Origin of the sequence: Brachybacterium sp. Z12 (assembly GCF_014400405.1) — a bacterium.
In the GTDB taxonomy this organism is placed as follows: Bacteria; Actinomycetota; Actinomycetes; order Actinomycetales; family Dermabacteraceae; genus Brachybacterium.
This window is the reverse complement of record NZ_CP060496.1, coordinates 1,352,088-1,406,572: the sequence shown is the minus strand read 5'-3', so window position 1 is coordinate 1,406,572 and position 54,485 is coordinate 1,352,088. Positions and strand designations below refer to the sequence as shown.

The following is a 54,485-nucleotide window of genomic DNA, read 5'->3' as shown; positions in this document are numbered from 1 at the left end:
GCCGTGGACATCGAGGCCGATGTGGATGGCAAGGGCCGTGGATACCCGCACATCAAGGGACCGCTGCCCGTCAGCGCCGTGCTGCGGCTGCGCCGCACCAAGTGGATCGGCCGGGAGTTCGTGGTCGTCGCCTGAACACCGCATCCCGTGCGGGCGGGCGGCGGGGCTGGCCGGCGACATGGCGGGCCTGGTCCGGCTCGCGGTCCGCGGCGTACCATCAGGCATGGCCAGGTCACGTCACTCCGCGAAGTATCTCGACATCCATCCCGAGAACCCGCAGCCCCGGCTCATCGAGCAGGCGGTCTCGGTGCTGAAGGACGGCGGCCTGATCGCCTACCCCACCGATTCCTGCTATGCGCTGGGCTGCACTCTGGGCAATGCCGAGGCGCTCGAGCGGATTCGTCGCATCCGCCAGGTCGGCAAGGACCACCACTTCACGCTGGTGTGCGCCGACTTCGCACAGCTGGGGCAGTTCGTGCTGGTCTCGAACCCCGTCTTCCGGCTGGTCAAGAACGCCACCCCCGGCCCCTACACCTTCATCCTGCCGGCCACGCGGGAGGTGCCGCGGAAGCTGTCCCATCCCAAGAAGCTCACAGTGGGGGTGCGGATCCCGGGCCACCGGGTGGCCCACTCTCTGGTGGAGGCGCTGGGCGAGCCGATCGCCTCCTCCAGCCTCCTGCTTCCCGGGCAGGAGGATCCTCCCTCGGAGGCCTGGGTGGTCCAGGACCTGCTGGGCGAGCAGGTCGAGGCGATTATCGATTCCGGCGAGGTCGGGATCGAGCCGACCACGGTGGTCGACCTCTCCGGCGGCGACCTGGTGATCGCTCGCGAGGGTGCCGGGGACAGCAGCCGGTTCTGAGCTGCGCTCGAGCTCAGTCGGTGCTTCTCCTCAGCTGCCCGCCTTCGCGCTGCGCGTGCTGAGCACGCCGGAGAAGACCAGGATCCCCACGGCGTACATGGGGACCATCCACAGCGCGTATCGCAGCGTGAGTGCGTCCGCGAGCGCACCGATCACGGGCGGGGTGATGAAGAAGCCGAGCCGGGCGAACCAGCCCACCACGGTGATCCCCACGCCGTGGGGCACGCCGGGCAGGTCATCGGCGGCCCGGTAGGCGGCGGGGAACAGGGTGGCCACGCCCCAGCCGGCGGCGGCGAAGCCGAACAGCGCCGTGGCGGGGCTGGGAAACAGCAGGGCGATGCTCATGCCCGTCGCCGCGACCACGCCGCCGAGTCGTGCGGTCGCGCGGTCCCCCAGCCGGTCCACCACAGCGTCGCCGGTGAAGCGACCGATGGTCTGTGCGCCCTGCAGGGCTACGAAAGCCATGCCTGCCAGGAACGGGGTCGCTGCGAAGGTGTCCTTCATGAACAGAGCGCCCCAGGTGCTCCCGGCGTCCTCCGTGGATCCCGCGAACACCAGGACCATGCCGAGCGCGGTCACCAGTCCGAGCGCGCGCAGGCTCATCCCGGCGAGACGGAATCCGGTCGGTGCGGCGGTGGGGACCTCCGCGGCGGAGGAGGCGGCCCCGACAGCTCCGACCGGTGCGCGTTCGGTGCTGTCGTGGCCGGGCAGCATGAAGCGCAGCGAGCCGGCGGCGAGGGCCCCGAACAGGAACAGGCCCACGATGCCCTGGATCCACAGCGGCAGTCCCAGCTGAGCGCAGGCCGCGCCGAGCAGACCACCCACCACCGCCCCGAGGGACCACCAGCCGTGGTAGCTGTTCATGATCGAGCGGCGGTAGCGGCGCTCGACCCGCATCCCGTGAGAGTTCATCGAGATGTCGGTGATCGCGTCGGCCGCCATCGCGAGCAGCAATGAGCATGTCAACCAGAGCCAGGAGCCGGAGATGTAGATGGCCAGGTGCGAGGTGGACGCGATGACCTGGAACAGGACGCTGACCCTCGCGGAGCCGAAGCGGGACATCAGCCGCGCTGCGAACAGCCCGGCCAGCAGGCCGCCGAGGGGCCCGATGCCGACGGCGAGCCCGAAGGCGGTGTTGCTCAGTCCGATCGATTCGACCAGCTCGGGGTACCGCGGCAGGATCGCGCAGAACGAGGCGCCGTTGAGGAAGAAGACCAGAGAGACGGCCCAGCGGGCGCGGCGCACCGACAGCGGCACGGTGGGGCGGAGGGAATCGTCTGTCGACGAAGCGTGAGCGTTCACGGTCATCCATTCTGCATGACGGCGAGCCCCGCTGCGTCATCCGGGGTGACGCCTGCGTCGGGGTGCACTGCCCAGTGCGGGGTCTCCGCCGGGGCGGCTGGCTGAAGGTGCCGGGAACAGAGTCGTGCCCGGTCGCCGTGAGGCGCCGGGCACGAGGAAGCTCTGGGGCGGGTTCAGCTGAGGAAGCGCGGCACCAGGTCGAAGGTGCCCAGCAGCGCGAGCATCGACATCCCGAGGCCGATCATGAACGGGACCGCCGCGAACAGGGACATCATGTAGAGCCCGCCGATGAAGAGACCGAACAGCACGATGAACAGCACCACCGAGACCACGGTGTTGTTGCCCTGCGAGGTCACGTTCTCGCCCTGGCGCGTCTGCGCGTCAGTCGCCTCCGCGACATGCTGGTTGCTCATGCTGCCTCTTCCTCTGCATCACCGTTCGCTGCGTCCGGCACGGGGCACGGACGACCGACCCCATCCTAGACCAGGGAGGGCGTGGTGGTGGCCGTGTCCCGGTGGCGGATCGCCGTGAGCAGGCTCTCGAACACACCGGCCCCGCCCGCGCCGTCGATCTCGGGGTGCCACTGCACGCCAAGCACGCTCGATCCGGAGGCCGCCTCGACGGCGAGCGTGAGGCCGCTGGCATGGCGTGCGACGGTCCGCAGCTCTCCGCGGACGGCCCGGATGCCCTGGTGGTGGTAGGCGGTGACCTCGGCGCGGGTGCCGAGGGCGAGGGCGAGGTCGCTGGCCGCATCGATATGGGCCTCGACCCGGGTGGGGCGCTGCCCGGTCGCGGGGTGCGCCGGCAGGTCCTCGGGCAGGTGGCGGTGGAGCTCACCGCCCTCGGCGATGACGATGACCTGCAGGCCGCGGCAGATGCCGAGCACGGGCACGTCGTTGCGGCGGGCCGCGTGATAGAGCGCGGTCTCGAAGGCGTCCCGCTCGGGATCGGGGGTCATGTCGGTGGGCAGTGCGCTCTCTCCCCAGGCCGCCGGGTCGAGGTCCGTGCCGCCGGTGAGGACGAGGCCGTCCAGCTCGGCGATCTCCTCGTCGGTCCATTCATCCTGCGGGGCGATGATCACGGGTCGGGCACCGGCCGAGCGCAGGGCGCGCACGTAGTGCTCGTTGACCGCTACGGCGTCATGGCCCGCCCAGGCGCCGGACATCATGGTGCGGGTCCCCGCGGTCACGCCGATGAGCGGGCGACGAGTGCGCTGCGCCATGATGTTGTCCTTTCCGCAGAGGAGCGATGTTCCGGGCCGTCGGTCGACGACTGGACCCAGTTCACCCTGCCCGCCCCTAGGCGGGCGAGCTATGTGGCGGAATGTGACAACGGAGTGTGACGGCACGCCCCACCGCTGGTCAGCGGGCGGCGCCGACCCGCTGGTTCTGCTCGATGGCCTGCAGGTAGTAGCCCCGCAGCTGTTCGGCGAGCACGGGCCAGGTGCGCTTGCGCACGGACTCCACCGCGGCGCGCCCGAAGGCCCTGCGCTTGGCATCGTCGAACAGCAGGTCGCTCGCGCAGTCCCGCATCTCGTCGAGCATGCCCGGGGTGTAGAGCCACCCGGTGCGGCTCGGGGAGACCAGATCGACCGGGCCTCCGCGGCGGGGAGCGATCACGGGCAGGCCGGCGGCCATCGCCTCCTGGAGCGTCTGGCCGAAGGTCTCGAGCTCTCCGGGGTGGATGAAGAGGTCGGCGCTGGCGAGGTGAGCGGCGAGATCGGTGCCCGCTCGGAATCCTGCGAACCGGGCTCGCGGCATCGCACGTCGCAGCGCCTCCCGCTCAGGGCCGTCACCGACGATCAGCAGCCGCACCCCGGCATGTCGTGGATGACTTTCAGGTCCTCCACCTGCTTCTCGGGGGCGAGCCGGCCCATGTAGATCACGAGCTTCTCCTCCGGCCGCACGTACTGCGCGCGCAGCTCCTCGCTGCGCAGGGAGGGGTTGAACAGCGAGGTGTCCACCCCGCGCCGCCAGAGGTCGACCCGTTCGATACCGTGCTCGCGCAGCTCGTCCCGAGTGGCGAGCGAGGGTGCGAGGTTCACGGTGGCGCGGTTGTGGACGTCCCGCAGCAGCTGCCAGGAGGCGCTCTCGAGGAAAGGCATCCCGTAGCGGGCGGTGTATCCGGGGATGTCTGTCTGGTAGACCGCGACCGTGGGCACTCCGGCCTTCTGCGCAGCGACCACGGCGCGGCCGCCCAGGATCATCGGGGAGGCGAGGTGGATGACGTCGGGCTGGAACTCATCGATGCGGCGACGCAGCGTTGTCGCGCTGGTGGTGGCGATGCGCACGTCGGAGTATCCGGGCATCGGCGCGGAGGCGACCCGGCGGACCCGGACCCGCCGCCCGCAGCTGGTGCGCAGGTGCTTCTCGGCGCCCGGCCACTGGGGAGCGATGATCCCGAGATCATCGCCGGCGGCGGAGAAATGATCGACGACGCGGAGCACCGAGTTGGTGACTCCGTTCATGTGCGGCAGGAATGACTCGGAGACGAAGAGGATCCTCACACCGGTGATGCTCCTGTGCGGACCCGTCATCGCTGTCACGGGCATGTGACGGGCCGCCGACGAGAAGGTGAACTCTTCGCGTCGCGGGGGCCGCCGACGGTGCGCGGCGGCCCCTAGCAACGGGGGTCAGAGGCGGCGGGAGGCGATCTGGGCGCCCTGCACCAGCGATTCGAGCTTCGCCCAGGCGATCTGCGGGTGGATGCGGCCGCCCAGCCCGCAGTCCGTCGAGCCGATCACGCGCTCCGGGCCGACGATCTTCGCGAAGCGCTCCAGGCGCTGGGCGACCAGCTCGGGGTGCTCGACGACGTTGGTGGCGTGGGAGACGATGCCGGGGACGATGACCTTGTCCTCCGGCAGCTCGAGGTCCTGCCACACCGTCCATTCGTGCTCGTGACGCACGTTGGCGGCTTCGAAGCTGTAGTACTTCGCGTCGATCTCCAGCAGCAGCGGGGCGATGTGCCGGAACTCGATGTCCGTGGTGTGCGGGCCGTGCCAGGAGCCCCAGCACAGATGGAAGCGGGTCTGCTCGGTGGGGACGTTCACGAGGGCGCGGTTGACGGCGTCGACCCGCTTGCGGGTGAAGGCGATGTAGTCCTCGACGCTGGGCTCGGGGTTGATCTGATCCCAGTTCTCCGCGATCGACGGGTCATCGATCTGCACGATCAGGCCGGCGGCGGCGATCGCCTCGTACTCCGGGCGCATCACCTCGACCCAGGCGTCGAGGAAGGCGTCCTCGTCACCGTAGTGGTCGTCGTTGATGCGGCTGCCGGATCCCGGGGACAGGGCGGCGAGGTACCCGCCCTCGTAGCCGGAGCTCCTCAGGGCCGCACGGAAGTTGGTGATGTCCTGCTGGCCGAGCTCACGGCCCGTGTCCGAGTAGGCGATCGGGCCGGTCGCCGCGGGGAAGGTCGGCTGGGAGCCGACCGTGATCCCGGAGGTGGGGTCCTGGTACGCCTCGGCGAAGAGAGTCCAGTCCCGACGATCGGGGAAGGTCGTCAGGCGCACATCGCCGGGGCTCGAGCGCACCGGCTCGGAGGAGAAGTGGTCGCTGCCGGTCAGCTCCAGCCCGCTGACGCGGTCGAAGATGTAGGCCCACCAGGAGCCGTAGTTCACGGCCGAGCCCATCAGGTGCCCGTACTCCCCGTCGTTCGGGATCGAGATGCCGATCTCGCGCTGCTTGGCCACCACGTCGACGACGGCGCTGCGCAGCACCTCCCGGAACTCAGCGGTGGGTTCGGGGGTCAGCCCGTCAGCTCCGACGGGGCGCGCGGAGTTCGCCTCGATCAGGGCGGGGCTGCGAGGGAGGGAGCCAGCGTGGGTGGTGAGGATCTCGGTCATGACCGAGAGCGTACGAGCAATGACGCCCCGGTCGGAAACCGGGGCGTCATCGGTGTTCACACGGGTCGGGCTCGCGCGGGGCGAGCGGTTCCCTCAGTCGCGCGGCCAGGTGGGCACGAGGTTGCGGTCCCCGTAGGCCTGGTCGATGCGCCGTACCGGCGGCCAGTACTTGGACTGGATCCGCATCTGTGCGCTGTCGTGCACCGAATCGTCCTCGAGCGCGGTCCAGCTGCCCGGATACACTGCGATCTCCCGCGAGTACGGGTGGGTCCACTCGGCCGCGGCGATCGATGCCGCGGTGTGGGGGCGCCCACCAGGGGTTGTCATCGACCGGCCAGGTGCCGGAGACGACCTCCTCGGCCTCCTTGGCGATCATCAGCATCGCGTCGACGAAGCGGTCGATCTCGGCCAGGTCCTCGGACTCCGTGGGCTCGATCATGAAGGTCCCCGCCACCGGGAACGACATGGTCGGGGCGTGGAAGCCGTAGTCGATGAGCCGCTTGGCGACATCGTCGACCGTGATCCCGGTACGGGCGGTGAAGGGACGCAGGTCCACGATGCATTCATGGGCGACCAGGCCGTTCTCGCCGGTGTAGAGGATCTCGTAGGCCTCGGACAGCCGGCGCGCCATGTAGTTCGCCGCGAGCACTGCGGCGCCGGTGGCGTGGCGCAGCCCGTCCGGGCCCATCAGGCGGATGTAGGTCCAGGTGATCGGGAGGATCGACGGGGAGCCGTAGGGCGCCTGGGAGACCGGGGCGCCGCCGTGGGGGCGGTTCCCCTCCCCCACCACCGGGTGCTCCTCCTGCTGGATCGCGGGGTGGCCGGGCAGGAAGGGCGCCAGGTGCGCCTTGGCCGCGACCGGGCCGACCCCGGGGCCGCCGCCGCCGTGCGGGATGCAGAAGGTCTTGTGCAGGTTCAGGTGGGAGACGTCGCCGCCGAACTCGCCGGGGCGGGCCACCTGCAGCAGGGCGTTGAGGTTCGCGCCGTCGACGTAGACCTGGCCGCCGGCATCGTGGACCAGCTCGCAGACGGTCCGCACCTCCTCCTCGTACACCCCGTGGGTGGAGGGGTAGGTGATCATGATGGCCGCGAGCTCGTCGCCGTGGTCCTTGATCTTCTGCTTCAGATCGTCGAGGTCGATGTTGCCGCGGGCGTCCGAGGCGACCACCACCACCCGCAGTCCGGCGATCACGGCCGAGGCGGCGTTGGTGCCGTGCGCCGAGCTCGGCACCAGGCAGACCTCCCGGCCGCTCTCTCCGCGGGAGGCGTGGTAGGCGCGGATCGCGAGCAGGCCCGCGAGCTCGCCCTGGGAGCCGGCGTTGGGCTGGAGGGAGACGGTGTCGTAGCCGGTGAGGTCCGCGAGCCAGGTCTCCAGCTGGGCGATCATCTCGAGGTAGCCCTCGACGTCCTCGCGGGGGCGAAGGGGTGGAGGGCGTTGAAGCCCGCCCAGGTGATCCCGGCCATCTCGGTGGCGGAGTTGAGCTTCATGGTGCACGAGCCCAGCGGGATCATGCCGCGGTCCAGTGCGAAGTCGCGGTCCGCGAGGCGGCGGAGGTACCGCATCATCGCGGTCTCGGAGCGGAAGGAGGAGAAGACCGGATGCTGGAGGAACGGGTCCTCGCGCACCAGTCCGTCCCAGCCGCTGCCGGAGTCCGCGTCCTGCAGCTCCTGCCCGGGGTTCGGGGCGTGGGGGGCGAAGGCTGCGGAGATCGCCTCGAGATCAGCCGGGGTGATGGTCTCGTCGAGGGAGAGGTGGACGATGTCATCCCCTCCGGTATGCACCAGATATCCGGCGTCGCGCAGGGAGGCGGAGAGATCGGCGGCGACGCCGGTGGCCCGCACCTCGAGGGTGTCGAAGAAGCTCTCTCGCACCAGTTCGAAGCCGCTGCGGCGCAGCAGGTCGGCGAGCGCCGCGGTGCGGTCGGCGACGGTGCGGCCGATCCGGGTCAGGCCCTCGGGGCCGTGGTAGACGGCATACATAGCTGCCATCACTGCCAGCAGCACCTGCGCGGTGGTGATCGCGCTGGTGGCCTTCTCACGGCGGATGTGCTGCTCACGGGTCTGCAGGGAGAGGCGGTATGCCGGGTTCCCTTCGGCGTCCACGGAGACGCCCACCAGGCGTCCCGGCAGCTGCCGCTCGAGACCCTTCCGGACGGCCACGAATCCGGCGTGGGGGCCGCCGAAGCCGAGCGGGATGCCGAAGCGCTGGGAGGTGCCGACGGTGACATCCGCCCCGAGGGTTCCCGGGGAGGCGAGCATGGTCAGCGCCAGCAGGTCGGCGGAGACGATCGCGACCGCCTTGGTGGACTTCACCTCGGAGATCACGTCCCGCGGGTCCCACACCCGCCCGGAGGCCCCGGGGTATTGGATGAGCGCGCCGAAGTATTCTCCCTCCGGGGCGCCCTCGGTCGCGAAATCGACCTCGCGCAGTTCGATCCCGAGCCCGTCGGCACGGCCCTTCAGCACAGCCTTGGTGGCCGGCAGGGTGTCGGCGTCCACCAGGAAGACGTTTCCGTTGCGCTTGGCGGTGCGGCGGGCGAGCATCAGCGCCTCGGCCGCGGAGGTCGCCTCGTCGAGGGTGGAGGCGTTCGAGACGTCCATCCCGGTGAGATCGCAGATCATCGTCTGGAAGGTCAGCAGCGCTTCGAGACGGCCCTGGGAGATCTCGGGCTGATACGGGGTGTAGGCGGTGTACCAGGCCGGGTTCTCGAGCACGTTGCGCTGGATCACGGCAGGTGTGTGTGTGCCGTGGTAGCCCAGTCCGATCAGGGAGCGGCGCACGGTGTTGCGATCGGCGAGGGCGCGCAGCTCGGCGAGCGCGGCGGGCTCGGTGATGCCCTCGGGCACGATGGAGGCGGCGCTGCCGGCACCGCCCTGTCCTTCGGTGTCCAGCAGGATCGTGTGCGGCACCGCGGCGGTCAGCATCTCGTCCAGGGACTCGTATCCCAGGACCTCGAGCATGTGGCGCTGCGTATCGGGATCGGTGCCGACGTGGCGGCGGACGAAGGAGTCGTGAGCATGCTCAGGCGATGCGGTCATGAAGGAGTGCCCCTGGATGTTGCGTGCGGATCTGGGTGGAGGAGGCCGTCCGCGCGACGGTGCGCGGCACCGGCGGGAGGCGGCCACCCCACGGTGACCGCCTCCTCGCCCGTCAGGACTCGGTGAACGCCTTGTAGTCCTCGGCGCTCAGGAGATCATCGGGCAGCTGCTCGAAGCGTGCCTTGAGCAGCCAGCCCTCCTCGAAGGGCGAGGAGTTCACCAGTTCCGGGGTGTCGACCACGGCGTCGTTGATCTCGAGGACGGTGCCGCTTAGCGGCGAGAACAGATCCGACACCGACTTGGTGGACTCGATCTCGCCCATCTCGGTGCCGGCGGTGATCTCGTCGTCGACCTCGGGCAGATCGACGTACACCACGTCGCCGAGCTGCTCGGCGGCGTAATCGGTCACGCCGATGACGGCGACGCCGTCGGACTCGACGCGGACCCACTCGTGGTCCTTGCTGTAGAGGAGTTCTGCAGACATGAGGATGGTCCTTCCTGGGGTGCGGGAATACTCGGGGAACTCTAGGGGTCAGCCGCGGCGGTAGAACGGCATCCGGGCGACACGGACCGGGAGGTCCTTGCCGCGCACGTCGATCACCAGCTCGGTGCCGACCTCTGCGGCGGACGGCGCGACGTACGCCATCGCGATCGGGTGGCCGAGGGTCGGGGACAGCGCACCGGAGGTGACGGTGCCGATCTCCTGGCCCTGGGCGTCACGCACCGCGGCACCGGCGCGACCGGCACGGCGCCCCTCGGCGACCAGGCCGATCAGCACGGGCAGGTCGTCCACCTCGACGTTCTCGACACCGGCGCGGCCCACGAAGTCACCCTTGGATTTCAGGGCCACCACGCGTGCCATGCCCGACTGGGCGGGGTGCAGGTCGCGACCGAGCTCGTTGCCGTACAGGGGCATGCCGGCCTCGAGCCGCAGCGTGTCGCGGCAGGCGAGGCCGCAGGGGGTGAGCCGGTCCCCGCCGGCAGCGGCGAGCTGCTCCCACAGCGCGGTGGCGAGCTCATCGGGGAGGTACAGCTCGAAGCCGTCCTCCCCGGTGTAGCCGGTGCGCGCGATCAGCAGATCCTGCCCGCGGTAGCTGCACTCGGCGAAGCGGTAGTTCTTCATCGAGGTGAGGTCCTCGGCGGTGAGGCCCTCCACCCCGCTGCCGTCGGTCAGCAGCGCATCGAGCAGGATCTGTTCGCTCGCGGGCCCCTGGACGGCGATCAGCGAGATGCGGTCCGAGGCGTCATCCACCTCGACATCGAAGCCCTGGGCACGGGCGGTGAGCTCCGCTGCGTCGACCTCCGCGTTCGAGGCGTTGGCGACCACCAGGAAGTGGTCCTCTGCCAGGCGGTAGGTGATCACATCGTCGATCACGCCGCCGCCCTCGGTGAGCAGCAGCGAGTACTTCGCTCGGCCCACCGACATCGCCGAGAGCTTCCCGGCGAGCGCATGATCGAGCGCCTCGGCGGCCTGGGGGCCGCGCAGGTGGATCTCCCCATGTGGCTGAGGTCGAAGATGCCGGCGCTCTCGCGCACGGCACGATGCTCGGCGAGATCGGAGTCGTACCGGACCGGCATCTGCCAGCCCGCGAAATCTGTGAAGGTCGCGCCCAGTGAACGGTGGACCGCCTCCAGGGCAGTGCTGCGCAGGTCCTGATCGACCATGGTGCTCCTTACTCATCCCGGAACGGGCGTCATTCCCGTCCCTGCCCTCGCACGGGACGGGCCGCCCGCCGACCTGTGCGCCACACCGATGTGACGCAGGTTCACCATACCGCTCCGCCGCCCTCGTCGTCCGCTGTGCACGTGCACTGCCCGACCTGTTCCTGCGTGGACCGGACCGCCGGCGGGCCGGGCTCCGGAACCTAGTACCGTGGGGGCGTGACAATGGAAGGCACGACCGAGTGGCCGGTACGGATCCACAGCCCGCGGCTGGTGATCCGGCCGCCGGGCGACGGCGACCGCGAATCCATGATCCGCCTGATGACCGACCCGGTCACCCGTGAATATCTCGGCGGCGCGGTGGACTATGCCTCCCGCCAGGCGCTCGAGCTGTCGCCGCTGGGCCTGACCTGGGGGCGCTGGGCGCTCGCCCTGGCAGAGGAAGACATCCTGATCGGTTCGATCACCCTGAGCTACGACCGCGGAGAGCTTGAGCTCTCCTATGCGCTGCTGCCGGAATGGACCGGCCAGGGCTACGCGGCAGAGTCCTGCATCGCACTGCTGGACTGGGCTCGTGAGGCGCTCGAGGACGAGCACGTGATCGCCATCAGCCAGACCCGGAACAAGCGCAGCGTGGCATTGCTGCGCAAGCTCGGCTTCACCGTGCGCAAGGGGCTGGAGGAGTTCGGCGCGCAGCAGCTCCTGCTGGAACGCTCGCTGCAGGAGCCGCTGCCCGCGCTCGAGCAGCCTCTGCAGACCGCGGCCGATCCGCCGCCGCCCACCCGGCGCTGAGCCCGGGCCCGCTCCGCGGCGGGCGATCAGCCGCGGGCGACCGGACAGCTCATGCAGCGCGGGCCGCCCCGCCCCCGCCCCAGCTCGTCGCCCGCGAACTCGAGCACCTCGACGCCCTGCGTGCGCAGGTACTCGTTGGTGGCGGCGGCGCGCTCGTAGGCGACCACCTTGCCGGGGGCCAGGGCGAGCACGTTGCAGCCGTCGTCCCACTGCTCCCGTGCGGCGGCGTAGGGGTCCAGCGGAGGGGTCAGCACGCGCAGGGCCTCAACGCCGAGCCCCCGGGCGAGCACCGCATCCATCTCGTCGGCCGCCCGCGCCCGCGAGACCAGCCTGTCCGCGGGCCTTTCGATCTCGAAGGTCTCGAGGTTCCCGAGCAGGCCGAAGCGGAGCATCGACTCCTCGTCGACGACGGTGGTAACGGTGTCCAGGTGCATCATCATCGACGGCGGTGCGGAAGGGCGATCGCGATCACGCTCTCCACCGAACCGTCGGCGAGGAGGTCCGCGGCGAGCCGTTCGACGCCGACGGCGCTGGTGCGCTCGGATATCCCCACCGCGACCACGCGTGGCGACAGCATCATCACGTCCCCGCCCTCGACGGTCGCGGCGCCTGCCCCGTCCCTGCCGACGATGCGCCGCGGCGCGGCGTCCCCGGTGAAGCGGGGGTGATAGCGGTAGATCATCTCCAGGTGCAGGCTCTCGCGGTTGCGCGCCGGATGCCGCATCGGGCTGATCGAGACCACGTCGCCGATCCAGGCGGAGGAGTCCCGGGTGAACAGATGGTTGGGCAGCGGGTCGAGCACCAGGTGCTCCTCCCCCGCTCGCTGCAGCGCGATCGAGCCGGGTGCGACGCCGAGCGCGCGCAGCTCCCCCACGGTGATGCCGCCGATGAGCACGTCGACCAGCTGCTGGGGGTCGTGCTCCGCGAGCGCGCCGCGGAGATCCTGCACGGCGATGTCGCCCAGAACCCCAGGGTCCAGCGCACGCCCCAGCAGGTCCTCGCGCAGTGCAGTGTCGGTGAGCAGGTCGGTGAGCAGGTCCCTCAGCTCGAGCACCTCCACGCCCTCACGGCGCAGCAGGGCGGTGAACTCCCCGTGCTGAAGCTGGGCACGGTCCCGCCACAGCACCTCGTCGAACAGCAGCTGTTCACGGGTGTCCGGGGTGAGCCGCTCGAGCTCGGGCCCCGGCGAATGGACGACCACCCGGCGCAGCGGGGAGATCTCGTCGTGCACTCCGGTCCGCTGCGGTGCTGTGGCGGCCATGGGACTCCTCCGGGGTCGGCGTGCGTGCACGCTAGCAGAGCACCGAGCGCCTGCGGAGCGGAACTCCTCGACCCGCTGCGCACCCGGGGCCTCCGGGATGGCTACGCTGGCACCGTCCCCTTCACCGTCTCCAGGAGGCTCCGATGTCCGGAACTGCTCTGTCCATCCCCACCACCACCACCCTCGCCGACGGCACCACGTTCCCGCTCATCGGGTTCGGCACCTCCAGCATGAAGGGCGTCGAGGGCGCCCGTGCGGTGGAGTCCGCGGTCCGTTCCGGGTACCGGCTGATCGACACCGCGGCGCAGTACGGGAACGAGGCCGCCGTGGGTGAGGGAGTGCGCGCCAGCGGCGTCGATCCCGACGAGGTGCTGGTGACCACCAAGATCGCCGGCGGCGACCAGGGCCGTGAGGCCGCACGAGAGGGCTTCCTGGGGTCGCTGCGCCGACTGGGCCTCGAGCGCACCGCGCTGGTCCTCATCCACTGGCCGAATCCCTCCCGCGGGCTCGCGCTCGAGACCTGGCGCGCCCTGATCGACCTCAAGGAGGAGGGAACGGCGCTGCACATCGGCGTGTCCAACTTCCGTCCCGAGCAGCTGCAGGAGCTCATCGACGCCACCGGCGTGACCCCGGAGGTGAACCAGATCCAGCTCTCCCCCGCCCTCCAGCGGCCGGAGGCGGTGGCCTTCCACCGGGAGCACGGTATCGTCACCCAGGCCTGGGGACCGCTCGGCGGCCGTGAGGGTCTGGCAGAGCAGTTCGCGCTGCGCAAGGTCGCGCGCAAGCACGGCGTGGACCCGTCGCAGGTGTCGCTGCGGTGGGCGATCGATCAGGACATCGTGGTGATCCCCAAGTCCACGAACCCGCAGCGGCAGCTGGACAATGCGTCCCTCGAGTCGATCGCGCTGGATGATGAGGACCGCTCGCTGCTGGCTTCCCTCGATCTCGGTGAGGAGTCCGCTTGGGATTCCCGGGAGCACGAGGAGTGGTGAGTCCCGCTGCACGGTTCACCCCGGGGTCCGCGCACCGGGAGATCGTGTTCCTCACCGGTTCGGGCATCAGCGCCCGAACCGGTCTGGGCACGTTCCGCGGGCCCGACGGGCTCTGGGCGCTCGAGCCGGAGACCGAGCAGGCGATGCATGCAGAGCTGCTGCCGGAGTCGCTGCCCCAGCTGTGGAAGGTATGGGGCCGCATGGCGCGGATCGCTCTCGACCATGGCCCGACGCCGGGCCATCGGGCGATCTCCCGGCTCGGCGCCCCGGTGATCACGCAGAACATCGATGGGCTGCATCAGGCCGCGGGCAGCGAGGTGGTCTCGGAGCTGCACGGCAGCGCGCTGCGGGCCGCGTGCCTGGGCGAGGACTGCCGGTGGAAGCTGCCTCTGGTGCCCGGGGCCGGTTCACGCGCCGAGGACCACGGGGTTCCCGGCGACTGCCCGGCGTGCGGTGCCCGGACCCGCCCGGACGTGGTGCTCTTCGACGAGTCGCTCCCGCAGGACGAGCTCGATCTGGCGGTGCGGCTGGCTCAGCGTGCGGATCTGTTCGTCGCCGTCGGCACCAGCGGGGCGGTCTTCCCCGCCGCTCAGCTGGCTCCGCTGGCGGCCGAGCACGGCGCCACCACGGTGCTCATCGACATCGCCCCGCCCGAGACCGCACGGGCTCTGTTCGATCACGTGATCGCCGAGGACGCCCATGAGGTGCTCCCGGCGTGGGAGCGCGCGATCCACAAGGTGGGCGGGACCTCGTTCCTGGATCCGTTCCTGTCCTGAGCGGCCTCCGGGACGCTCAGATCCAGATCGCGGGGTCCATCTGCTCCTCGGGGTGGGCCGCGCCGCTGCGCACCTCGGCGGGGATGCCGATGGCTGTGGCCTGAGCGGGGACGTCCTTGACGACCACGGCGTTGGCGCCGATCTGCGCCTCCTCGCCGATGACGACAGGGCCGAGCACGCGCGCGCCGGCGCCGATCGTCACCCCGTCCTCGACCGTGGGATGGCGCTTGACCCGCTCCATCGACCGGCCGCCGAGGGTGACCCCGTGGTACAACATGACGTCGTCCCCGACCTCCGCGGTCTCCCCCACCACCACGCCCATGCCGTGGTCGATGAAGAATCGCCGCCCGATCGTCGCACCGGGGTGGATCTCCACCCCGGTCAGCGAACGGGCGCCCTGGGCGAGGACCAGGGCGGGGGAGCTTCGCCCCCGCGTCCACAGGCGGTGGGCGATCCGGTGCGTCCAGATCGCATGCAGCCCGGGAGAGGTCAGCAGGATCGACAGGTCATCGGTCGCTGCGGGGTCACGGCGATGCGCCGCCGCGAGGTCCTCCCGGACCGTCGCGACGGTGCTCATCACCCGATCCAGCGGGCTCTTCGCCATAGATGTACTCCGGCTCAGTCCGCGTACTGCGCGAACAGCGGGGTCGAGAGGTAGCGCTCACCGAAGGAGGGCACCACCACGACGATGGTCTTGCCGGCGAACTCCTCGCGGGAGCCCACGCGGACGGCGGCCTCGATGGCCGCACCGGAGGAGATGCCCACCAGCAGACCCTCGTTGCGTGCGACGGAGCGCGCACGCTCCATCGAGGTCTCCGCGTCGATGTCGATGACCTCGTCGTAGATCTCGCGGTCCAGGATGCTGGGCACGAAGTTCGCGCCGAGGCCCTGGATCTTGTGCGGGCCGGGCTGGCCGCCGTTGAGGATCGCGGACTCCTCGGGCTCGACGGCGATGATCTTCACCTCGGGCTTGCGCTCCTTGAGCACCTGGCCGACGCCGCTGATGGTGCCGCCGGTGCCGATGCCGGCGACCACGGCGTCGACAGTGCCGTCGGTGTCGTTCCAGATCTCCTCGGCGGTGGTGCGACGGTGGATGTCGACGTTGGCGGGATTGTCGAACTGACGGACCTGGACCGCACCGCGCTCGGCGGCGATCTCCTCGGCCTTCTCGACCGCGCCCTTCATCCCCTTGGGAGCCTCGGTGAGGATCAGCTCGGCACCGTAGGCGCGCAGCAGCATGCGGCGCTCCTTGGACATCGACTCGGGCATCGTGAGGATGACCTTGTAGCCGCGGGAGCTGCCGATCATCGCGAGCGCGATGCCGGTGTTGCCGCTGGTGGCCTCGACGATGGTGCCGCCGGGCTGGAGCTCGCCCGACTTCTCGGCCGCGTCGATCATGGCCACGCCGATGCGATCCTTGACGGAGTTGGCCGGGTTGTAGAACTCGAGCTTCGCGACGACGGTGGCCTTCACGTCATCGCCCAGACGGTTCAGCTTCACCAGCGGGGTGCGGCCGACCAGCTCGGAGACGTTCTCGTAGATGGGCATGCTTCTCCTTGACGTTGCGGGGCCCGCGCGGGGCGAGCACTAAGGGGTCCTTGGTCCGATCATAACGGTGCGGTGGGCACGGCTGCTCAGGAAGATCACATCGACCGCGAGAATCCCTCGAACTGCTCGGAGCGACCGACCATCGTCGGAGGTCGCCGAGGCACCCGGCGCTCTACCGTCGAGTCATGCGCCCCTCCCCTCCGCCGCCGCACCGGCGCGCTCCCCGCTCGCACCCCGTTCGCTCCGGGCGATGCTCCTCGTCCTGGCCCTGCTGGCCGCCGCGCTGCTCGCCCCGGGCGCCGCGCATGCCGAGGCGCCGCGCTCGGTGACCGTGCGCGACACCACCGCCTCCGTGGACCGCGACGAGCTCGAGGAGGAGCTCGCGGGCGTCGACTTCCGCACACAGGTCGATCTGGTGGTGCTGGTCCTCGACGTCACGGACCACGGCGCCTCGCCCAGCGATGACCTGGCGCTGAACGACGCGGTGCTCGACCATGCGCGCACCACGGACACCTCGCTGCTCTCGCCCGACGGGCAGTTCTTCGCCGATGGCACCGTCATCATCGCCCTGGACCCGGACAACCGCTTCGTGGGCACCTACGCCGGAGAGGACGTGAAGCTCGACGACGGTGAGTTCACCGCCGTCCAGGACGCGATGAAGGACGACGCCCGCGACCGCGACTGGGAGGTGGCGCTCGTCTCCGGCGCCGAGAAGTACGCGGATCTGCTGCTGCGCCCCTGGTGGCAGAAGCCCTTCACGCTCGTGGTCGCAGCGGTGGGGATCACGGCCGGGCTCGGCACCGCCCTGACCCTGTTCGGCCTGCGCGGTGCGGCACGGCGCCGCGTGGACGACTCCCTCCCCCGCTATCAGGGCGTGCTGGCCGCGCGCGAGCTCACCGACGCCGCCGCGCGCACCCTTCCCGAGACCTCGCCCTATGCCCAGGCCGTGCTGCGGGACCACCTGGAGTACCGCGGGAGGATCGCCGAGGCGACGCGGCTGCGCGAGGAGCTGCCCACGCCGGAGGATCGCCCCTGGAGCTGGGGCCTCAGCTCCTGGCAGCGCCAGCAGGCGCGCAGCTTCGAGTCCACGGTGAGCTTCCTCGATGACACCGATGACGACATCGTCTCCGCCGCCGATCTGCTCCATCGGATCGGGGACTGGCGCACGGGCTGGGAGCGCGAGCTGGCCCCGCTGCGGGACTCCGTGGCGAGCGTGGAGGAGGTGCTCGAGGAGCGCTCCGAGATGTCGGCGCCGGAGCGAGCCGCCGCGGAGCAGCTGGAGGCCGTCAGCCGCGTCGCCTCGGAGGAGATGGACTCGCTCACGGCGCAGCTCGAACAGGACCGGATCACTCCCGAGGCGGCGCTCGAACGGCTCGACTCCCTGACCGCGGAGCTCTCGGACGCCGCCTCGCTGCTCCAGCAGCACCGCATCGAGCGGCTCGCCGAGGACGAGACCGAGCAGATGCTGCTGCGTGAGGTGGAGGTCGAGGACAGCACCGTCTACCGCTCGGTGCGGGCGAGCCGGCTGCGGTGGGACCGCCGCAGCGGCACGTCGGACGCTTTCAGGGCCATGAGCCCCGTGCTGTGGCTGAACTCCTGGCGGGATTCCGCCGGGTCCGCGCTGGAGACCCATCGGGCGCCCTCCTCCTCCTCGGGAGGGGGCAGCTTCTCGGGCTACTCAGGGGCGGCGGCTTCTCGGGGGCGGGCAGTTCGAGCCGCTTCTGAGGCCAGCCGCACAGGGACCGGCGCGTCCCGACGCACGGAGCCCCGGGGCACCACAGGGTGCGCCGGGGCTCCGCGGCTCAGCGGGTGCGGCGGGTGCGGCGGGTCAGTAGACCATCCCCATGAACTCCCGGACCTTCGCGAGGGTCGCCTCGGCCTCCGCTTCGGCCTTCTCGTTGCCGGCGCGGAGCACCTGGAAGAGGTAGCCCGGATCCTGTTCGAGCTCAGCGCGGCGGGCGCGCAGAGGGGCGAGGTGCTCGTTGAGCGCCTCGGCGGTGAAGATCTTCAGCGTTCCGGCGCCGCGGTCACCGATCTCCTCGGCGATCTCCTCCGGTGCGCGCCCCGTGGCCTGGGAGGCGATGGTCAGCAGGTTCGCGACCTCCGGGCGGCCCTCGGGGTCGAAGGTGATCTGCCGGTCGGAGTCGGTCTTGGCCTTCTTGATCTTCTTGAGGGTCTCGTCGGCGCTCATGCGCAGCATCACGGTGTTGCCGCGGGACTTGCTCATCTTGTGCTCGCCGTCCAGGCCCAGAATGGTCGGGGCCTCGGAGAGCAGCGCATCGGGCTCGGGGAAGAACTCCTCGCCCCCGGCGTAGCGCTCGTTGAAGCGGCGGGCGATCACCCTGGTCTGCTCGATGTGGGGCAGCTGGTCCCCGGCCCACGGGGACCAGGTTGCCGTGGCAGAACAGGATGTCGGCGGCCTGGTGGACCGGGTAGGTCAGCAGCAGCCCGCCCATGGCGGACTTCCCGGCCGCGGCGAGCTCGGTCTTCACGGTGGGATTGCGCTCGAGCTCCGGCTGGGTGACCAGCGAGAGGAAGGGCAACATCAGCTGGTTCAGCGCCGGCACCGCGGAGTGGGTGAAGATCGTGGAGCGCTCGGGGTCGATCCCGGCGGCCAGGTAGTCGGTCAGCAGCTCGCGCACAGACCCCTTGATGTCGCCGATGATCTCGCGGTCGGTGATCACCTGATAGTCCGCGACGATCAGCCAGGTCTCCACGCCCGCGTCCTGGAGACGCACCCGGTTGCGCAGGGAGCCGAAGTAGTGGCCGATGTGCAGGGCGCCGGTGGGGCGGTCGCCGGTGAGCATGCGCAGGCCGGAGGGGTCCGAGACGATCGTGGACCAGATCTCGTCGCTGCGCTTCTGGGCGGTGTCGTAGCTGGTGCGGGTGGTGTTCGGTGCGGTCACCGCTCCATGCTAGCGGCCCCGCCGGGTGCGGCCGCCGTGGAGCCGCGCACGATCAGCTGCGGACGCACCACCACCTGGGTCCGGGCGGGCCGCCGCGAGTCCTCACCACCGCTGAGGGCGGTGCGCACGGCCGCTCGGGCGATCGAGTCGACGGCCTGACGCACCGTGGTCAGCGGCGGGTTGGTCAGCGAGGCCCAGAAGACGTCGTCGTAGCCGACCACCGAGATGTCGCGCCTGACGCTCAGGCCCAGGGAGCGCACGCCCTCTAGGGCGCCCGCGGCCATCACGTCGGAGCCGCAGACGATCGCAGTCACCCCGCGCGCGACCAGGTCCCGGGCGGCCTCGTAGCCCCGGCGTAGGAGAAGTCGGTGAAGGAGACCGGCTGGGGGTCCTCCGCCCAGTCAGCGGTGACCGCCTCGAAGGCGCGGAGCTTCTCGCGCACCGGCCAGGTGTGCTCATCGCCCACGGCCAGACCCACGCGCTCGTGGCCGAGCTCCTGGAGGTGGCTCAGCACCGCGCGCACCGCGTGGTCGTCGTCCGTCGAGAGGAAGGCCGCGTCGAGCTCCTCCTGCACGCCGTTGACGAGCACCAGCGGGATCCCGGCGGCGGTCACCTCGCGGTAGTGGTCCAGGGGGCCGCTCTCCTGGGCGTGGTGCCCGGAGACCACGATGATGCCGACCACGCCGCAGCGCAGAAAGCGTTGCAAGATCTCTCGCTCACGCTCGGCGGTCCGCGCCCGCATCGCCACCAGGGTGGAGGCGCCACGCTCGAACAGCTCCGCCTCGATCCGCTCGGCCCAGGAGGTGAAGACCTGGTTGTCGAGGTCGGGGACGAGCACGCCGACCAGCGGCCCGTCCTCCACCTGGCCAGCGTCGACAATGCGCCCCATCCGGCGCGCCACTTCCGTCACTGACCTGCGGGTCGCCTCGTTCACGCCGGAGCGCCCGTTGAGCACGCGGGAGACGGTCGCCTCGCTCACGCCAGCAGCCTTCGCGATATCGATGAGCCGCGCCATCACGCTCTCCCTCCGGACCCCCGGCATCCTCACCGTGGCCCAATCGTAATCTGCAAGATCTTGCACATTCTTGCACACGGATGGCCTAAGGGTCTACGGTGCTCCCATCAGGCACAGACCTGACAACGGTCGAGAACGACCACGATTCAAAGGAGAAGACGTGCAGATCCGTCGTAAGAGCTTCCTCGCACTGGGTGGCCTCGCCGCCTCGATGACCGTCCTCGCCGCCTGCGGCGGCGGCGACTCCGACTCCGGTGGCGACACCGGTGGAGGCGCCTCCGACGGCGGCGGTGCCGCCGCCGGAGGTTCCGAAGGTCGCCTGGTGATCTGGGCCGACGAGGAGAAGGCCCCCGCACTCGAGCCCTCCGCCACGGCGTGGGGCGAGGAGAACGGCATCGAGGTCGTCGTCGAGGTTGTCCCCGGTGACGAGCTCCAGAACAACTTCATCACCGCCAACCAGGCCGGAAACGGCCCGGACGTCACCATGGGCGCCCACGACTGGATCGGGAACCTGGTCCAGAACGGCTCCATCGCCCCGGTGCAGCTGCCCTCGGACGTCGGCGACACCATCGCGCCGATCGGCATCGAGGCCGTCACCTACGACGGCCAGACCTACGGCGTGCCCTACGCGGTCGAGACCCTCGCGCTCTACGCGAACCACGACCTCACCGACGCCCCCGCCCCCCTCCACCTTCGAGGAGCTGATCTCCGCGGCGGAGGCCGGCGGCGCCGAGAACATCCTCTCTCTGCCGATCGGCGAGGAGGGCGACCCGTACCACATGCAGCCCATCTACACCTCGGCCGGCGGCTACCTGTTCGGCAAGGACTCCGAGGGAAGCCTCGACCCCTCCGACCTCGGTGTGGGCGAGGAGGGCTCCCTCGCCGCGGCGGATAAGATCGCCGAGCTCGGCGAGCAGGGCGTGCTGAAGAACTCGATCAACGGCGACAACTCCATCTCGCTGTTCACCGAGGGCAAGTCCGCGTACCTGATCTCGGGTCCGTGGGCCCTGGGCGACGTGCGCGATGCGGGCTTCGAGTTCACCATCTCCCCATCCCCGGCTTCGAGGGCATGGAGGATGCCGCGCCGTTCGCCGGCGTGAACTCCTTCTACGTCGCCTCCAACGCGGCCAACGCCGGCTTCGCCCAGCAGTTCATGACCGATGTGGCCTCCTCCCCGGATGTCGCCAAGGCCATGTACGAGGGGAACCCCCTGCCCCCGGTGAACCTCGAGCTGCGCGAGGAGATCGCCGCCTCGGACGAACACGTGGTGATCTTCGCCGAGGCCGCCGAGGCCGCCGATCCGATGCCGGCCATCCCCGCGATGGCCGCGATCTGGGGCCCGCTGGGCATCGCCCAGGCCAACATCGTCGGCGGCGCTGACCCGCACTCGACCATGGAGGGCGCGGGCGAGGAGATCGCCACCGCGATCGGCTGACGTCCCCGAGTCGATCGATCGTGCCCGCCACCCTCGTGGCGGGCACGATCGATCGGCGTCCTCGCCTCCCGCCCACCGTGCACTCCGCCCTGATCCCCTGAAAGGCACAGTCGCCTCATGACCTCGACGCACGCCCCTGCGCACCGGACGCGGTCCACATCGGTCCCGGCCGTGGTCACCCGAGTCCTGGTGCTCGGCATCACCCTCGCGCTGACGGTGTTCATCGCCCCGGTTCTGATCTCCCAGCAGTCATGGATGTGGCTGACGGTGCTCCTGCTCGCCGCAGCAGGGATCTTCGTCCTCTACTCCACCAAACGCTTCGTGCCGGGCAAGTACCTGTTCCCGGGCTCGTTCTTCCTCGCCGTCTTCCTGATCCTGCCGATCGCCCTGACGGTCGGCTACTCCTTCACCAACTACGGCGACGGCACCCGCGGCACCAAGGAGCAGGCGGTCGGCTCGATCATCGCGAGCTCGGTGCAGCAGAGCCCCGATGCCCCGCGCTACGCCATGGCGGCGGTGGCGACCTCGGGCACCGCAGCCGAGGGCCCCTACGAGCTCTTCCTGGTCGACCCCGATGCCGGCACCGTGCTCAGCGGCGACGCCGAGAACGCGCTCGAGGAGGTCCCCGCCGGGGACGTCACCGTCGTCGACGGCCGCGTCACCGAGGTCGACGGGATGACCGTGCTGAACGCGGGCGAGGTCAACGCCATCTACAACGAGCTGATGGAGCTGGCCGTACCGGTGGACGAGTCCACCGCCGTGCGCCCGCTGGGCGTGAACCAGGCCTTCGTGGGAACCACGGTGCTGCAGTACGACGAGGCTGCGGACGCCATCACGGACACCGCGACCGGTGAGGTGTACACCGTCGGCGTGATAGGCGACGAGGAGTACTTCGTGGATTCCGAGGGTCAGCGGGCCTTCTCCCAGAGCTGGCTGCAGAGCGTGGGCATGTCGAACTACGAGCGGCTGTTCACCAACTCCACCGTCGCCGGGCAGTTCTTCTCGGCCTTCGTGTGGACCTGGTGTTCGCGGCCGGCTCCGTGCTGCTGACCTTCGTGCTGGGCTTCGCGCTCGCCCTGATCCTCAACGATCGGCGGCTCAAGGGACGGAAGATCTACCGCTCGATCCTGATCATGCCGTACGCGATCCCCGGCTTCATCTCCCTGCTGGTCTGGTCGAACTTCTACAACCAGGAGTTCGGCCTGATCAACCAGACGCTCGGCTTGAACCTGAACTGGTTCGGCGACCCGACGCTGGCACAGGTGGCGGTGCTGCTGACGAACCTGTGGATGGGCTTCCCCTACATGTTCATCGTCTCCACCGGCGCCCTGCAGGCGATCCCCGATGAGCTCACGGAGGCCGCCCGGATGGATGGCGCCTCGCCCCTGCAGGCCACCTCGAAGATCGTGCTGCCGCTGCTGCTGGTGGCCGTGGCCCCGCTGCTGGTCTCCTCCTTCGCCTTCAACTTCAACAACTTCAACGCGATCGAGCTGCTCACCGGCGGCGGTCCGTTCCCCGACGGCTCCGGTCGCGGCGCCACGGACATCCTGATCTCGATGGTCTACCGCATCGCCTTCGGCGGTTCCGGAGCCGACTTCGGCTTCGCCTCCGCGGTCTCGGTCTGCCTGTTCATCCTCACCGGTGTCCTGGCGGCCATCCAGTTCCGATTCACCAACGTCCTCGAAGACGTCAACTGAGCCCGCGGAAGGGGTCCCTCATGAGCACCACCACTTCTCCGCGCGTCGATGCGCAGCGTCGTATGCCGTTCGGTCGCTGGTTCGCCGAGATCGGCTGGCGGCACGTCGTCGGCGTGCTGGCGGTCATCTTCGCCGTCTTCCCGATCCTGTTCGTCGTCTCCGCCTCGCTGAACCAGAGCGGTTCGCTGACCTCCGCCGGACTGATCCCCACCCAGGGCATCACCCTCGAGCACTACTCCGTGATGATCAGCGGCGAGCGGGCGAACTTCCTGCGCTGGTACCTCAACACGATCATCGTGTGCGGCGTCGTCGCCACCGGTCAGGTGTTCCTCTCGCTGCTGGCCGCCTACGCCTTCAGCCGCTTCCGCTTCCGCGGCCGCCGCGGCGGCATGCTCGCGGTCCTGCTGATCATGATGTTCCCCGCGATCCTCTCGATGATCGCCGTGTACACGATGATCTCGGAGCTCGGGGACGCAGTGCCGATGCTGGGGCTGAACACCCTCGCCGGCTACATCGCGGTCCTGATGGGAGGAGCCTTCGGCCAGGTCTGGCTGCTCAAGGGCTTCTTCGACACCATCCCTAAGTCCCTCGACGAGGCCGCGATCATCGACGGAGCCACCCACTGGCAGGCCTTCCGCAAGATCCTCGTGCCCTCGATGACCCCGATCCTGGCCACCACGCTGCTGCTGGCCCTGGTCGGCTCGATGAGCGAGTTCCTGATCGGCTCGATCTTCCTCACCGACGATTCGAAGAAGACCCTCGCCGTGGGCATGTACGGCATGTTCTCCTCCGACCGCTCGAACAACCTGGGCGTCTTCGCCGCCGGGTCGGTGATGGTCATGATCCCGGTGATCGTGCTGTACCAGTTCCTGCAGCGATACATCGTCGGCGGCTCGACCGCCGGCGCCGTCAAGGGCTGACCCGCCCGCCCACCGAACCTCGCCGCACCCGCCTGGCCCGTCGGCACGGGCCAGGCGGTGCGGCGCGTCGCATCACCCCTGTTCCACCGGAAGGACCGCCATGACCCCCAGACCTCCCTCGCTGCGCGCACCGCCGAGCAGCAGACCTCCCCGGACCTGCAGTGGTGGCGTGATGCCGTCGCCTACCAGGTCTACCCCCGCTCCTTCGCCGATTCCGACGGCGACGGCATGGGCGACCTGCCCGGCGTGACCGCCCGCCTGCCCTATCTGCGCGACCTCGGGGTCGACGCGATCTGGCTCTCTCCCTTCTACACCTCCCCGCAGAAGGACGGCGGCTACGACGTCTCGGACTACCAGGACGTCGACCCCCGCTTCGGGTCGCTCTCCGACGCCGACGAGATGATCGCTCGCGCCCACGAGCTGGGTCTGAAGGTCATCGTGGACATCGTCCCCAACCACTCCTCGGATCAGCACGTGCTGTTCCAGCAGGCGCTCGCGGCCGGGCCCGGCTCGCCCGAGCGAGACATGTACGTCTTCGCCGACGGCAAGGGCGAGGACGGGGAGCTGCCGCCGAACAACTGGACCTCGATCTTCCACGGCCGCGCCTGGACCCGCGTCACCGAGGCCGACGGCACGCCCGGCCAGTGGTACCTGCACATCTTCGACACCAGCCAGCCGGACTGGAACTGGGAGAACCCGCGGGTGCACGAGCTGTTCCAGGACGTGCTGCGCTTCTGGCTGGATCGCGGCGCCGACGGCTTCCGCGTGGACGTCGCCCACGGCATGATCAAGCCCGAGGGACTGCCGGATGCGACGGTCAACTCCGCCGGGCTGATCGACATCCCCGAAGGCGAGGTGCCGATCTACTTCGACAACGACGGCGTGCTGGACATCTATCGCGAGTGGCGCCCGATCCTCGACTCCTACGAGGGCGACCGCATGATGGTGCTCGAGGCCTGGATCCCCGAGCACCGCCTGCCGCTGTACATCGGCGACGAGAAGGCGCACCAGTCCTTCAACTTCGGCTTCCTCCAGGCCCGCTGGGGGTGGAGACGATGCGCGCGGCGATCGAGAAGCCGCTCGCGCTGGCCGATGCGGTGGGCTCCCCCACCACCTGGGTGCTCTCGAACCACGACGTGATCCGGCATGCGAGCCGCTACGGCTTCGCCCCGACTACGAGTTCGGCGAGGGCTGCGCCGCGACGAGATCCCCGATGCGGAGCTCGGCCTGCGCCGCGCCCGCGCCGCGACCCTGCTGATGCTCTCCCTGCCCGGCTCCGCCTACCTCTACCAGGGCGAGGAGCTGGGCCTGCCCGAGGTCAGCGACATCCCCGACGAGCTGCGCGAGGACCCTCCCATCTGCGGGCCGGCGTGCCCGGCCGCGACGGCTGCCGGGTGCCGATTCCCTGGGTGCAGGACGCTCCGGCGTTCGGCTTCTCCCCCACCGGGCAGAGCTGGCTGCCGCAGCCGGAGGAGTTCGGTCCTCTCGCGGTCGACCAGCAGCAGGGCGTGGACGGCTCGGTCCTGGAGATGTACCGCGAGGCGCTGCGCCTGCGCCGGGAGCTGCGCCTGGGCGTGCAGGGCGAGACCCATGGCGTGCGCTTCGAGGAGGCGGCTCCGCAGGGGGTTCTGATCATGGACCGCGGCGAGATCCGGGTGGTCGTCAACACCACCGCTGCCCCGGTCGCGCTGGCCGAGGTCACCGGCGGGGCGGAGTACGAGGTGCTGCTGCGCTCGATGCCCGTCGAGGCGGGCAGCGAGGAGCAGGTGGCCGCCGACAGCGCCCTCTGGCTGCAGCGGAGGCGCTGATCACGCACCGGGCGCCGACGCGGGAGTCGTCGGCGCCCGGAGCCCGGCCGCGCCGCTAGGATCATCGACATGCCTCACCCAGAGACCACCTCGCATCCCTCCGCCGCGCCTGGGAGCGAACCGACCACGGCACCCGCGAGCGAGCCGACCACGGCACCCGCGAGCGAGCCGACCGCGGCGCCCGGGGGCTTCGACCTGGTGCTGCTGGGCTCCGGGCTCGGCGTCTACACCCTCGCCCGGGCCTTCCACGAGGAGTACGGCGTGGTCGCGACGGTGCTCACCAAGGTCGGCATCGAGCCGATGCGCCGTTCGGTCACCTGCGACGTGCACGAGCTGGGCGGTGCGGCACGCGACGAGGACCTCGTCGACGCCGCCGTCGAGCTCGCCGAGGAGCGGGGCGGGCAGCGACCGCAGCTGCTGCTGGCCAATGCCGACTCGCTGATCCAGCTGATGAGCGATCACCGCGCACGGCTCGCCCCGCACTATGTGCTGCCGATCCTCGAGGCCGACGTCCTCGAGCAGCTCTCGGACAAGGCGGAGTTCGCGCGGCTGTGCACGGAGCACGGGGTCGCGACGCCGCGCACGGAGGTCATCGACCTCCGGGCACCGCAGGGCCTGTCCGAGGAGCCGGTGCGCGTCGACCTGCCCTTCCCGGTGGTGATGAAGGCTGCCCGCACCGCGGACATGGCCGGGGTGCGCTTCGAGGGCAAGAAGAAGGTGTGGTTCCTCGAGGACCCCTCCGAGCTCGAGGACCTGGTGCGCACCATCGAGCGGGCCGGATATCGGGGCCGTCTGGTCGTCCAGGAGCTGATCCCGGGGATGACACCGCCGAGGGCTCGATCACTGCGTACACCGATGCGGCCGGACGGGTCACGCTGCTGTGCTCGGCGCGGGTGCTGCTGGGCGAGCACACGCCCGACGCGCTGGGACGACCGGCCGCGATGATCACCACCCCTTCGACGACGCGCTCGGGCAGGCCCGGACTCTGCTCGAGGCGACCGGCTACCGGGGCTACGCGAACTTCGACGTCAAGCGCGACCCTCGCGACGAGACCTGGAAGTTCTTCGAGGTCAATCCCCGCATCGGGCGCAACAACTTCTACGTCTCGACCGCAGGGGCCAACATCGCCCGCTTCGTGGTGGCCGATGCCATCGAGCACCGCCGGATCGAGCCGGTCACGGAGTTCGACGAGATCCTCTACTCCCTGGTCCCGATGCCGCTGCTGATGCGCTACCTCCGCGATCCGGCTCTGAAGCGCTGGGTCCGCACGGTCGCCCGGCGCGGGGTGCGCAATCCGTGGACCTATCCGGCGGACGGCGCCTGGGCGCGACGCTATGCATGGATCGTCGGGCTGAATCACGTGCGCAAGTTCCTGCGTCACTACCCCCGGCCGACCGACTCCGGGTTCTGAGCCCAGACGCCCCGCGCACCGCGCGGGGCCGGCTCACCGGAAGAGCTCGGTAAGCTCCTTGCCGGCGCGACGGACGGTGATCCGGGCGAGCTCGGTGAGCGAGTCGACCAGCCGATCGTCGCCCCGGTACCCGTGCTGGTCGTACACGACCGACAGCTCGGTGCAGCCCAGCACGGCCACGCCCGCACCGCGGTCGATCACTCGCTCGATGCAGGACTCGAAGAGGCTCAGATCCACCGGCGCTCCGGCCTTGACCTGCCCGTAGATGAGGTGGTTGATGTCCTCCTGCACGGCGCGGTCGGGGACCAGCGGCGTGCCGCCGTGGGCGAGGATCGCCTCCTGGTACACCCCGGCGTGGATGTTGCCTTCGGTCGCGAAGACGGCGATGGGCTCACCGCCCGCGCTCTCCACCGCGGCACGCGCGGTGGTCTCGACGATGCTCAGCAGCGGGATGGTGGCGGCCGCCTCGACCTGGCGTGCGTAGTGATGGGCCGTGTTGCAGGGCAGGACGAGCAGATCCACCCCGGCGCGCTCGAGCATCACCGCATCGCGGACGATCACCGGACCGGGATCGGGCGCGCCGGGCACGAGGATCCCGGCTGTGCGGTCCGGGGTCGTGGAGTGCTGCGAGACCAGCAGGTCGATGTGCTCCTGGTCGCTGCCGGCCACGGTGGCACGGATCAGCACGTCCAGGAACACCGAGGTCGCCGCCGGTCCGAGACCGCCGAGCACGCCGACGACGGGACGGGACCAGTCGCCGAAATCGAGGTGGCCGCCGGGGCCCTCCCCTGCCGCGCCCTGCGGCGCCTCGGTCACGCCCGCTCCTCCGGCCCCGCCCCGGAGCGGCGGCGCAGCAGGCGGCTGAACCGGTCACCGCCCTCGGGCCGGTAGTAGCGCTGGAACTTCAGCACCGAGTTCAGGCTCGCGGCCAGGACGTACCGGCGCCGGGAGAGGGAGTCGTCCACTCCGGGGTAGTGCAGGGGTTGCCCACCCGGCGGGCCTTCAGCACCCGGCGCAGCCGAGCCTTAGCCTCGGGGAGGGTGGTGTACCGCTTGATCAGAGAGATCGGGACGACGGCGTAGAGCACCTCGGGCTGGTCCTGGAGGATTCCGTCCTCACCGATCCCGGAGCCCGGCCCCTGCTCGGGCAGCGTTCCGCGCAGGTGCTCGTCAACGTACCAGGTGACGGGGTTGTGCCCGCCGGCGGTGACGTAGTAGTTCGAACGCCCCAGGCGGGGGTTGAGCTCGAAGAACTTGGTCCGGCCGTCACGACGGTCGTGCTTGAGATCGAAGTTGGCGTAGCCGGTCCAGCCCAGACGCTCGCACAGGCGCTGCGCCTGGGCGACCATCTCCCGGTCCACCCCGGTGATGATCGCTGCGGGGTTGCCGATCGCCCCCGGCGCGTGCTCCTCCAGGAGCGTGTGGCCGTAGGACGCGAAGCGGACGCGGGAGTCAGCGTCGCAGTAGACGGTCAGGATCCGCATGTACTGGTCATCACCGGGGATGCGGTCCTGGACGATGATCGACTCGCGGTACCCGGCCGCGCGGATGGTGGTCAGCAGCTCGTGGAGGTCCGCGGGCGTCTCGACGGTGTGGACCTTGTTCTTCCCCGGGAACTCGATCCGCTTCCATTCGGAGACCTCGGCCGGCTTGGCGATCACCGGGAACACGAAGGGCACCTCGAGATCCGCGGGGATCTCCTCGGCGAGGTCGACCACCACGGTGCCCGGATGATCCACTCCGAGGTCCTGGCAGAGCTGGGTGAAGTTCTGCTTCTCCGTCGCGGCCGCGAAGGTCTCCAGATCGACATACGGGGCGATGTACCTCGGGTCCAGTCCGATCTCATCGCGGATCCGGATGAGGGGCTTGACGGTCGCGTCGGCCGAGCCGAGCAGCAGCAGCGGCCGGCCGGGATGCGCATCGGCGACCTGCTGCAGCACCGGGGCCAGCGACTCGGGGTCCATCGGGTCCTCGCAGCGCACGTTGTCGATGAGGGAGGAGGTCCCCACCACCCATCCCGCCAGGCGGGAGATGACCACGGTGCGGATGCCGTACGCCTCGTGGAAGGCACGTGCGAGGGAGTAGGCACCGATGTCTCCGCCGACGACGACGGGCGTGAATTCGACGGCGGACGCGTCGGAGGCGTTCTCAGGCATGTCGGTCAGTCTAACGACGCCCTTGCTGGAGCCTCCTCGACACACTCTGAAGGGATGCCTACGCTGGAGGGATGGATCACACCACCCCTGACACCGCAACGTTCCTCCTCACCTCGAGCGCCACGCCCCAGGGCAGCGAGGTCGCACCCCAGCAGCTGGTGGAGGCCCTCGGCGGCGACAACTTCTCCCCCGACCTCCACTGGTCGGGCGCCCCGGAGGGAACCCGCTCCTTCGCCGTGACCTGCTACGACCCCGATGCCCCCACCGGATCGGGCTTCTGGCACTGGGTGGCCTGGGACATCCCTGCCTCCACGTCCTCCCTGGCTCTGGGGATCTCCCGCGACGACTCCTCGCTCAAGCAGGCGCGCAACGACTTCGGGAACATCGGCTATGACGGTCCGCAGGCGCCCCCTGGCGCACCGCACCGCTACCAGTTCTCCGTGCACGCCCTGCCGGTCGAGTCGCTCGGAGCGGATCCGCAGGATCCGCATGTGGGGCACGCTTCGCGATCTTCTCCCAGCAGCTCGCCTCCGCCTCGTTCACCGCTCGCTACCAGGTAGCCGGGTGAAGCACTAGGGGGAAACTCTCCCGGACCTGTCGGGCGTGCCCCGTGCCGCTGCTTCGCGCCTGGTCGTAGGCTCAAATCATGAACAGCCGGACAGCTCAGGGCACGCGCAGAGGTCGGAGATCAGACCTCAGTCTGATGCCGTTCCTCCGTACGGCGGACGCGAGCGCAGAGCAGGAGTGGGAAGCTCGAAGCGTGAACATGCTGACGACGCGCCCCGGCCCACGAACGACGAGTGAGCCGCGCCGCCCCCTGCGAGTGCTGATCACCACCGATTGGTGGGAGCCCGTGGTCAACGGGGTCGTGGCCTCCGTCCAGACGCTGCGACGGGAGCTCATCGCGCTCGGCGTCGACGTGCGGGTGCTGACGCTCTCGCAGGGGATCCGTCCCCATCATGAGCCGGGCCTCTACCGCATCGGTTCGGTCTCCGCGGCGCTGGTCTACGAACGTGCCCGCGTCGGCATGCCCTCGAGCCGTCGCGTGCTGCGAGACATCCTGAACTGGCGGCCCGACGTCGTCCACTCGCAGGCTGAGTTCTCGACCTACGTCTGGGCACGACGCATCGCCCGCACCCTGTCCGTGCCGCTGGTGCACACGTATCACACGATCTACGAGGACTACACCCACTACTACTCCCCCAGCCGGACCATGGGCCGCAAGGTCGTCGAGACGTTCTCCCGCCGGGTCCTCGCTGGTACCGATGCCGTGGTCGTCCCGACCGCGAAGGTCGCCGACCTGCTCACCGGCTACGGCGTGCACCAGCCTCTGCACGTGATCCCCACCGGCCTGGACCTGAACAAGTTCCGCCCGGCCCGCAGCACGGAGGAGCTCGCGGACACCAGAGCTCTGCGCGCCGACCTCGGGATCGCCGAGGAGCAGAAGGTGCTGGTCTCCGTCTCCCGCCTGGCCAAGGAGAAGAACCTCGACGAGGTGCTGGAGATGGTGGCCGCCGCAGACCGCCCTGACACCGTGCTGGTGCTGGTCGGCGACGGGCCCTATCGCGCCGAGCTCGAGGCGCGTGCGCATTCGCTCGGGATCGCCGGCCGCGTCCGCTTCACCGGAGTGGTGGCTCCTGCCGAGGTGCAGCGCTGGTATCGCGTGGGGGACGTGTTCGTCAGCGCCTCCCGCAGCGAGACCCAGGGGCTGACCTTCATCGAGGCGATGGCCAGCGGGCTGCCCCTGCTGGCCCGGCGCGACCCCTCGCTGACGAACGTCATCCTCGAGGGCCGCACCGGCTGGCAGTACGAGGACGCCGCGCAGTTCTCGACCCAGCTGGACAGCCTGCTCGACGATCCGCTGCGGCGCGAGCAGATGGCCGTGGCCGCCCTCGAGCACGCCCACGCCACGTTCGGCGCCAAGAAGTTCGGCCGCCACGTGCTGGACGTGTACGAGCAGGCACGTGAGCGGCGCTCCCCGCAGATCATCCGCCGCCAACCGGTGGCCGCATGAGCACCAGCACCGACAGCATCCCGATCGTACGAACCGCCTCGTCGCCGCCGGCGGCAGCTCCTGCGCGTGATCCGCTGCGGCTCGCCGCGCAGCTCTCCCCCTGCTGGGGCTCGGCCTCAGCATCGGCCTGGTCTGGTGGGGGCTGCAGGCGGGAGTGCTGCAGTCCCTCGAGAACCTGCAGGCGTTCATCGACTCTCTGGGGGCCTGGGGACCGATCGTCTTCCTGGTGGTCTCGGCCGCCTCGGTGGTGTTCCCGATCGTGCCCGCCGGGCTGCTCGTGCTGGCCGGCCCGGTGCTGTTCGGCCCCGTCGAGGGAACGGTCTACAACTACATCGCGGTGTGCGCGGGCTCGTTGCTGAACTTCCTCATCGCCCGGAACGTGGGGATGTCGCTCATCGAACGGATCTTCCGCCCGCGCACGGTCGAGAAATTCCTCGGCTGGACCCGCAGCCCCCACTTCACACGCGCCTTCGCCGTGGCGATCGCCCTGCCCGTGGCACCGGATGACCTGCTGTGCTACATCGCCGGCACCACCCGGATGCGGTGGCGCACCTATGTCGCGATCATCCTGCTGTGCAAGCCATGGGCTCTGATCGCCTATGGGCTGGGCATCAGCACCCTGGTCATGCGATTCCTGCCCTGGTGAACGGAGTTCCCCCATGCTCATGAGTTCTCGCGACCCGCGAAGCAACCGTCCCTGGGGCGGTGCCCTCCGCCGGATCGAGCGTCTGGCCGGCACCGTGCTGCCCGGCCGGGGTCCGCAACAGCCTGCCCGAGCCGAGGAGCCGCTGCGGGTGCTGATGCCCCGAGGTCTCGCAGGCCTCGCCCGTGAATCAGGCATCGGCGCCGCGATGCGTCACCAGGAGAAGGCGGTGCGCTCGCTCGGGCACCAGGTGATCACCAATCCGCTGCGCCGCTTCGACGTGGTGCATCTGAACACCCCTTCCCGGACACCCCCGTGCTGGCGACGTGGGCCCGGCTGCGGCGGCGGCCGGTGCTGATGTGGGCCCACTCCACCGAGGACGATTTCCGGGATTCCTTCACGGGATCGAACCGGATCGCCCCTCTCTTCCGACGCTGGATCGCACACCTGTACCGGCGCGGCGATGTGGTCGTCACCCCCAGCGACTACTCCAAGCAGCTGGTCTCCGCCCCGAAATACGGGATCAGCGCACCGATCCGGGTGCTGTCCAACGGCGTGGACACCGGCTTCTTCCGCCCGGATCCGACGGCACGGGAACGGCAGCGGGAAGGGCTCGGACTCGCCCCCGACGCCACCGTGGTCATCAGCGTGGGGATGCAGGTGGTGCGCAAGGGGATCTTGGACTGGGTCGAGGTCGCCAGGCAGCTGCCCGAGGTGAGCTTCGTCTGGTACGGGCGCACCGACCCGCGCCTGCTGACCGCGGAGGTCCAGCACGCGCTCTCGACGGCACCGCCCAATGCACTGTTCCCCGGGTACGTGGACGCGGAACATCTGCGGGAGGCCTACGCCGGGGCGGATGTCTTCGCCTTCCTCACCAAGGAGGAGACAGAGGGGATCGTGCTCTGGGAAGCGCTGGCGAGCGAGACCCCCACGCTGGTGCGAGGGATCCCGTTGTACCGGGACGCGATGCCCGACGGGGTGCTCACGCACCAGGTCACCGGGGACGGGCCCGAGTTCGCGGGCCAGGTCGCCCGAAAGCTCTCCGCACTGCTGGCCGGGGATCTCGCGGACCTCACGGGTGCCGGGCGGCAGGCGGCCGAGGGCGTGGACCTGGATCAGGTGGCGCTGCAGCTCCAGGAGATCTACCGGCTCGCCGCAGTGACCCCACGCCAGCACTCCCGCGAGATCAGGAACGGCGCGTAGGCCGCCACACCACCAGGGCGTTGCTGGTGCTGCGGCGGCGCGGGCGCTCGCCGCGGCGCAGGGCGCTGATCTCCCCGTCGCGATCGGCGGAGAACACGCGACGCTGCGCGGGCGTCATCGCACCGAGCCGCTCGCGCACCTGCTCGAGCTTCCCCTCCAGAGCGCGGTGACCTCGTCCTGCAGCTCGAGGATCCGTTTGATGCCGGCGAGGTTGATGCCCTGGTCCTGGGAGAGCGCCTGGATCTCCCGCAGGCGGGTGACGTCGCGAGTGCTGTAGCGACGGCCTCTCCCCGGGTGCGCTGCGGGATCACCAGGCCCAGCCGGTCGTACTGGCGCAGAGTCTGGGGATGCATCCCGGACAGCTCCGCCGCCACCGAGATCACGAAGACCGGGGCACGGTCCTCGACGCGGGGTGAGTGCGCCATCGGGATGCTCCTTCCTGGATCGGGCGGTGCGGGGGCCTCATCGTCCGGGCCCAGGCCCGGGTCAGCGGGCGGCGGCCTCGCTGAGGCCGGCGCGCGGATCCTCGTCGGCCAGCGCTGAGCGGAGGTCCTCGATCGCCTGCTTCGCCGCGCCTTCGACGTGGGTGGGGACCGCGACCTGCACGGTGACGTGGAGGTCACCCGTCTTCTTCTTGGTGACCAGTCCCTTCCCGCGCACCCTCAGGGTGCGGCCGGAGGGGGTGCCGGGCGGGACCTTCACCGAGACGGAGTCGCCGTCCAGCAGCGGGACCGCCACGGTGGTGCCCAGCACGGCTTCGTCGAAGGAGATCGGCACCGTGATGCGCAGGTTCGTGCCCTCGGCGCTCCAGACCGGGTGCTCCTCGACGTCGAGGGTCAGCAGCAGATCGCCGGCGGGGGCCCCGCCGGGACCGGGACGGCCCTTGCCGCGCAGGCGGATCTTCTGCCCGTCATGCACTCCCGCAGGGATGCGGGTGGTGACCGTGCGACCGTCGACCGTCAGCCGCAGATCGGTGCCCAGCGCCGCGTCGCGGAAGCTGATGCGGGTCCGTGCGGAGGTGTCGGAGCCCTTCGCCGGGGCGCGGTTCGGGGCGAACCCGGCCGGGCCCCCACCGCCGAAGCCTCCGGCCTGGCCGCCGAACATCTTCAGCAGATCGTCGATATCGGGGTTGGCGCCGCCGCCGGGAGCGGGACGAGCGCCGGGGTGGCCGCCGCCGCCGAACATCGAGGAGAAGACGTCCTCGAAGCCGGCGCCGCCGGGGCCACCCTGGCCGGCGGAGAAGCGCGCGCCGCCGGAGCCCATGGCCCGGATCGCGTCGTACTGCTGGCGCTGCTCGTCGTCGGTGAGGACCGAGTAGGCCTCGCCGATCTCCTTGAACTTCTCCTCGGCCTTGGGATTGTCAGGGTGATGATCAGGGTGGTGCTTGCGGGCCTGTGTGCGGTAGGCCTTCTTGATGTCCTGCGCGCTCGCGTCCTTGGAGACGCCGAGGACCGCGTAGAAGTCCTTGTCGAGCCAGTCCTGTTGGGACATGCGCGTCTCCTTCCGGGAGCGTCAGCTGTTTCGTCGTGTCCTACGGGGGACGGGCGCGGGGCCTGCCGGCTCATGGCCGACGGGCCCCGCACCGCGTCATGGGGGTGGTGGTACCCCTCAGGTTCTGCCTTCTCCCTGATCTCCTGCCGTTCGCCAGCTCACAGCACGTCGATCAGGCGGTATCGACTGCCTGATCTCCTGCCGTTCGCGAGCTCACAGCACGTCGATCAGGCGGTATCGACTGCCTGATCTCCTGCCGTTCGCCAGCTCACAGCACGTCGATCAGGCGGGGCCCCGGGTGCCGACCCGGGCGGGTCGGAGGATGCGGTCGTGCATCGCGTAGCCGGGCTGCATGACCAGCGAGATCGTCGCGGTCTGGACGTCGTCGGCGTCCTCGTGCATCAGCGCCTCGTGGAGGTTCGGATCGAACTGCTCCCCGACCGCGCCGAAGCGCTTCAGCCCGTGCGAGCCGAGCACCTCCTCGAGCTTCTGGGCGATCGAGTGGAACGGGGTGCCCTCGGGGATGTCGCCGTGCTGGCGGCCCAGCTCCACATCGTCGAGCACGCCGATCAGCGAGCCGAGGACGCGGGCCACTGCCGCCTCCTTGCTCACCTCTGCCGCGCCCTCGATGCGCCGGCGGGAGTTGACGTACTCCGCCTGCTCGCGCTTGAGCTGCTCGGTCAGCTCGATGACCTGACCCTCCAGCTCCGCAACACGGCCGGCGTCGGCCGGGACGGAGTCGTCCCCGCCCTGCGCCGCCTGCTCGAAGAGCTTCGCCGCCTCGGCATCGATCGGATCCACAGGCTCAGCCGAGCCCTGACCCTCTGCCGCGGGGGTGGCCCCCGAGGAGCGGACGGAGCCGTCCTCGGGGTTCACCTTGCGCTTGTCGGTGAAGGAGAACCTCGGCTCACCCTCAGGACGCTCCGCGTCGTCAGGAGTGCTCCGGTCCTCGGTCATCACTTCTGCTCCTCGTCCTCGTCCACGATCTCGGCGTCGACCACGTCGTCATCGTCGGACGACTCGGCGGTCCCACCCTCAGCGCCCTCGGCGCCCTCAGCGCCCTCAGCCTGGGAGTAGATCGCGGTGCCCACGGCCTGCAGCGCCTCGTTGAGGGCGTCGCGCTTGCCCTCGAGGTCCTCGGTGGAGGAGTCCTCGCTGGCCAGTGCGTCCTTGGCCTCCTTGATGGCGTCCTCGGACTTGGTCTTGTCCGCGTCCTCGATCTTGTCCGCGTTGTCCTTCAGCAGCTTCTCGCCCTGGTAGACGAGCTGCTCGAGGGTGTTGCGGGCGTCGGCGTTCTTGCGGCGCTCCTCGTCCTCGGCGGCGTGGGTCTCGGCGTCCTTCACCATGCGGTCGATGTCCTCATCGGACAGAGCCGAGCCACCGGTGATCTGGATGGACTGCTCGTTGCCGGTGCCGCGGTCCTTGGCGGTCACGTGCACGATGCCGTTGGAGTCGATGTCGAAGGTGACCTCGACCTGCGGGATGCCGCGGGGTGCCGGGGCGATTCCGGTCAGCTCGAAGGTGCCGAGCATCTTGTTGTCCCGGGTGAACTGACGCTCGCCCTGGAACACCTGGATCGCCACGGAGGGCTGGTTGTCCTCAGCGGTGGAGAACACCTCGGAGGTCTTGGTAGGGATGGCCGCGTTGCGCTCGATGAGCTTGGTCATCACGCCGCCCTTGGTCTCGATGCCGAGGGAGAGCGGGGTGACGTCCATGAGCAGGACGTCCTTGCGCTCACCCTTGATGACGGCTGCCTGCAGCGCGGCACCCACGGCGACGACCTCGTCCGGGTTCACGGACTTGTTGGGCTCCTTGCCACCGGTGAGGGCCTTCACGACCTCGGTGACGGCCGGCATGCGGGTCGAGCCGCCGACGAGGACCACGTGGTCGATGTCGGAGACGGAGACGCCCGCATCCTTGATGACCTGGTGGAAGGGTGCCTTGGTGCGCTCGAGCAGATCCGAGGTCATGTCCTCGAACTGGGCACGGGTGAGCTTCTCATCCAGGTGCAGCGGGCCGTTCTCGGTCATCGACAGGTACTGCAGCGAGATCGAGGTGGAGGTCGAGGCGCTGAGCTCCTTCTTGGCCTGCTCAGCAGCTTCCTTCAGGCGCTGGAGGGCGATCCTGTCCTTGGACAGATCCACCCCGTCCTTGTTCTTGACCTGAGAGACCAGCCAGTCCACGACCTTCTGGTCCCAGTCGTCGCCGCCGAGGCGGTTGTCACCGGCGGTGGCCTGGACCTGGATGGTGGAGCCCTCCTCATCCTTGCTCACCTCGAGCAGGGAGACATCGAAGGTGCCGCCGCCGAGGTCGAAGACCAGGATCTGCTCGTCGTCCTTGCCCTTCTCCAGGCCGTAGGCGAGAGCGGCAGCGGTGGGCTCGTTGATGATGCGCAGGACGTTCAGGCCCGCGATGGTGCCGGCGTCCTTGGTGGCCTGACGCTCGGAGTCCGAGAAGTAGGCGGGGACGGTGATGACCGCATCGGTCACGGCCTCGCCCAGGTAGGACTCGGCGTCCTTCTTGAGCTTGCCGAGGGTGCGCGCGGAGATCTCCTGCGGGGTGTACTTCTTCTCGTCGATCTCCTTGCTCCAGTCGGTGCCCATGTGGCGCTTGACGGAGGCGATCGTGCGATCGACGTTGGTGACGGCCTGGCGCTTGGCGACCTCGCCGACGAGGACATCGCCCTGCTTGGAGAAGGCGACGACCGACGGGGTGGTGCGCGAGCCCTCGGCATTCGCGATGACCGTGGGCTGACCGCCTTCGAGGACGGCGACGGCGGAGTTGGTGGTACCGAGGTCGATTCCGACGACACGGGACATGGGTGCCTGCCTTTCTACGGCGGATGCGCCGCAACGAGTTCATGCGCTGCCGGCCACTGGGCCGACGGCAAGACTTGAGCTGTACGCACTCAAGTAGAGAACTCGTCGCGACTGTTGTCAATCCAGAGGATCCAAACTTGAGTACACCTCACTCAACTTTGCGGGGGTCAGGTCCATTCCCGCTTCATCCCGGAGTGACACAGAACACGATGACAGCCATGGATCACTCCCAGGCGGAGAGGACGCGCCGGGCCGATCGAGGCGTTGCGCGAAAAGAGCCACTGCGTCAGACGACGAGCCGCCCGGACTCCACTCGCGCGGCAGGAGGACTGACATGGACGGCATCGCACTGCAGGACATCGCCCGCGCCCGCGCCGAGGAACTGCCTGCCGCCGAGATGACCCACCCCTTCGGGCCGGAGTACGACGTGGCGAAGGCCGTCGGCCGGATGTTCCTCCTGCTCACCGGAGTGCGCGGGGTTCCGGTGGTGGTGCTGAAGGCGGAGCCGCGGGACTCCGTGGCGCTACGCCAGGCACATCCGGACATCACCCCGGCTATCACATGAACAAGCGCCACTGGATCACCCTCGAACCCGGAGGAGGCCTCGACGCAGAGTTCGTGCGGGAGCTCGTGACCGACTCGTACCTGCTGGTCGTCGATGGCCTCCCCCGCGCGAAGCGCCCGGTGGATCCGGACTCTTTCCTCGCGTCCGAGCCCGAGCGAGGATGACGGAACGGGGCGGTCGGCAAGGGGATCGGCAAGGCGGAACGGTCCAGATCGCGCCGGGCGGGTTCACGAGATGGAGCTGAGGAGACGGTGCTCTGCATGGTGCAGGGCGCCGTCCCCTCAGCTCCATCTGGTGGCCGGCACGGGACCGGGCGGAGCGCGCCTGGACCACGATGGAGCTCGGCAACGGCTGACGACCGCGGGGTGAGCGACGCGCGCACGGGCCGCGGGCTTCGGGACCGCCTGTGTCACGCCGAGCAGGCTGGGGTCTCTGCGCCCAGCTGCAGACCTCACGGCCTCGGCGTTAGCCTTCGAGCCATGTCTCTTCCTCCCGAGCGAACTTTCGCGCCCGTCTCCCCCGCCGATATGCAGTGAACGGTTCGGCCCTGCGCGCTCCGGGCATGCCCCTGCTCATCGCCATGACCGTTCTGGGGTTCTCCGGGTACGCGGCTCTGCTGCCGGTCGCACCGCTGTGGGCGGTCCACGGGGGCGCCGGCTCCGTCGGCGCCGGACTGGTCAACGGCGTGCTCATGCTCTTCACCGTCCTCACCCAGCTGGTCGTTCCCGCCGCCTTGCGCCGCTTCGGATGGTCACCTGTGCTGGCTGCCGGGGTGCTGCTGCTGGGCCTGCCTGCGGGCGCCTTCGCTCTCAGCGACGACCTCCTGCCCGTGCTCGCGCTGTCGGCGGTGCGCGGTCTGGGCTTCGGGGTGCTCACCGTGACCGGCAGCGCTCTGGTCGCGGAGCTGGTCGAACCTGCCCGCCGGGGCAAGGCGATCGGCGTGTACGGACTAGCGATCGCCGGTCCACAGGTGCTCTTCGTCTCCGGCGGACCGTGGATCGTGGAGAACCTCGGCTTCGGGCTGATCTTCGCGCTCGGGATGCTGCCCGCGGCGGGCGTGGTGCCGGCGATCATCCTGGGCCGACGGATCGAGCGCGCCCCCACCTCGCGGGAACGGCCGCCCTATCTGCAGCTGCTACGACCGATGGTGCTGCTGCTGGCAGTCACCCTGGCCGGTGGCGCCCTGATCACCTTCATGGCGCCGATGAGCGACAGCGCGGGTCTGAGCACGCTCGCCCTGCTGTGCATGACGGTGACCGCGGCGCTGGCCCGCTGGCGAGCGGGCGGGCTGTCCGACATGTTCGGGCCGCAGGCGTTCATCTGGCCGCTGGTCATCATCACCAGCGTCGGCATGGCCGTCCTCGCCTGGGCAGTACGCGACCCCCAGGCCACCGATGTGCTGGCCCTGCTGGCCGGAGCGACGCTGGTGGGCATCAGCTACGGCGCCCTGCAGAACCTCACCCTGGTGGTGGCGTTCCAGGCCGTCAGCCGCCCGCACTACGGCTCGGCCAGTGCGGTGTGGAACATCGGTTTCGACGCCGGGACGGGCCTGGGCGCGGTAATGATCGGGATGATCGCCAGCGGCTCGTCCTTCAGCACGGCCCTGCTGGTCGGCGGCGCCCTCTCCCTGCTGACCCTGCCGCTCGCGCTCCGCCGTCCGCGAGGCTCGGTCGCAGCGTAGGTCAGCGAGCCGTGCTCATGACGAGCGAGAACCTACAGCTCAGAGTCGGCGGCGAGGCGGTGTCGAAGGCCCGTTCAATCCGGGCGGCGCATGTCGAAGCGGTGGGCCTCATCGATCCCGAAGTACGCGGTCGGCCCGCCGCCGCGCAGCACCGGCTGGGCCGCGGCGGTGTCGAAGACTCCCTCGACCAGCAGCGACTCCTCGATATGGACGCCCACGACCTCTCCGACGACGAACCAGGACCCCGAGGCTCTGCCGGAGGCGGCCTGGAGGTCGACGATCTGGGTGACGCGGCATTCGAAGGTCACCGCCGAGGCGGCGACCCGTGGCGCGGTGATCTCCGACGAGTCCGCGGCCTCCAGTCCTGCGGCGTCGAACTCGTCGACGTCGGCGGTGGTCGAGGTGACGTTCATCTGTGCGGCCAGGTCGCGCGTGACCAGGTTCCAGGTGAACTCACCCGAGTCCCGGCAGTTGGCGACGGTGCCCTTCCAACCGTTGCTGGAGAATCCGACGAGCGGGGGCTGGTAGTTCAGGGCGTTGAAGAACGAGTACGGGGCGAGATTCCGCCGCCCCCGCACCCACCGTGGCGATCCAGCCGATCGGCCGCGGCGCGATGATCGCGTTGAAGGGATCGTGCGGCAGCCTATGGCCCTCAGAGGGCCGGTAGAAGTGGGTCATAGCCCCATCCTCCGCCATGGGCCGCGGGCAGCACCCGGGGCCGTATGACGGCGCGCCTCTGACCGCTGTCGAGGCTGCGGCGGCTGGCGGCCCTGCCGGTCTACGCTCCTCGGGTGAGCACCGCAGAGCACTCCTCCTCGTCCTCGGCGCCCCACCGGGCGGACCCCAGGCTCCGACGGCGCACGGGCCGCACGGCCCTCGCCGTGCTGGGCTGGATCCTGCTCGTGCCGGCGGGGCTCGCTGCGGCGGTGCTGATCGTGCTGAGACTGTTCACCGAGCTGCACACCTGACATCCCCTCATGATCGCCACCTCCACATTCATCCCGCTGCTGTGGATCCCGGTGCTGATCTCCTGCCTCGGCCTGCTGCTGGTGCTGCGCGACCGCTGGCGGATCCTCGGCGCCGTGGTCCTGATCGCGGCGATGACGGTGTGCGCGTGGCCGATGCTGCCCGGGCCGGAGCGCTCCGACGCTCCCATCGCCGTCGGCAGCACTTTGAGCGTGCTCTCGCTGAACCTCCAGTACGGCCGCGCGGACATCGACGAGCTCTCCTCCCTCCTCACCGAGGACGTCGATGTGCTCGCGCTGCAGGAGTACACCCCGGCCTTCGAGGAGGAGCTCGCCTCAGCCGGTGTGCTCGAGCAGTTCCCGCATCAGGCCGGCACCGCGGCGGAGGGCGCCGCCGGCTCGGCGCTCCTGTCACGCACTCCGATCGAGCTGAGCGCCCAGGCAGAGGGCACCGTGTTCGAGAACCTGATCGCAACCACCACCGTCGAGGGCACGGACTGGCACATCGGCGTGATCCATACGGCGCCCCCGCAGGTGGGCGCCGATGCCTGGGCCGGGGATGCAGCTGCAGTGCGGGAGCTCGCCGAGCCGTACCTCGAAGAGAACCTGTTGCTGGTCGGGGACTTCAACGCGATCGAGCAGCCACACGATGCGGGAGATGACCGCCAGCGGCGACCTGCGCGATCTGGCCGCCCGGCGACCGGGTGAGGGTGTGCGGTGGCACCCGACCTGGCCCGTGAACAGCAGGATCCCCTCGTTCGCCCGGATCGACCACGCCCTCGCCTCCGATGACGTGCTCGGTGAGGTGTCCAGCTTCGAGGCGGTCTCCGGCTCCGACCACAAGGCGCTGCTCGTCGAGGTCGCAGCGGTGCAGTGAGAGGGGCGCCCGCTCAGCCGGCGCGTCCGCGCCTCACCATCTCGTCGATCCAGATCGGCGCGAAGGGTGAGGTGCAGTTCGGCGGCGTCGGATAGTCCTTGAGGACCTCCAGGCGCTCCCCGATGCTCCGTGCCCGGTTCCGCAGTGCAGGATTCGTGATGCCGATCTGGGCCAGGCACGTGTTCATCGCCCACTGCAGCCGCTCCGGGGCATCCGCCATCTCGGCCTCGATCTGATCCAGCAGGGCGACCTGGTCGATCCCCTCGGGCTTCTTCACCACCCGATCGCTGGTCAGTGCCCATCCGGCGCTCGCGACCACCGGGTCGGGGTCAGCAAACCAGGCTTCGCGCAGCGTCTCGCTATGGGGGCCCTTCTGCACGAGGTAGTTCACGAGCCAGTCGTGGACCTTGGGGGTGCCGGCTGTGCGCAGCATCGCGTCGAGCTCGTCGTGCGCAAAGTGCGAAGGACGGGAGATGAGGATCGCGAGCAGTTTGGCGGCGGAGTCCTCCGAATCCCACAGTGCGCGGGCCAGCATGGGCTGCGCCTTCAGCCGCTTGGCGAGGGCGCGGAGCTTGGTGAGGTTCACGGCGTGGGTGTCGCCGTGCTTCTCGTTGACCGCGCGGATCCTCGGATCCGACAGGGCTTCCAGCTCGGCGAGCACTTCGCTCTTCGCCGCAGCGATCTCCTCGGGGCTGTGCTCCGTGGTCGTCATCGCCTCTCCTCTCCCCCACTGTTCGCTCACGAGCGTACGCCCGCGAGGTGTTGGATGATGAGCTCATGACTGCACGCACCACGACGTACTCGGGCACGGACTTCTACTGCGACGTCGCGATCCCGGATCCCGGGGCGCTGGACGTGGTGCATGAGGACGAGCTGGTGCTCGCCTACCACCACACGCGACCGTTCTGGCAGCAGCATATCGTGGTGGTGCCCAAGCGGCACATCAGCTCGTTCACCACGGCGGCCGTGGCTGACGAGGCTGATCTGCGTGCGCTGCTGAGCGTGGTGCAGCGGGTCGCCCGCGAGGTGGAGCTCGAGCACGGTGCGGCGGCGGTGCTCACGAACCTCGGCACGTATCAGGACTCCAAGCACCTGCACGTGCATGTGTATTCGGGCCCGCGGCGCTGATGCGCGCTCACAGCGTCAGTTTGCAGCCGACATGGCTCGGGACGTAGCCGAGCCTGTCGTAGAAGCGCTGAGCGTCGGTACGTGCGGCATCGGTGGTCAGCTGCGCGAGCTGCGCACCGTGCTCCCGTCCCCACTGATGGGCCCACTCGAACAGTGCCGTGCCCAGGCCGCTCCCCGGGTCGATCCGGCGACGCGGACGGCTTCGATCTGCAGCCGGGTCGCGCCGCCACGGGACAGGGAGGGAATCAGCGTGAGCTGCATCGTCGCGACGAGCGAGTCCTTCTCATCCCTCACCGCGATCAGCAGCTGGTTCTCATCGCGGTCGATCCGTGCGAAGGCCCGCTCATAGGACTCGAGGTCCAAGCTCTCGCGGTCCCGGCCGAGCACGTCGTCGGCCAGGAGCGCCACGAGCTGCGGAACGTCCTCCTTCTGGGCACGGGAGATGACGAAGCTGCGGTTTCCGATCTCGAGGGTGTGCATGTCCCTATTGTCGTCCCTGGTGAGCCCCAGTTCCGGCATCCCGCACAATGGCCTCATGGCCACCCAAGGTTTCCTTCCCGGCGCTCAGCGCACTGCCCAGCTGAGCTTCTCCGACCAGCCCGCGTGGATCGTCATGGATGAGGTCTCCGGCGGGTGGGCGCTGCAGATCGGTGGCGTGGAGCAGTCCCACGTCGATCTCGAGGACCCGACGCACATCGTGCACGAGTATCTGCGGCGGATGGCCAACGTGCTCGACGAGGCGTGGCCTCCCGGCGAACCGCTGCGGGTGGCGCATCTGGGTGGCGGTGCACTGACGCTCGCGCGGTACGTCCAGGCCACACGGCCCGGCTCCGCCCAGGTGGTGATCGAGATCGAGCGAGAGCTGCCCACGCTCGTCACCACAGCGCTACCGATGCCGGAGGGCACGGACCTCGAAGTGGTGATCGGCGATGCCCGCCAGCAGCTCGCCGCCATGGAGGGCCGACGCTTCGACGCGATCGTGCTGGACGTGTTCTCCGGCGAGGAGTCACCGAAGCATCTGGCCGCGAAGGATTTCTATCTCGAAGCGTTCTCGCACCTGGAGGACGACGGGATGCTGCTGGTCAACGTCGGTGATGATGCCGGGCAGCGCTTCCTCACCGCTCAAGTGCGCGAGCTCGAGGATGCCTCTGCAGAGGCTGGCCTCTCGGGGGTGTGGACACTGACCCATTCCTCGCTGCTGAGCACTCCCGCCGACGGGAACATGGTGCTGCTCGCCGGCGGTGGGCTCTCCTCGCCGGACATCGAACAGTGGCGTTCTGCCTGGTTGAAGGCTGGCCCTCACCCCGCAGCGGTGCTCGATCCGGCCGAGACCGTGGAAGCCTTCCGGAGCCGGAGTTATCCACAGCCGCGATGAACCGATGGCGAACCTGGGAGTTCCTGGATAACGTACCGGTGATCTGACACACTCCCGGAAGGCACCTCCATGCCCCGTCGCCTCCTCAGCGCCGCCGCTGCAGGCGCACTCCTCCTCGGTCTCGCCGCGTGCGGTGACGTCGAGGAAGGCCCCGTCACCACGGCCCCGCCCGAGATCAACGTCAACGGCCCCAGCGATGGCGGCGGAGACGCCGGACCAAGCGACGGAGGCGGCGAGGAGACGGACGAAGCAACCGCCGCAGCCCCCGACATCCCGCCGCCGGATCCTGCGGATTATGCGGGGATGGACGAGAAGACCGAAGACGGTGCGATCCAGGCGTTCCGGTACTACATCGCTGTGTCCATGTGGGCTCACCAAACTGGTGAAGACTCGGAGCTCTTGGAGCTTCAGACCGACGCATGCGAGGGATGCCCCGGGTTCAACGCCGAGCTTCCCAAGCTCCAAGAACAGGGTCTGTACTGGAGTGAATTCACTGTCCGTGACGTCAAGCTCACACCACACGATTCCGAGAACTTCGACTACGAGATCGGCTATTCTTTCACGATTCCGGATCACACGCGGCCAGATCCTGAATCCGGAGAACCAGTCGCGGTCGACCCTATCGAATACATTGCAGTAGGCGGACTAACCTGGTCGACAGACAGGTGGGTTACGGGTGGACTTTTGGCGGAATGGGGCTCCGATGTCCATAGCTAAAACCTATGCCGCCCGGCATTTGATGACACTTTTCGTCTTAGTGCTTTGTTTCGGCTATTTGCCAGCATCGCAGGCGGACGGAGCGGAGGGAACGGTAGGCACCGTTGGCGATGCCAGAATTGGGGCCGGGACAAAACAGGAGCACACCGACGCAGAGACTGGCGGCACCCCTCAGGAAGACACCTCCAACAGTTCGCCTGCGGCGGCCAGCGTCACTCACTACTACACGTCCCGCCTAGTTGCGAGCGGCACAGCCTCTAACTGCGTGACCGACCTCTCGGGCACGACTAATTGCGTAACCGACGAAAACTCGTGCGCCTCAAGCACGAACTACGAGATCCAGGAAGGCGCCAACGACATCGTCGTTGATCCTGGAGCCCAGTCATCATGGGATAGCGGTGATGACATGGTGCTGGTGCAGACACTTTTAGTCGACACCGCGGAGGGCACGGAAACTCCGCAGGGATTCCGCTGCATCCCTGCCAGCGACGTAGGTGCAGTCACCGAAGAGCCGGTCGTCATCACGGTGACCTTGAGCGATTTCAAATCGATGCCGGTCAAGCCTCTGCAGGCGAACGCCGGTCCAGCCGATGGCTGGCTCCCGGTGAACATGACGAACGTCCTCCACACCGACCCGGCGATCCAGGAGCTCAGCACAGAACTGCTGGACACCCCGGTCGCCATCCGCGCAATCCCTACCTCCTTCCACTGGGATCTCGGCGATGGGAACACCATCACCACCACCAACCCCGGCAAGCCCTACCCCTCCGAGACCGTCTCGGCGGCCTACACCCAGGAGGGCTGGTACGACATCACCCTCACCACCACCTTCTCCGGCCAGTTCTCCGTCAACGGCGGTGAGTGGCAGGACATCGACGGCACCATCGAGATCGCCTCCGACCCGGTACCGATCTACTCGAAGTCCCTCGAATCCAAACTCGTGAACTCCGACATCCCCCTCAACGAGGACGAGGACCCATGGTTGCCGGAGCGCACCGCCGACACCGAAGGGCCCCAGGATCCCGCCGCGCGTCACCGTACGATCTGACGGAACGATCCCCCGCCGCACCGCACATCCTGTATACACAGGGGTCAGGATCGTGCGGTCAGGCACGCTCGATCTGCACATTCACCACCCCGCTGTATACACTCGTTCCCATGCGTGCCGGTGACCGGGCCTACCGGGCCCTCCGTGAGGAGATCGTCGAAGGCATCCTCGCCCCTGGAACGATCCTCGGCGAGGTCGAGCAGTCCGCACGCCTGGGCGTCTCCCGCACCCCTCTCCGCGAAGCCATCTCCAGACTCGCCGCGGACGGGCTTGCAGCGCCCGCCACCGGGCGCGGAGTGATCGTCACCGCCGTCTCCCTCGCCGAAGCCCCGCAACTGTTCGATCTGCGCATCGCCCTAGAGACCCTCGCCGCCCGACGCGCCGCAGAACGCACCGCCGATCCCGTCGACGGCGCCGCACTGCGCGAGAGCTTCCACGACCTCGCCACCCGTTTCGATCAGACCACCGCGCAGCTCGCGGAAGGGGCCGAGCCCACCGCCTACTACGCCCTCACCTCAGAGCTCGATACAGCTCTCGACAGTGCGAGCGGCAACGCCTACCTGGCCGAGTCGCTGCGCGGTCTGCGGCTGCATCTGGGGCGCCTGCGCCGGCTGGCCCGCAACTCCCCCGCCCGGCTCGCCACCTCCGCCCAGGAGCACGCCGCGATCGCTCGGGCCATCGCGGCAGGCGATCCAGAGCTCGCGGCCGCGAGCACCGTCGTCCACCTCCACCACGCCCTCGCCCACCTGCAGAGCGAAGCTCACGACCCCACCGACCACACCTCGACCACCCAGGAGAGAACAGCATGAGAGACCACGCCGTCCGCGTCCACCGCTCCGACGAGAACCTGCCCCGCGAAGGCCAGCTGGCCTGGAAGATGGCCGAGGTCGCCGTCGATCCGGTCGAGGTCGAGGCTGATGTCGAAGAGATGATCATCAACCGGATCATCGACAACGCCTCGGTCGCCATCGCCTCCCTGAACCGTGCCCCGATCGTCTCGGCCCGCACCCAGGCGCTCAGCCACCCGGTCTCCACCGGCGGCTCGGGCGCGAGCATCTTCGGCATCTCCCAGCACTCCTCCCCCGAATGGGCCGCTTGGGCCAACGGTGTGGCCGTGCGTGAGCTCGACTATCACGACACCTTCCTCGCCGCGGACTACTCCCACCCCGGGGACAACATTCCCCCGGTCCTCGCCGTCGCCGAGCACACCGGCCGCTCCGGCCGCGACCTGATCCGCGGCCTCGCCACCGGCTACGAGCTGCAGGTGGATCTGGTGCGCGCGATCTGCCTGCACAAGCACAAGATCGACCACGTCGCCCACCTCGGCCCGTCGGCCGCCGCCGGTATCGGCACCCTGCTGGGTCTGGACACCGAGACGGTGTTCCAGGCCATCGGCCAGGCGCTGCACACCACCACCGCCACCCGTCAGTCCCGCAAGGGCGAGATCTCCACCTGGAAGGCCCACGCCCCTGCCTTCGCCGGGAAGCTGGCCGTCGAAGCGGCGGACAGGGCGATGCGCGGCCAGACCTCCCCGTGCCGATCTACGAGGGCGAGGACGGTGTGATCGCCTGGCTGCTGGACGGCCCCGAGGCGCGGTATACGGTGCCGCTGCCGGAGGCTGGTGAGCCCAAGCGCTCCATCCTGGACACCTACACCAAGGAACACTCCGCGGAGTACCAGGCGCAGGCCCTGATCGATCTTGCCCGCAAGCTGCACCATGAGCACCCCGAGGCCACCGACCCCGGCAACGTCGCCTCGATCCTGATCCGCACCTCGCACCACACCCACTACGTGATCGGCTCCGGAGCGAACGATCCGCAGAAGTACGATCCGACGGCCTCGCGCGAGACCCTCGACCACTCGATCCCGTACATCTTCACCGTCGCCCTGCAGGACGGCTCCTGGCATCACGTGGACTCCTACGCACCCGAGCGCGCCGCCCGCCCCGACACCGTGGCGTTGTGGCACAAGGTCACCACCGAGGAGGAGCCGGAGTGGACCCGCCGCTACCACTCGCTGGACCTCACCGAAAAGGCGTTCGGCGGCGCCGTGGTCATCACGCTGAAGGACGGCACCGTCATCGAGGACCAGATCGCGGTGGCCGATGCCCACCCGCAGGGCGCCCGCCCCTTCGCCCGGGAGCAGTACGTCGGCAAGTTCCGCGCCCTTGCCGACGGACTGGTCGAGCCGGCCGAGATCGAACGTTTCCTCGAAGCGGCCGCGAACCTCTCCCAGCTGCGTGCCGGTGAGCTGGGTCAGCTGAACATCCAGGCCGCGCCCGGCGTGATCGACGCGTCGGCCGGGCCGAAGGGCCTGTTCTGATGCTGTCCTCCACCACCACGCCGGCGCAGAAACGCCAGCACCTGCGCGCCCTGCTCACGCCCGGGGCTGCGCAGCCCTTCCCGGGCGCGTTCACGCCGCTGTCGGCGAAGCTCATCCAGGAGAAGGGCTTCCCCGGGGTGTACATCTCCGGGGCGGTGATCGCCAACGAGCTCGGACTGCCCGACGTGGGGCTGACGACCCTGAGCGAGGTCGCGGCCCGCGGCGGTCAGATCGCCCGCTCCACCGACCTGCCCTGCCTGATCGATGCCGATACCGGCTTCGGCGAACCGATGAACGTGGCCCGCACGATCCAGGAGCTCGAGGACGCCGGCCTCGCCGGCTGCCATATCGAGGACCAGGTCAACCCCAAGCGCTGCGGCCACCTCGACGGCAAGGCGATGGTGGATCTGGAGACCGCCACGAAGCGGATCCGGGCCGCGGCCGATGGCCGGCGTGACGAGAACTTCCTGGTGATGGCTCGCACCGACCTGCGCGCCACCGATGGGCTCGATGCAGCGATCGACCGGATGAAGGCGCTGGTGGACGCTGGGGCTGACGCGATCTTCCCCGAGGCTCTGAAGGACCTCTCCGAGTTCGAGCAGGTCTGCGCCGCGCTGGACGTGCCGGTGTTGGCGAACATGACCGAGTTCGGGAAGTCCGAGCTGTACACCCGTGAGCAGCTCGCATCGGCGGGCGTGGCGATGGTGATCTACCCGGTCACGCTGCTGCGCAGCGCGATGGGCGCCGCCGAGCGGGTGCTGGAGACGATCCTCGACGAGGGCACCCAGGAATCCCGGGTCCCGGAGATGCTCACTCGCGCCAGACTCTACGAACTGGTGGACTATGAGGGGTACAACCGTTTCGACGCCTCGGTGTTCGACTTCGAAGTACCCACCGCCCATCGCACCGACCAGACGCCGCCGTCGACCCAGGAGTGAGAGATGACCACCGAGACCAGTGAGATCCGCAAGGGCCTGAACGGGGTCGTCGCCGACGTCTCCGCCATCTCGAAGGTGAACCCCGAGACCAACTCGCTGCTCTATCGCGGCTACCCCGTGCCGCAGCTGGCCGCGACCCAGCCCCTCGAGGCGGTGGCGCATCTGCTGTGGACGGGCGAGCTGCCCGATGAGCAGGAGCTCGCCGCGGCCACCCGGCACGAGCGCAGCCACCGGGGAGCTCGCCCTACAGGTGAAGGCGGCGCTGGATTCGCTGCCCGCCACCTGCCATCCGATGGATTCGGTGCGCACCGCCGTCTCCGTGCTCGGCGCCCTCGACCCCACCGCCGAGGACTCCTCCCCGAGGCCGAGCTGGAGAAGGCGAGGCGCCTGTTCGCCCAGCTGCCTGCGGTGATCGCCTACGAGCAGCGGCGTCGGCGCGCAGGCGGTCCCACCGAGCCGATCGCTGCGCGTGAGGACCTCGACTACTCGCAGAACTTCCTGTGGATGACATTCGGTGAGGAGGCCGCCCCCGAAGTGGTCGACGCCTTCCGGATCTCGATGGTGCTGTACGCCGAGCACTCCTTCAACGCCTCCACCTTCACCGCCCGGGTCATCACCTCGACCCTGTCGGATCTGCATTCTGCGGTGGCCGGGGCGATCGGTGCACTGAAGGGCTCGCTGCACGGCGGCGCGAACGAGGCCGTGATGCACACCTTCGACGAGCTCGGCATCCGGACCGAGGAGACCGAGGCCGAGGCCAAGGACCGCGCGAAGGCGTGGATGGAGGACGCACTGGCCCAGAAGAAGAAGGTGATGGGCTTCGGACACCGCGTCTACAAGCACGGCGATTCCCGCGTGCCGACGATGGAGCAGGCGATGGACGCGATGATCGCCCACTTCGACCGTCGCGAGATCCTGGGCCTGTACAACGGGCTGGAGCAGGCGATGGATGAGGCCAAGGGCATCAAGCCCAACCTCGACTACCCCGCCGGGCCCACCTACCACCTGATGGGCTTCGACACCGAGATGTTCACGCCGCTGTTCATCGCCGCCCGCATCACCGGCTGGACCGCGCACGTCATGGAGCAGCGCGCGAACAACGCCCTGATCCGGCCGCTGGCGCAGTACGACGGCCCGGACGAGCGGCAGGTGCCCGGAGCCTGAGCCGGCTCAGGCGCACTCCTCGGCCAGGTCGCTGAGCACCTGGTGGTCCTCCTCGGAGACGGATAGCTCGTACTCGACGGAGACCTCGACCCACTGCGCGCCGTACTGGCAGGAGATGGCTTCGTTGTCGGGCATCCACTCCCCGATGGTGGCGTCGCTCTTGGAGCGGTTGTCGCCTGCGTTGACGGCCAGCAGCACTGCCGGATCGTTGGCATAGGCGAGCCGCTCCCCGTCGGTCCACTCGTCCGCTCCGGCCTCCCAGGCGGCGCCGAGCGGGATGAGGTGGTCGATATCGATCTGGTAGGAGCCCTCGGACTTGTCGAAGTCGATGGTCTCGCCCGAGTACGGGTCTTCGAGGGTGCCGGTGCGCACCTCGCATTCCTCCTCGTCGCCGAAGGTCTCCTCGGTCATGTCGCGGGCGAGGATGTCGTCGCGAGTGCCGCAGCCGTTCTCGTCGACGTCGGCCCAAGCTGTCCCGAAGGCGTCGCGGTCGTAGTCGGAGCCGGCTCCGGGTTCGGCGATCTCGAGCTCCGCAAGCGCGGTCTCGTCGATCGTGGTGGGGGTCTCGGCGAGCCAGGAACCCGCGGGCGCGGAGGCGGGTGCGGGCTGCCCGACGGTGGCGCTGACCGTCGAGGCCCCGGGCTCGGGGGCGGTGTCGGCGTGGGCGAGGGAGGGGACGGCGAGCAGGGCGAGCGCAGCAGCGCCGGTGGAGAGCCTGGACAGCAGGAGATGCGTCTTCATGGTGACCTCGAGGAGAGTGGGGAGGGAGCCGCGGCCACGATCAGCGACGGCGGTGAACGCCCTGGTCGGCGGCCATATCGAACCTATCCTCGGCAGCGGCGGGCCGCCATGGATCCTCGGTACAGGATCTCGGTGGGCAGGGTCTTCGGTACCGGTACCTCTGGCGGCCAGAGTGCACAAAGGGTGGGCTGGGGCCGATGCGACCCGTACAGTCGAAGGTATGGACGCCGACGCCGCCTTCACCGATCCTTCGACCGCCGCTTCTGCCGCCCCGGGCACCGGCCCGGACATCAAGCCCCGCAGCCGTCAGGTCACCGACGGCCTGGGCGCGACCGTCTCGCGCGGGATGCTGCGCGCGGTCGGGATGGGCGATGAGGACTGGGGCAAGCCCCAGATCGGGATCGCGAGCTCCTGGAACGAGATCACCCCCTGCAACCTGTCGCTCGACCGGCTCGCCCGGGCCTCCAAAGAGGGTGTGCACTCAGGCGGCGGCTATCCGCTGCAGTTCGGCACCATCTCCGTCTCCGACGGCATCTCGATGGGGCACGACGGGATGCACTATTCACTGGTCTCCCGCGACCTGATCGCCGACAGCGTGGAGACGGTGATGAGCGCCGAGCGGCTCGACGGGTCGGTGCTGCTGGCCGGCTGCGACAAGTCCCTTCCGGGCATGCTGATGGCGGCGGCTCGCCTGGATCTGGCCAGCGTGTTCGTCTACGCGGGCACGATCATGCCGGGCCGCGTCACCCTCGAGGACGGCGCGGAGAAGGACGTCACCATCATCGACGGGTTCGAGGCGATCGGCGCCTGCGCCCGCGGGTTGATGAGCCGTGAGGACGTGGGCCGCATCGAGCGCTCCATCTGCCCGGGCGAGGGTGCCTGCGGCGGTTTCTACACCGCGAACACCATGGCCACGGTCGCCGAGGCGATCGGCATGTCGATCCCGGGCTCTGCCACGCCGCCGTCGGCCGATCGTCGCCGCGATGCGGATGCACGCCGCGCGGGCGAGGCCGTGGTGAGCATGCTCCGTGCCGGCATCACCTCCCGCGACATCATGACCAAGGCCGCTTTCGAGAACGCGATCGCGGTGGTGCAGGCCTTCGGCGGCTCCACCAACGCGGTGCTGCACCTGCTGGCGATCGCCCACGAGGCGGAGGTCGACCTGACGCTCGACGACTTCGCCCGCATCGGTGCGAAGGTCCCTCACCTCGCGGATCTGAAGCCCTACGGCCGCTACGTGATGAACGACGTGGACCATGTGGGCGGGATCCAGGTGGTTATGAAGACCCTGCTGGACGAAGGCCTGCTGGACGGTGACTGTCTCACCGTCACCGGTTCCACGATCGCTGAGAACCTCGAGGTTCTCGCGCCCCGCCCGGCCGACGGCACGGTGCTGCGCCCGGCGAGCGCTCCGATCGCCCCGACCGGCGGCATCACGATACTGAAGGGCTCGCTCGCCCCTGAGGGCGCGGTGGTGAAGTCCGCCGGCTTCGAGGACGACGTCTTCGAGGGCACCGCCCGCGTGTTCGAACGGGAGCAGCACGCTCTGGACGCCCTGAACGACGGCACCATCACCCACGGCGACGTGGTGGTGATCCGTTACGAAGGCCCCAAGGGCGGTCCCGGCATGCGCGAGATGCTCGCGATCACCGGGGCGATCAAGGGCGCGGGGCTCGGCAAGGACGTGCTGCTGATGACCGACGGCCGCTTCTCCGGTGGCACCACCGGGCTGTGCGTGGGCCATATCGCTCCGGAGGCGGTGGACGCCGGACCGATCGCCTTCGTGCGCGACGGCGACCGGATCCGCCTGGACGTCTCCACCGGCGCGCTGGATCTGCTGGTCGACGAGGCGGAGCTCGCCAAGCGCCGCGAGGGCTGGGAGCCGCTGCCGCCGAAGTTCACCAAGGGTGTGCTGGGCAAGTACGTCAAGCTCGTGAAGTCAGCGTCCACCGGCGCGATCCTCGGGGACTGAGAGTCCTCGCGTGGCCGCTTCCACGTTCGCGCTCATCCACGGGGCCGGGGACGTGGGCTGGTCCTGGCATCTGGTGGCCGACGTGCTGCGGGAACGCGGGCACCATGTCCTCACCGGGGCCTCCTCCGCCGAGCCCTGGCCGCTCGAGGAGCAGCCACGCATCCCCACCCGCGTCCTGGTGTGCACCGATGACCGGTTCTTTCCCGTGGAGTTCCTGCGGCGGGTCACCCGGGAACGGCTGGGCCTCGAGGCGGAGGAGATCCCCGGCTGTCACTGCGTGGCGCTGAGCCATCCGCGGGAGCTGGCCGGCGCGCTGACAGCCCCCGCGAGAACAATGCGGGCCACGAGCATGCATGCTCACAGCGACCTCAGACGTCCTCCCACAGAGGCGCATACCAATAGCGAAAGGCCATGCTGCCGGGAAGATCCACCGCAGTGAGAGCGACTGCGATAACCCCCAGAGAAACCCCACAGAGAGCGAATCCGCGATGTTCTCGGGAGCCCCAGAGTGCATAGCAGCCGATCACGAATGCCAGGATCGACAGAATCAGGCCTGGCGTGACCGACAGTGCATGCACCAGGGGTTGATCTGCCATGGGGTGCCCGGCGTTCCAGTCCGTCGCGTGCTTCCTCGCCGCGAGCAACTGGCCTCCCACTGAGAGCGCAGCCGCGAGGATGCCTACGATGAAGGAAATGACTCCAAGCGGCCTGCGCGCCTGCGCCGTTCTCGACGTGATCGGGCCCATCCACACAGGATAGCGCCGACGCCGCCGTCGGCCGAGTGACTCTGCACGGCAGCGCTCCTGGATGTGCGTCCACGGATTCAAGGACCCTGCAGCGCTCGCAGAGAAGCGAGCGTTTCCGCGATGTTCCCGCTCGCGTCGACGCGTCGGGCCGTGGGTCTCAGCGCGAGTACATCCTCGATCGAGCGGACCAGCTCTCCGGCGTCGTCCGGGCCGACGAAGCGGTCGTTGCGGGCCTGCTCCGGCCGGTCCGGGCGATCCCGTCGTCCCTGCAGCCGCTGGGCGAGCGTCTGCTCGTCGAGGATCAGCACGGCCTCCACGAAGCCGGCCCCGTGCTCGGCCGCGAGCTGCTCGAGCTCCTCGAGGAAGGGGGTGCGTGCGAAGTACTGGCCGAGCACCACGTCATGGCCGTCGGCCAGATGCTGCCCGATCATCGCTGTGGCGAGCCTGCGCGCCTGGAGTCCGGAACGGGTCAGTTCCTCGTCCCAGCCGCCCAGGGCGTGCTTGATCACGTCGATGTCCAGGGCGAGGGCCAGGGGCCGCTCCGCGGCGAGCAGGGCGGCGAGGGTGGATTTCCCGCTGCCCGGAGCGCCGCCCAGCAGTATCAGGATCGGGGCGCGCTGGCTCATCTCAGGGCTCCGAGACCACGAGGACGAG

General features: G+C 69.4%; 56 protein-coding genes and 9 pseudogenes (2 of these 65 cut by a window edge). 35 read left to right on the top strand and 30 right to left on the bottom strand.

Annotated elements, in window-relative coordinates; translation table 11 throughout:
• Both H3H54_RS07520 and H3H54_RS07515 read left to right on the top strand, forming a co-directional pair.
• A protein-coding gene (locus tag H3H54_RS07520; protein ID WP_262426123.1) for a DUF952 domain-containing protein crosses the window boundary here: on the top strand, window positions 1–135 show its 3' portion. It extends 231 nt beyond the left edge of the window; only the last 135 of its 366 coding nucleotides appear in the window; its start codon lies off the left edge, out of view; it ends in the stop codon at window positions 133–135.
• Between the two features lie 88 nt (window positions 136–223).
• Window positions 224–859 carry an L-threonylcarbamoyladenylate synthase gene (locus H3H54_RS07515; protein WP_262426122.1) on the top strand — a complete coding sequence of 212 codons (636 nt, stop codon included), beginning with the start codon at window positions 224–226 and terminating at the stop codon, window positions 857–859.
• A 30-nt stretch (window positions 860–889) separates the two neighbouring features.
• Here H3H54_RS07515 and H3H54_RS07510 read toward each other — a convergent pair whose 3' ends face one another.
• The 9 genes and pseudogenes from H3H54_RS07510 to gcvT form a co-directional block, all read right to left on the bottom strand.
• Complete coding sequence (locus H3H54_RS07510) at window positions 890–2,167, bottom strand: MFS transporter (RefSeq protein ID WP_395963580.1); 1,278 nt, start codon at window positions 2,165–2,167, stop codon at window positions 890–892.
• Window positions 2,168–2,334: 167 nt separating this feature from the next.
• Window positions 2,335–2,574 (bottom strand): hypothetical protein, encoded by a 240-nt coding sequence (locus H3H54_RS07505; protein WP_262426121.1) that lies wholly within the window; start codon window positions 2,572–2,574, stop codon window positions 2,335–2,337.
• 65 nt (window positions 2,575–2,639) lie between these two features.
• Entirely contained in the window at window positions 2,640–3,383 is a 744-nt protein-coding gene (locus H3H54_RS07500; RefSeq protein WP_262426120.1) for a gamma-glutamyl-gamma-aminobutyrate hydrolase family protein, read from the bottom strand.
• 139 nt (window positions 3,384–3,522) lie between these two features.
• On the bottom strand, window positions 3,523–3,975 hold the full coding sequence (locus tag H3H54_RS18825; protein WP_316249160.1) for a glycosyltransferase: 453 nt from the start codon (window positions 3,973–3,975) through the stop codon (window positions 3,523–3,525).
• Window positions 3,963–4,667: a glycosyltransferase gene (locus H3H54_RS18820; RefSeq protein ID WP_316249159.1), complete on the bottom strand. Its 705-nt coding sequence runs from the start codon at window positions 4,665–4,667 to the stop codon at window positions 3,963–3,965. The genes H3H54_RS18825 and H3H54_RS18820 overlap by 13 nt, the downstream gene beginning before the upstream one ends.
• 126 nt (window positions 4,668–4,793) lie before the next feature.
• Window positions 4,794–6,005, bottom strand: a complete 1,212-nt coding sequence (locus H3H54_RS07490) for a cobalamin-independent methionine synthase II family protein (RefSeq protein ID WP_262426119.1) — start codon at window positions 6,003–6,005, stop codon at window positions 4,794–4,796.
• 93 nt (window positions 6,006–6,098) lie between these two features.
• Window positions 6,099–9,044 (bottom strand): annotated as a pseudogene (gene gcvP / locus H3H54_RS07485) (aminomethyl-transferring glycine dehydrogenase).
• Window positions 9,045–9,156: 112 nt separating this feature from the next.
• Window positions 9,157–9,528, bottom strand: a complete 372-nt coding sequence (gene gcvH / locus H3H54_RS07480) for a glycine cleavage system protein GcvH (RefSeq protein ID WP_262426118.1) — start codon at window positions 9,526–9,528, stop codon at window positions 9,157–9,159.
• 48 nt (window positions 9,529–9,576) lie between these two features.
• Window positions 9,577–10,709: pseudogene (gcvT, locus tag H3H54_RS07475) on the bottom strand (glycine cleavage system aminomethyltransferase GcvT).
• Window positions 10,710–10,931: 222 nt separating this feature from the next.
• Here gcvT and H3H54_RS07470 point away from each other — a divergent pair.
• Window positions 10,932–11,498 carry a GNAT family N-acetyltransferase gene (locus H3H54_RS07470; protein WP_262426117.1) on the top strand — a complete coding sequence of 189 codons (567 nt, stop codon included), beginning with the start codon at window positions 10,932–10,934 and terminating at the stop codon, window positions 11,496–11,498.
• A 26-nt stretch (window positions 11,499–11,524) separates the two neighbouring features.
• Here the strand turns inward: H3H54_RS07470 and H3H54_RS07465 are convergent, their stop codons facing one another.
• Both H3H54_RS07465 and H3H54_RS07460 read right to left on the bottom strand, forming a co-directional pair.
• Window positions 11,525–11,938 carry an arginine deiminase family protein gene (locus H3H54_RS07465; protein WP_262426116.1) on the bottom strand — a complete coding sequence of 138 codons (414 nt, stop codon included), beginning with the start codon at window positions 11,936–11,938 and terminating at the stop codon, window positions 11,525–11,527.
• Window positions 11,935–12,759 (bottom strand): arginine deiminase family protein, encoded by an 825-nt coding sequence (locus H3H54_RS07460; protein ID WP_262426115.1) that lies wholly within the window; start codon window positions 12,757–12,759, stop codon window positions 11,935–11,937. The genes H3H54_RS07465 and H3H54_RS07460 overlap by 4 nt, the downstream gene beginning before the upstream one ends.
• 143 nt (window positions 12,760–12,902) lie before the next feature.
• Between H3H54_RS07460 and H3H54_RS07455 the strand changes: the two genes are divergently transcribed.
• Window positions 12,903–13,751, top strand: a complete 849-nt coding sequence (locus tag H3H54_RS07455) for an aldo/keto reductase (RefSeq protein ID WP_262426114.1) — start codon at window positions 12,903–12,905, stop codon at window positions 13,749–13,751.
• Window positions 13,748–14,527, top strand: a complete 780-nt coding sequence (locus H3H54_RS07450; protein WP_262426113.1) for a Sir2 family NAD-dependent protein deacetylase — start codon at window positions 13,748–13,750, stop codon at window positions 14,525–14,527. The genes H3H54_RS07455 and H3H54_RS07450 overlap by 4 nt, the downstream gene beginning before the upstream one ends.
• Before the next feature lie 16 nt (window positions 14,528–14,543).
• On the opposite strand, the gene epsC is transcribed toward H3H54_RS07450, so the two are convergent.
• The gene (epsC, locus tag H3H54_RS07445; RefSeq protein WP_262426112.1) at window positions 14,544–15,104 is read right to left on the bottom strand and encodes a serine O-acetyltransferase EpsC; all 561 of its coding nucleotides are present in this window, start codon (window positions 15,102–15,104) and stop codon (window positions 14,544–14,546) included.
• Window positions 15,105–15,145: 41 nt separating this feature from the next.
• Window positions 15,146–16,075, bottom strand: coding sequence for a cysteine synthase A (gene cysK / locus H3H54_RS07440; protein ID WP_262426111.1), 930 nt, complete (start codon window positions 16,073–16,075; stop codon window positions 15,146–15,148).
• Between the two features lie 250 nt (window positions 16,076–16,325).
• On the opposite strand from cysK, the pseudogene H3H54_RS07435 reads away from it, so the two are divergent.
• Window positions 16,326–17,438 (top strand): annotated as a pseudogene (locus H3H54_RS07435) (DUF5129 domain-containing protein); the annotation flags it as partial.
• A gap of 465 nt (window positions 17,439–17,903) precedes the next feature.
• Here H3H54_RS07435 and trpS read toward each other — a convergent pair.
• From trpS to H3H54_RS07420, 3 genes and pseudogenes are all read right to left on the bottom strand, one after another.
• Window positions 17,904–18,981: pseudogene (gene trpS, locus H3H54_RS07430) on the bottom strand (tryptophan--tRNA ligase).
• The gene (locus H3H54_RS07425; RefSeq protein WP_262426110.1) at window positions 18,978–19,295 is read right to left on the bottom strand and encodes a substrate-binding domain-containing protein; all 318 of its coding nucleotides are present in this window, start codon (window positions 19,293–19,295) and stop codon (window positions 18,978–18,980) included. The pseudogene trpS and the gene H3H54_RS07425 overlap by 4 nt, the downstream one beginning before the upstream one ends.
• Window positions 19,292–19,996 (bottom strand): LacI family DNA-binding transcriptional regulator, encoded by a 705-nt coding sequence (locus H3H54_RS07420; RefSeq protein ID WP_262426109.1) that lies wholly within the window; start codon window positions 19,994–19,996, stop codon window positions 19,292–19,294. The genes H3H54_RS07425 and H3H54_RS07420 overlap by 4 nt, the downstream gene beginning before the upstream one ends.
• A 211-nt stretch (window positions 19,997–20,207) precedes the next feature.
• On the opposite strand from H3H54_RS07420, the pseudogene H3H54_RS19555 reads away from it, so the two are divergent.
• The 9 genes and pseudogenes from H3H54_RS19555 to H3H54_RS18810 all read left to right on the top strand — a co-directional run.
• Window positions 20,208–20,660, top strand: a pseudogene (locus tag H3H54_RS19555) (extracellular solute-binding protein); the annotation flags it as partial.
• 37 nt (window positions 20,661–20,697) lie between these two features.
• Window positions 20,698–21,096: an extracellular solute-binding protein gene (locus H3H54_RS19550; RefSeq protein ID WP_395963743.1), complete on the top strand. Its 399-nt coding sequence runs from the start codon at window positions 20,698–20,700 to the stop codon at window positions 21,094–21,096.
• Window positions 21,093–21,431, top strand: a complete 339-nt coding sequence (locus tag H3H54_RS07410; RefSeq protein ID WP_395963572.1) for a hypothetical protein — start codon at window positions 21,093–21,095, stop codon at window positions 21,429–21,431. The genes H3H54_RS19550 and H3H54_RS07410 overlap by 4 nt, the downstream gene beginning before the upstream one ends.
• Window positions 21,432–21,548: 117 nt before the next feature.
• Window positions 21,549–22,481, top strand: coding sequence for a hypothetical protein (locus H3H54_RS07405; RefSeq protein WP_262426107.1), 933 nt, complete (start codon window positions 21,549–21,551; stop codon window positions 22,479–22,481).
• Window positions 22,454–23,128, top strand: coding sequence for an ABC transporter permease subunit (locus tag H3H54_RS07400; RefSeq protein WP_262426106.1), 675 nt, complete (start codon window positions 22,454–22,456; stop codon window positions 23,126–23,128). The genes H3H54_RS07405 and H3H54_RS07400 overlap by 28 nt, the downstream gene beginning before the upstream one ends.
• Window positions 23,129–23,148: 20 nt before the next feature.
• On the top strand, window positions 23,149–24,048 hold the full coding sequence (locus H3H54_RS07395; protein WP_262426105.1) for a sugar ABC transporter permease: 900 nt from the start codon (window positions 23,149–23,151) through the stop codon (window positions 24,046–24,048).
• Window positions 24,049–24,276: 228 nt separating this feature from the next.
• Window positions 24,277–25,856: pseudogene (locus H3H54_RS07390) on the top strand (glycoside hydrolase family 13 protein).
• Window positions 25,857–25,925: 69 nt separating this feature from the next.
• Window positions 25,926–26,801 (top strand): hypothetical protein, encoded by an 876-nt coding sequence (locus H3H54_RS18815; protein WP_316249158.1) that lies wholly within the window; start codon window positions 25,926–25,928, stop codon window positions 26,799–26,801.
• Window positions 26,737–27,267: a hypothetical protein gene (locus tag H3H54_RS18810; RefSeq protein ID WP_316249157.1), complete on the top strand. Its 531-nt coding sequence runs from the start codon at window positions 26,737–26,739 to the stop codon at window positions 27,265–27,267. The genes H3H54_RS18815 and H3H54_RS18810 overlap by 65 nt, the downstream gene beginning before the upstream one ends.
• A 33-nt stretch (window positions 27,268–27,300) precedes the next feature.
• Here the strand turns inward: H3H54_RS18810 and H3H54_RS07380 are convergent, their stop codons facing one another.
• The 3 genes from H3H54_RS07380 to H3H54_RS07370 are packed head-to-tail and all read right to left on the bottom strand — an operon-like array spanning window position 27,301 to window position 29,422.
• A complete protein-coding gene (locus tag H3H54_RS07380) occupies window positions 27,301–28,083 on the bottom strand; it encodes an aspartate/glutamate racemase family protein (RefSeq protein WP_262426104.1) in 783 nt (260 codons plus the stop codon).
• Window positions 28,080–28,232, bottom strand: coding sequence for a hypothetical protein (locus H3H54_RS07375; RefSeq protein WP_262426103.1), 153 nt, complete (start codon window positions 28,230–28,232; stop codon window positions 28,080–28,082). Before H3H54_RS07375 ends, H3H54_RS07380 begins: the two co-directional genes overlap by 4 nt.
• Window positions 28,184–29,422 (bottom strand): hypothetical protein, encoded by a 1,239-nt coding sequence (locus H3H54_RS07370; protein ID WP_262426102.1) that lies wholly within the window; start codon window positions 29,420–29,422, stop codon window positions 28,184–28,186. The genes H3H54_RS07375 and H3H54_RS07370 overlap by 49 nt, the downstream gene beginning before the upstream one ends.
• Window positions 29,423–29,493: 71 nt before the next feature.
• Between H3H54_RS07370 and H3H54_RS07365 the strand changes: the two genes are divergently transcribed.
• From H3H54_RS07365 to H3H54_RS07345, 5 genes are all read left to right on the top strand, one after another.
• Complete coding sequence (locus tag H3H54_RS07365) at window positions 29,494–29,982, top strand: YbhB/YbcL family Raf kinase inhibitor-like protein (RefSeq protein WP_262426101.1); 489 nt, start codon at window positions 29,494–29,496, stop codon at window positions 29,980–29,982.
• Between the two features lie 206 nt (window positions 29,983–30,188).
• Entirely contained in the window at window positions 30,189–31,436 is a 1,248-nt protein-coding gene (locus H3H54_RS07360) for a glycosyltransferase (RefSeq protein ID WP_262426428.1), read from the top strand.
• 154 nt (window positions 31,437–31,590) lie between these two features.
• Window positions 31,591–32,082: a TVP38/TMEM64 family protein gene (locus H3H54_RS07355; RefSeq protein WP_262426100.1), complete on the top strand. Its 492-nt coding sequence runs from the start codon at window positions 31,591–31,593 to the stop codon at window positions 32,080–32,082.
• A 19-nt stretch (window positions 32,083–32,101) separates the two neighbouring features.
• Window positions 32,102–32,437 (top strand): hypothetical protein, encoded by a 336-nt coding sequence (locus H3H54_RS07350; protein ID WP_262426099.1) that lies wholly within the window; start codon window positions 32,102–32,104, stop codon window positions 32,435–32,437.
• A complete protein-coding gene (locus H3H54_RS07345) occupies window positions 32,395–33,282 on the top strand; it encodes a glycosyltransferase family 4 protein (RefSeq protein WP_262426098.1) in 888 nt (295 codons plus the stop codon). The genes H3H54_RS07350 and H3H54_RS07345 overlap by 43 nt, the downstream gene beginning before the upstream one ends.
• Here H3H54_RS07345 and H3H54_RS07340 read toward each other — a convergent pair.
• The 4 genes and pseudogenes from H3H54_RS07340 to dnaK all read right to left on the bottom strand — a co-directional run bounded on the left by H3H54_RS07340 (window position 33,266) and on the right by dnaK (window position 37,592).
• Window positions 33,266–33,707: pseudogene (locus H3H54_RS07340) on the bottom strand (heat shock protein transcriptional repressor HspR). The gene H3H54_RS07345 and the pseudogene H3H54_RS07340 sit on opposite strands and share 17 nt — an antisense overlap.
• Window positions 33,708–33,768: 61 nt before the next feature.
• A complete protein-coding gene (locus H3H54_RS07335; protein WP_262426097.1) occupies window positions 33,769–34,773 on the bottom strand; it encodes a DnaJ C-terminal domain-containing protein in 1,005 nt (334 codons plus the stop codon).
• A 282-nt stretch (window positions 34,774–35,055) separates the two neighbouring features.
• Window positions 35,056–35,730 (bottom strand): nucleotide exchange factor GrpE, encoded by a 675-nt coding sequence (locus H3H54_RS07330; RefSeq protein WP_262426096.1) that lies wholly within the window; start codon window positions 35,728–35,730, stop codon window positions 35,056–35,058.
• Window positions 35,730–37,592: a molecular chaperone DnaK gene (gene dnaK, locus H3H54_RS07325; protein WP_262426095.1), complete on the bottom strand. Its 1,863-nt coding sequence runs from the start codon at window positions 37,590–37,592 to the stop codon at window positions 35,730–35,732. Before dnaK ends, H3H54_RS07330 begins: the two co-directional genes overlap by 1 nt.
• 334 nt (window positions 37,593–37,926) lie before the next feature.
• Between dnaK and H3H54_RS19545 the strand changes: the two are divergent.
• Together H3H54_RS19545 and H3H54_RS07315 are read left to right on the top strand one after the other, a co-directional pair.
• Window positions 37,927–38,321, top strand: a pseudogene (locus H3H54_RS19545) (MmcQ/YjbR family DNA-binding protein).
• Between the two features lie 398 nt (window positions 38,322–38,719).
• Entirely contained in the window at window positions 38,720–39,838 is a 1,119-nt protein-coding gene (locus H3H54_RS07315; protein WP_262426094.1) for an MFS transporter, read from the top strand.
• A gap of 74 nt (window positions 39,839–39,912) precedes the next feature.
• Here the strand turns inward: H3H54_RS07315 and H3H54_RS07310 are convergent, their stop codons facing one another.
• Window positions 39,913–40,416, bottom strand: coding sequence for a flavin reductase family protein (locus tag H3H54_RS07310; protein ID WP_262426093.1), 504 nt, complete (start codon window positions 40,414–40,416; stop codon window positions 39,913–39,915).
• A gap of 213 nt (window positions 40,417–40,629) precedes the next feature.
• On the opposite strand from H3H54_RS07310, the gene H3H54_RS07305 reads away from it, so the two are divergent.
• Genes H3H54_RS07305 through H3H54_RS07295 form a run of 3 tightly spaced genes read left to right on the top strand, consistent with a single transcriptional unit; the run spans window position 40,630 to window position 41,680 of the window.
• Complete coding sequence (locus tag H3H54_RS07305; RefSeq protein WP_262426092.1) at window positions 40,630–40,806, top strand: hypothetical protein; 177 nt, start codon at window positions 40,630–40,632, stop codon at window positions 40,804–40,806.
• Window positions 40,807–40,815: 9 nt separating this feature from the next.
• Window positions 40,816–41,511 (top strand): endonuclease/exonuclease/phosphatase family protein, encoded by a 696-nt coding sequence (locus tag H3H54_RS07300; RefSeq protein WP_262426091.1) that lies wholly within the window; start codon window positions 40,816–40,818, stop codon window positions 41,509–41,511.
• On the top strand, window positions 41,462–41,680 hold the full coding sequence (locus H3H54_RS07295; protein WP_262426090.1) for a hypothetical protein: 219 nt from the start codon (window positions 41,462–41,464) through the stop codon (window positions 41,678–41,680). The genes H3H54_RS07300 and H3H54_RS07295 overlap by 50 nt, the downstream gene beginning before the upstream one ends.
• Window positions 41,681–41,693: 13 nt before the next feature.
• Here H3H54_RS07295 and H3H54_RS07290 read toward each other — a convergent pair whose 3' ends face one another.
• Window positions 41,694–42,392: a DNA alkylation repair protein gene (locus H3H54_RS07290; RefSeq protein WP_262426089.1), complete on the bottom strand. Its 699-nt coding sequence runs from the start codon at window positions 42,390–42,392 to the stop codon at window positions 41,694–41,696.
• A 65-nt stretch (window positions 42,393–42,457) separates the two neighbouring features.
• Between H3H54_RS07290 and H3H54_RS07285 the strand changes: the two genes are divergently transcribed.
• Window positions 42,458–42,808 (top strand): HIT domain-containing protein, encoded by a 351-nt coding sequence (locus H3H54_RS07285; RefSeq protein WP_262426088.1) that lies wholly within the window; start codon window positions 42,458–42,460, stop codon window positions 42,806–42,808.
• Between the two features lie 7 nt (window positions 42,809–42,815).
• Here the strand turns inward: H3H54_RS07285 and H3H54_RS18795 are convergent, their stop codons facing one another.
• Window positions 42,816–42,962 carry a GNAT family N-acetyltransferase gene (locus tag H3H54_RS18795; protein WP_316249209.1) on the bottom strand — a complete coding sequence of 49 codons (147 nt, stop codon included), beginning with the start codon at window positions 42,960–42,962 and terminating at the stop codon, window positions 42,816–42,818.
• Complete coding sequence (locus H3H54_RS07280) at window positions 42,905–43,288, bottom strand: GNAT family N-acetyltransferase (protein ID WP_316249154.1); 384 nt, start codon at window positions 43,286–43,288, stop codon at window positions 42,905–42,907. Before H3H54_RS07280 ends, H3H54_RS18795 begins: the two co-directional genes overlap by 58 nt.
• Before the next feature lie 55 nt (window positions 43,289–43,343).
• On the opposite strand from H3H54_RS07280, the gene H3H54_RS07275 reads away from it, so the two are divergent.
• From H3H54_RS07275 to H3H54_RS07245, 7 genes and pseudogenes are all read left to right on the top strand, one after another.
• On the top strand, window positions 43,344–44,183 hold the full coding sequence (locus H3H54_RS07275) for a spermidine synthase (protein WP_262426087.1): 840 nt from the start codon (window positions 43,344–43,346) through the stop codon (window positions 44,181–44,183).
• A gap of 69 nt (window positions 44,184–44,252) precedes the next feature.
• On the top strand, window positions 44,253–44,900 hold the full coding sequence (locus H3H54_RS07270; RefSeq protein WP_262426086.1) for a DUF6318 family protein: 648 nt from the start codon (window positions 44,253–44,255) through the stop codon (window positions 44,898–44,900).
• A gap of 265 nt (window positions 44,901–45,165) precedes the next feature.
• Entirely contained in the window at window positions 45,166–45,948 is a 783-nt protein-coding gene (locus H3H54_RS07265) for a PKD domain-containing protein (protein ID WP_262426085.1), read from the top strand.
• Window positions 45,949–46,058: 110 nt separating this feature from the next.
• Window positions 46,059–46,757 carry a GntR family transcriptional regulator gene (locus tag H3H54_RS07260; protein WP_262426084.1) on the top strand — a complete coding sequence of 233 codons (699 nt, stop codon included), beginning with the start codon at window positions 46,059–46,061 and terminating at the stop codon, window positions 46,755–46,757.
• Window positions 46,754–48,270, top strand: a pseudogene (locus H3H54_RS07255) (MmgE/PrpD family protein). The gene H3H54_RS07260 and the pseudogene H3H54_RS07255 overlap by 4 nt, the downstream one beginning before the upstream one ends.
• The gene (prpB, locus tag H3H54_RS07250; RefSeq protein ID WP_262426083.1) at window positions 48,270–49,208 is read left to right on the top strand and encodes a methylisocitrate lyase; all 939 of its coding nucleotides are present in this window, start codon (window positions 48,270–48,272) and stop codon (window positions 49,206–49,208) included. The pseudogene H3H54_RS07255 and the gene prpB overlap by 1 nt, the downstream one beginning before the upstream one ends.
• A gap of 3 nt (window positions 49,209–49,211) precedes the next feature.
• A complete protein-coding gene (locus H3H54_RS07245; protein ID WP_262426082.1) occupies window positions 49,212–50,372 on the top strand; it encodes a bifunctional 2-methylcitrate synthase/citrate synthase in 1,161 nt (386 codons plus the stop codon).
• A 6-nt stretch (window positions 50,373–50,378) separates the two neighbouring features.
• Here the strand turns inward: H3H54_RS07245 and H3H54_RS07240 are convergent, their stop codons facing one another.
• A complete protein-coding gene (locus tag H3H54_RS07240; RefSeq protein ID WP_262426081.1) occupies window positions 50,379–51,113 on the bottom strand; it encodes an HNH endonuclease family protein in 735 nt (244 codons plus the stop codon).
• Between the two features lie 220 nt (window positions 51,114–51,333).
• On the opposite strand from H3H54_RS07240, the gene ilvD reads away from it, so the two are divergent.
• Entirely contained in the window at window positions 51,334–53,085 is a 1,752-nt protein-coding gene (gene ilvD / locus H3H54_RS07235; RefSeq protein WP_262426080.1) for a dihydroxy-acid dehydratase, read from the top strand.
• Between the two features lie 10 nt (window positions 53,086–53,095).
• Window positions 53,096–53,524, top strand: a complete 429-nt coding sequence (locus tag H3H54_RS07230) for an alpha/beta fold hydrolase (protein ID WP_262426079.1) — start codon at window positions 53,096–53,098, stop codon at window positions 53,522–53,524.
• A 384-nt stretch (window positions 53,525–53,908) separates the two neighbouring features.
• Here the strand turns inward: H3H54_RS07230 and H3H54_RS07225 are convergent, their stop codons facing one another.
• Together H3H54_RS07225 and H3H54_RS07220 are read right to left on the bottom strand one after the other, a co-directional pair.
• Window positions 53,909–54,457, bottom strand: a complete 549-nt coding sequence (locus H3H54_RS07225; RefSeq protein WP_262426078.1) for an ATP-binding protein — start codon at window positions 54,455–54,457, stop codon at window positions 53,909–53,911.
• A gap of 1 nt (window position 54,458) precedes the next feature.
• A protein-coding gene (locus tag H3H54_RS07220; RefSeq protein WP_262426077.1) for a hypothetical protein crosses the window boundary here: on the bottom strand, window positions 54,459–54,485 show its final stretch. The gene runs 447 nt beyond the window's last position; only the last 27 of its 474 coding nucleotides appear in the window; the start codon falls outside the window, past its right edge; the stop codon is at window positions 54,459–54,461.

Coding starts and splice junctions, on each gene's coding strand:
- H3H54_RS07515 (WP_262426122.1), top strand. CDS start 224: ATGGCCAGGTCACGTCACTCCGCGAAGTATCTCGACATCCATCCCGAG.
- H3H54_RS07365 (WP_262426101.1), top strand. CDS start 29,494: ATGGATCACACCACCCCTGACACCGCAACGTTCCTCCTCACCTCGAGC.
- H3H54_RS07505 (WP_262426121.1), bottom strand. CDS start 2,574: ATGAGCAACCAGCATGTCGCGGAGGCGACTGACGCGCAGACGCGCCAG.
- H3H54_RS07510 (WP_395963580.1), bottom strand. CDS start 2,167: ATGACCGTGAACGCTCACGCTTCGTCGACAGACGATTCCCTCCGCCCC.
- H3H54_RS07490 (WP_262426119.1), bottom strand. CDS start 6,005: ATGACCGAGATCCTCACCACCCACGCTGGCTCCCTCCCTCGCAGCCCC.
- H3H54_RS18815 (WP_316249158.1), top strand. CDS start 25,926: ATGCCTCACCCAGAGACCACCTCGCATCCCTCCGCCGCGCCTGGGAGC.
- H3H54_RS07460 (WP_262426115.1), bottom strand. CDS start 12,759: ATGGCCGCCACAGCACCGCAGCGGACCGGAGTGCACGACGAGATCTCC.
- H3H54_RS07370 (WP_262426102.1), bottom strand. CDS start 29,422: ATGCCTGAGAACGCCTCCGACGCGTCCGCCGTCGAATTCACGCCCGTC.
- H3H54_RS07290 (WP_262426089.1), bottom strand. CDS start 42,392: ATGACGACCACGGAGCACAGCCCCGAGGAGATCGCTGCGGCGAAGAGC.
- H3H54_RS07245 (WP_262426082.1), top strand. CDS start 49,212: ATGACCACCGAGACCAGTGAGATCCGCAAGGGCCTGAACGGGGTCGTC.
- H3H54_RS07280 (WP_316249154.1), bottom strand. CDS start 43,288: ATGCACACCCTCGAGATCGGAAACCGCAGCTTCGTCATCTCCCGTGCC.
- H3H54_RS07285 (WP_262426088.1), top strand. CDS start 42,458: ATGACTGCACGCACCACGACGTACTCGGGCACGGACTTCTACTGCGAC.
- H3H54_RS07225 (WP_262426078.1), bottom strand. CDS start 54,457: ATGAGCCAGCGCGCCCCGATCCTGATACTGCTGGGCGGCGCTCCGGGC.
- H3H54_RS07465 (WP_262426116.1), bottom strand. CDS start 11,938: ATGATGATGCACCTGGACACCGTTACCACCGTCGTCGACGAGGAGTCG.
- H3H54_RS07260 (WP_262426084.1), top strand. CDS start 46,059: ATGCGTGCCGGTGACCGGGCCTACCGGGCCCTCCGTGAGGAGATCGTC.
- H3H54_RS07405 (WP_262426107.1), top strand. CDS start 21,549: ATGACCTCGACGCACGCCCCTGCGCACCGGACGCGGTCCACATCGGTC.
- H3H54_RS07455 (WP_262426114.1), top strand. CDS start 12,903: ATGTCCGGAACTGCTCTGTCCATCCCCACCACCACCACCCTCGCCGAC.
- H3H54_RS07470 (WP_262426117.1), top strand. CDS start 10,932: ATGGAAGGCACGACCGAGTGGCCGGTACGGATCCACAGCCCGCGGCTG.
- H3H54_RS07335 (WP_262426097.1), bottom strand. CDS start 34,773: ATGTCCCAACAGGACTGGCTCGACAAGGACTTCTACGCGGTCCTCGGC.
- H3H54_RS07350 (WP_262426099.1), top strand. CDS start 32,102: ATGAGTTCTCGCGACCCGCGAAGCAACCGTCCCTGGGGCGGTGCCCTC.
- H3H54_RS07315 (WP_262426094.1), top strand. CDS start 38,720: ATGCCCCTGCTCATCGCCATGACCGTTCTGGGGTTCTCCGGGTACGCG.
- H3H54_RS07295 (WP_262426090.1), top strand. CDS start 41,462: ATGACCGCCAGCGGCGACCTGCGCGATCTGGCCGCCCGGCGACCGGGT.
- H3H54_RS07300 (WP_262426091.1), top strand. CDS start 40,816: ATGATCGCCACCTCCACATTCATCCCGCTGCTGTGGATCCCGGTGCTG.
- H3H54_RS07330 (WP_262426096.1), bottom strand. CDS start 35,730: ATGACCGAGGACCGGAGCACTCCTGACGACGCGGAGCGTCCTGAGGGT.
- epsC (WP_262426112.1), bottom strand. CDS start 15,104: ATGAGCACCGTCGCGACGGTCCGGGAGGACCTCGCGGCGGCGCATCGC.
- cysK (WP_262426111.1), bottom strand. CDS start 16,075: ATGCCCATCTACGAGAACGTCTCCGAGCTGGTCGGCCGCACCCCGCTG.
- dnaK (WP_262426095.1), bottom strand. CDS start 37,592: ATGTCCCGTGTCGTCGGAATCGACCTCGGTACCACCAACTCCGCCGTC.
- H3H54_RS07395 (WP_262426105.1), top strand. CDS start 23,149: ATGAGCACCACCACTTCTCCGCGCGTCGATGCGCAGCGTCGTATGCCG.
- H3H54_RS07270 (WP_262426086.1), top strand. CDS start 44,253: ATGCCCCGTCGCCTCCTCAGCGCCGCCGCTGCAGGCGCACTCCTCCTC.
- H3H54_RS07420 (WP_262426109.1), bottom strand. CDS start 19,996: ATGGCGCGGCTCATCGATATCGCGAAGGCTGCTGGCGTGAGCGAGGCG.
- H3H54_RS07240 (WP_262426081.1), bottom strand. CDS start 51,113: ATGAAGACGCATCTCCTGCTGTCCAGGCTCTCCACCGGCGCTGCTGCG.
- ilvD (WP_262426080.1), top strand. CDS start 51,334: ATGGACGCCGACGCCGCCTTCACCGATCCTTCGACCGCCGCTTCTGCC.
- gcvH (WP_262426118.1), bottom strand. CDS start 9,528: ATGTCTGCAGAACTCCTCTACAGCAAGGACCACGAGTGGGTCCGCGTC.
- H3H54_RS07275 (WP_262426087.1), top strand. CDS start 43,344: ATGGCCACCCAAGGTTTCCTTCCCGGCGCTCAGCGCACTGCCCAGCTG.
- H3H54_RS07500 (WP_262426120.1), bottom strand. CDS start 3,383: ATGGCGCAGCGCACTCGTCGCCCGCTCATCGGCGTGACCGCGGGGACC.
- prpB (WP_262426083.1), top strand. CDS start 48,270: ATGCTGTCCTCCACCACCACGCCGGCGCAGAAACGCCAGCACCTGCGC.
- H3H54_RS07360 (WP_262426428.1), top strand. CDS start 30,189: ATGCTGACGACGCGCCCCGGCCCACGAACGACGAGTGAGCCGCGCCGC.